The sequence below is a fragment of the Pseudoalteromonas sp. EB27 genome (assembly GCF_001974875.1).
Classification (GTDB): Bacteria; Pseudomonadota; Gammaproteobacteria; order Enterobacterales; family Alteromonadaceae; genus Pseudoalteromonas.
In genome coordinates this window covers 1-57,671 of the sequence record NZ_MTQD01000015.1, presented here as the reverse complement: position 1 = coordinate 57,671, position 57,671 = coordinate 1, and the positions used below count along the sequence as shown (strand labels likewise).

45 protein-coding genes and 2 rRNA genes (1 of these 47 running past the window's edge) are annotated in these 57,671 nt (G+C 40.9%); 25 read left to right on the top strand and 22 right to left on the bottom strand.

Annotation, left to right across the window (positions count from 1 at the left end; translation table 11 throughout):
- Positions 1–1,224, top strand: partial view of a zinc-dependent metalloprotease gene (locus tag BW142_RS16345; RefSeq protein ID WP_076925542.1) — the 3' portion only. It extends 1,284 nt beyond the left edge of the window; the window shows 1,224 of its 2,508 coding nt (coding positions 1,285–2,508); its start codon lies off the left edge, out of view; its stop codon occupies positions 1,222–1,224.
- Positions 1,225–1,293: 69 nt separating this feature from the next.
- Here the strand turns inward: BW142_RS16345 and BW142_RS16340 are convergent, their stop codons facing one another.
- Positions 1,294–2,082 carry a PhzF family phenazine biosynthesis protein gene (locus tag BW142_RS16340; protein WP_076925541.1) on the bottom strand — a complete coding sequence of 263 codons (789 nt, stop codon included), beginning with the start codon at positions 2,080–2,082 and terminating at the stop codon, positions 1,294–1,296.
- 72 nt (positions 2,083–2,154) lie between these two features.
- Positions 2,155–2,769 (bottom strand): PQ-loop repeat-containing protein, encoded by a 615-nt coding sequence (locus BW142_RS16335; protein ID WP_033013459.1) that lies wholly within the window; start codon positions 2,767–2,769, stop codon positions 2,155–2,157.
- A gap of 290 nt (positions 2,770–3,059) precedes the next feature.
- Here BW142_RS16335 and BW142_RS16330 point away from each other — a divergent pair, with 290 nt between their 5' ends.
- Both BW142_RS16330 and BW142_RS16325 read left to right on the top strand, forming a co-directional pair.
- Positions 3,060–4,193, top strand: a complete 1,134-nt coding sequence (locus tag BW142_RS16330) for a PepSY-associated TM helix domain-containing protein (RefSeq protein WP_039486942.1) — start codon at positions 3,060–3,062, stop codon at positions 4,191–4,193.
- Between the two features lie 49 nt (positions 4,194–4,242).
- Positions 4,243–5,403, top strand: coding sequence for a tetratricopeptide repeat protein (locus BW142_RS16325; RefSeq protein WP_076925540.1), 1,161 nt, complete (start codon positions 4,243–4,245; stop codon positions 5,401–5,403).
- A gap of 16 nt (positions 5,404–5,419) precedes the next feature.
- Here BW142_RS16325 and BW142_RS16320 read toward each other — a convergent pair whose 3' ends face one another.
- From BW142_RS16320 to BW142_RS16305, 4 genes are all read right to left on the bottom strand, one after another.
- Positions 5,420–8,236, bottom strand: a complete 2,817-nt coding sequence (locus tag BW142_RS16320) for a PD40 domain-containing protein (protein ID WP_076925539.1) — start codon at positions 8,234–8,236, stop codon at positions 5,420–5,422.
- A 122-nt stretch (positions 8,237–8,358) separates the two neighbouring features.
- Positions 8,359–9,906 carry a PH domain-containing protein gene (locus BW142_RS16315; protein ID WP_076925538.1) on the bottom strand — a complete coding sequence of 516 codons (1,548 nt, stop codon included), beginning with the start codon at positions 9,904–9,906 and terminating at the stop codon, positions 8,359–8,361.
- Complete coding sequence (locus tag BW142_RS16310; protein ID WP_024598785.1) at positions 9,899–10,432, bottom strand: PH domain-containing protein; 534 nt, start codon at positions 10,430–10,432, stop codon at positions 9,899–9,901. Before BW142_RS16310 ends, BW142_RS16315 begins: the two co-directional genes overlap by 8 nt.
- A gap of 29 nt (positions 10,433–10,461) precedes the next feature.
- Positions 10,462–11,310, bottom strand: coding sequence for a D-hexose-6-phosphate mutarotase (locus BW142_RS16305; RefSeq protein ID WP_076925537.1), 849 nt, complete (start codon positions 11,308–11,310; stop codon positions 10,462–10,464).
- 427 nt (positions 11,311–11,737) lie between these two features.
- Here BW142_RS16305 and BW142_RS16300 point away from each other — a divergent pair, with 427 nt between their 5' ends.
- The 10 genes from BW142_RS16300 (at position 11,738) to BW142_RS16255 (ending at position 24,879) form a co-directional block, all read left to right on the top strand.
- Positions 11,738–12,220: a MarR family transcriptional regulator gene (locus BW142_RS16300; RefSeq protein WP_024598783.1), complete on the top strand. Its 483-nt coding sequence runs from the start codon at positions 11,738–11,740 to the stop codon at positions 12,218–12,220.
- A 99-nt stretch (positions 12,221–12,319) separates the two neighbouring features.
- Complete coding sequence (locus BW142_RS16295; protein WP_024598782.1) at positions 12,320–13,642, top strand: hypothetical protein; 1,323 nt, start codon at positions 12,320–12,322, stop codon at positions 13,640–13,642.
- A gap of 128 nt (positions 13,643–13,770) precedes the next feature.
- Entirely contained in the window at positions 13,771–14,166 is a 396-nt protein-coding gene (locus BW142_RS16290) for a YbaN family protein (protein WP_076925536.1), read from the top strand.
- Between the two features lie 122 nt (positions 14,167–14,288).
- Positions 14,289–14,921 carry a PepSY-associated TM helix domain-containing protein gene (locus BW142_RS16285; protein WP_076925535.1) on the top strand — a complete coding sequence of 211 codons (633 nt, stop codon included), beginning with the start codon at positions 14,289–14,291 and terminating at the stop codon, positions 14,919–14,921.
- Entirely contained in the window at positions 14,921–15,430 is a 510-nt protein-coding gene (locus BW142_RS16280) for a DUF2271 domain-containing protein (RefSeq protein ID WP_076925534.1), read from the top strand. Before BW142_RS16285 ends, BW142_RS16280 begins: the two co-directional genes overlap by 1 nt.
- A 34-nt stretch (positions 15,431–15,464) precedes the next feature.
- A complete protein-coding gene (locus tag BW142_RS16275) occupies positions 15,465–16,310 on the top strand; it encodes a DUF4198 domain-containing protein (RefSeq protein WP_076925533.1) in 846 nt (281 codons plus the stop codon).
- 268 nt (positions 16,311–16,578) lie between these two features.
- Positions 16,579–19,110, top strand: a complete 2,532-nt coding sequence (locus BW142_RS16270; RefSeq protein WP_024598777.1) for a TonB-dependent receptor — start codon at positions 16,579–16,581, stop codon at positions 19,108–19,110.
- 206 nt (positions 19,111–19,316) lie between these two features.
- The gene (locus BW142_RS16265) at positions 19,317–20,210 is read left to right on the top strand and encodes a hypothetical protein (protein WP_076925532.1); all 894 of its coding nucleotides are present in this window, start codon (positions 19,317–19,319) and stop codon (positions 20,208–20,210) included.
- A gap of 220 nt (positions 20,211–20,430) precedes the next feature.
- The gene (locus tag BW142_RS16260; protein WP_076925531.1) at positions 20,431–22,827 is read left to right on the top strand and encodes a PKD domain-containing protein; all 2,397 of its coding nucleotides are present in this window, start codon (positions 20,431–20,433) and stop codon (positions 22,825–22,827) included.
- Positions 22,828–22,989: 162 nt separating this feature from the next.
- The gene (locus tag BW142_RS16255; protein ID WP_076925530.1) at positions 22,990–24,879 is read left to right on the top strand and encodes a monovalent cation:proton antiporter-2 (CPA2) family protein; all 1,890 of its coding nucleotides are present in this window, start codon (positions 22,990–22,992) and stop codon (positions 24,877–24,879) included.
- Between the two features lie 75 nt (positions 24,880–24,954).
- On the opposite strand, the gene BW142_RS16250 is transcribed toward BW142_RS16255, so the two are convergent.
- The 8 genes from BW142_RS16250 to BW142_RS16215 all read right to left on the bottom strand — a co-directional run bounded on the left by BW142_RS16250 (position 24,955) and on the right by BW142_RS16215 (position 38,018).
- On the bottom strand, positions 24,955–25,872 hold the full coding sequence (locus tag BW142_RS16250; protein WP_076925529.1) for a restriction endonuclease: 918 nt from the start codon (positions 25,870–25,872) through the stop codon (positions 24,955–24,957).
- Positions 25,873–26,143: 271 nt separating this feature from the next.
- A complete protein-coding gene (locus BW142_RS16245) occupies positions 26,144–26,857 on the bottom strand; it encodes a hypothetical protein (protein ID WP_076925528.1) in 714 nt (237 codons plus the stop codon).
- A 139-nt stretch (positions 26,858–26,996) separates the two neighbouring features.
- A complete protein-coding gene (locus BW142_RS16240) occupies positions 26,997–28,787 on the bottom strand; it encodes an alkaline phosphatase (protein ID WP_076925583.1) in 1,791 nt (596 codons plus the stop codon).
- Positions 28,788–28,798: 11 nt separating this feature from the next.
- Positions 28,799–30,388 carry an alkaline phosphatase gene (locus BW142_RS16235; protein ID WP_024595529.1) on the bottom strand — a complete coding sequence of 530 codons (1,590 nt, stop codon included), beginning with the start codon at positions 30,386–30,388 and terminating at the stop codon, positions 28,799–28,801.
- A gap of 209 nt (positions 30,389–30,597) precedes the next feature.
- Entirely contained in the window at positions 30,598–33,033 is a 2,436-nt protein-coding gene (locus tag BW142_RS16230) for a TonB-dependent receptor (protein WP_076925527.1), read from the bottom strand.
- Positions 33,034–33,241: 208 nt separating this feature from the next.
- Positions 33,242–34,981, bottom strand: a complete 1,740-nt coding sequence (locus BW142_RS16225) for a solute:sodium symporter family transporter (protein WP_171972336.1) — start codon at positions 34,979–34,981, stop codon at positions 33,242–33,244.
- A 101-nt stretch (positions 34,982–35,082) separates the two neighbouring features.
- Positions 35,083–37,143 carry an alpha-xylosidase gene (locus BW142_RS16220; RefSeq protein ID WP_076925526.1) on the bottom strand — a complete coding sequence of 687 codons (2,061 nt, stop codon included), beginning with the start codon at positions 37,141–37,143 and terminating at the stop codon, positions 35,083–35,085.
- Positions 37,144–37,250: 107 nt separating this feature from the next.
- Positions 37,251–38,018, bottom strand: a complete 768-nt coding sequence (locus BW142_RS16215; RefSeq protein WP_024595864.1) for a sulfite exporter TauE/SafE family protein — start codon at positions 38,016–38,018, stop codon at positions 37,251–37,253.
- Positions 38,019–38,198: 180 nt separating this feature from the next.
- On the opposite strand from BW142_RS16215, the gene BW142_RS16210 reads away from it, so the two are divergent.
- The 9 genes from BW142_RS16210 to BW142_RS16170 all read left to right on the top strand — a co-directional run bounded on the left by BW142_RS16210 (position 38,199) and on the right by BW142_RS16170 (position 45,122).
- Positions 38,199–38,948 carry a GntR family transcriptional regulator gene (locus BW142_RS16210; RefSeq protein ID WP_076925525.1) on the top strand — a complete coding sequence of 250 codons (750 nt, stop codon included), beginning with the start codon at positions 38,199–38,201 and terminating at the stop codon, positions 38,946–38,948.
- Between the two features lie 215 nt (positions 38,949–39,163).
- Positions 39,164–40,126 (top strand): aldo/keto reductase, encoded by a 963-nt coding sequence (locus BW142_RS16205; RefSeq protein ID WP_076925524.1) that lies wholly within the window; start codon positions 39,164–39,166, stop codon positions 40,124–40,126.
- A gap of 9 nt (positions 40,127–40,135) precedes the next feature.
- Positions 40,136–41,131, top strand: a complete 996-nt coding sequence (locus tag BW142_RS16200) for a TauD/TfdA family dioxygenase (protein WP_024600659.1) — start codon at positions 40,136–40,138, stop codon at positions 41,129–41,131.
- The gene (locus tag BW142_RS16195; RefSeq protein ID WP_076925523.1) at positions 41,131–42,135 is read left to right on the top strand and encodes a YeiH family protein; all 1,005 of its coding nucleotides are present in this window, start codon (positions 41,131–41,133) and stop codon (positions 42,133–42,135) included. The genes BW142_RS16200 and BW142_RS16195 overlap by 1 nt, the downstream gene beginning before the upstream one ends.
- Before the next feature lie 425 nt (positions 42,136–42,560).
- The gene (locus BW142_RS16190) at positions 42,561–42,770 is read left to right on the top strand and encodes a cold-shock protein (RefSeq protein ID WP_024595869.1); all 210 of its coding nucleotides are present in this window, start codon (positions 42,561–42,563) and stop codon (positions 42,768–42,770) included.
- 186 nt (positions 42,771–42,956) lie between these two features.
- The gene (locus tag BW142_RS16185) at positions 42,957–43,166 is read left to right on the top strand and encodes a cold-shock protein (protein ID WP_007580429.1); all 210 of its coding nucleotides are present in this window, start codon (positions 42,957–42,959) and stop codon (positions 43,164–43,166) included.
- Between the two features lie 186 nt (positions 43,167–43,352).
- The gene (locus tag BW142_RS16180) at positions 43,353–43,562 is read left to right on the top strand and encodes a cold-shock protein (protein ID WP_007580429.1); all 210 of its coding nucleotides are present in this window, start codon (positions 43,353–43,355) and stop codon (positions 43,560–43,562) included.
- A gap of 231 nt (positions 43,563–43,793) precedes the next feature.
- Positions 43,794–44,042 carry a DUF3297 family protein gene (locus BW142_RS16175; protein WP_002963088.1) on the top strand — a complete coding sequence of 83 codons (249 nt, stop codon included), beginning with the start codon at positions 43,794–43,796 and terminating at the stop codon, positions 44,040–44,042.
- Positions 44,043–44,219: 177 nt separating this feature from the next.
- Complete coding sequence (locus tag BW142_RS16170; RefSeq protein WP_076925522.1) at positions 44,220–45,122, top strand: homocysteine S-methyltransferase family protein; 903 nt, start codon at positions 44,220–44,222, stop codon at positions 45,120–45,122.
- 168 nt (positions 45,123–45,290) lie between these two features.
- On the opposite strand, the gene BW142_RS16165 is transcribed toward BW142_RS16170, so the two are convergent.
- Entirely contained in the window at positions 45,291–46,142 is an 852-nt protein-coding gene (locus BW142_RS16165) for an alpha/beta hydrolase-fold protein (protein WP_024600656.1), read from the bottom strand.
- Positions 46,143–46,283: 141 nt separating this feature from the next.
- Entirely contained in the window at positions 46,284–46,700 is a 417-nt protein-coding gene (locus BW142_RS16160; protein WP_076925521.1) for a MerC domain-containing protein, read from the bottom strand.
- A gap of 139 nt (positions 46,701–46,839) precedes the next feature.
- On the opposite strand from BW142_RS16160, the gene BW142_RS16155 reads away from it, so the two are divergent.
- A complete protein-coding gene (locus tag BW142_RS16155; RefSeq protein ID WP_076925520.1) occupies positions 46,840–49,251 on the top strand; it encodes a TonB-dependent receptor in 2,412 nt (803 codons plus the stop codon).
- Positions 49,252–49,283: 32 nt separating this feature from the next.
- Complete coding sequence (locus BW142_RS16150) at positions 49,284–50,678, top strand: 5-methyltetrahydrofolate--homocysteine methyltransferase (RefSeq protein ID WP_076925519.1); 1,395 nt, start codon at positions 49,284–49,286, stop codon at positions 50,676–50,678.
- Positions 50,679–50,776: 98 nt separating this feature from the next.
- Here the strand turns inward: BW142_RS16150 and BW142_RS16145 are convergent, their stop codons facing one another.
- The 4 genes from BW142_RS16145 to BW142_RS16130 form a co-directional block, all read right to left on the bottom strand.
- Positions 50,777–52,087, bottom strand: a complete 1,311-nt coding sequence (locus BW142_RS16145) for a DEAD/DEAH box helicase (RefSeq protein ID WP_076925518.1) — start codon at positions 52,085–52,087, stop codon at positions 50,777–50,779.
- 208 nt (positions 52,088–52,295) lie between these two features.
- Positions 52,296–53,492, bottom strand: coding sequence for an alpha/beta hydrolase-fold protein (locus tag BW142_RS16140; protein ID WP_076925517.1), 1,197 nt, complete (start codon positions 53,490–53,492; stop codon positions 52,296–52,298).
- A 112-nt stretch (positions 53,493–53,604) separates the two neighbouring features.
- Positions 53,605–55,425, bottom strand: a complete 1,821-nt coding sequence (gene glmS, locus BW142_RS16135) for a glutamine--fructose-6-phosphate transaminase (isomerizing) (protein ID WP_076925516.1) — start codon at positions 55,423–55,425, stop codon at positions 53,605–53,607.
- A 40-nt stretch (positions 55,426–55,465) separates the two neighbouring features.
- Positions 55,466–56,230, bottom strand: coding sequence for a DeoR family transcriptional regulator (locus BW142_RS16130; RefSeq protein ID WP_024597897.1), 765 nt, complete (start codon positions 56,228–56,230; stop codon positions 55,466–55,468).
- Between the two features lie 162 nt (positions 56,231–56,392).
- Between BW142_RS16130 and BW142_RS16125 the strand changes: the two genes are divergently transcribed.
- On the top strand, positions 56,393–56,920 hold the full coding sequence (locus BW142_RS16125) for a sugar O-acetyltransferase (protein ID WP_076925515.1): 528 nt from the start codon (positions 56,393–56,395) through the stop codon (positions 56,918–56,920).
- A gap of 381 nt (positions 56,921–57,301) precedes the next feature.
- On the opposite strand, the gene rrf is transcribed toward BW142_RS16125, so the two are convergent.
- Both rrf and BW142_RS16115 read right to left on the bottom strand, forming a co-directional pair.
- A 5S ribosomal RNA gene (gene rrf / locus BW142_RS16120) occupies positions 57,302–57,416 on the bottom strand.
- 150 nt (positions 57,417–57,566) lie between these two features.
- Positions 57,567–57,671, bottom strand: a 23S ribosomal RNA gene (locus BW142_RS16115); the annotation flags it as partial.

The following is a 57,671-nucleotide window of genomic DNA, read 5'->3' as shown; positions in this document are numbered from 1 at the left end:
ATGCTTGCCAAAGGCCTTGCTAGCGGCGACAAAATTGAAGATAAAGAAATGCTTCGCCAAGGTTTAACGCAACTGGTACTTCACGAAGTTGGCCATACTTTAGGTCTTAACCATAATATGAAATCATCAATTTTGTGGGATGAAAAAGAAGTACACGATAAAAACAAAACCCAAGGCATAGTAACCGGTTCTGTTATGGATTATGCACCCGCTAACATTGCCCCAATTGGTATGCAGCAAGGTGATATTTTTCAAACAAAACCTGGTCCTTACGATGATTGGGCAATTAACTATGGCTACAGCGTAGCGCTTGCAGATGAAGCTGCTGAGCAAGCTCGACTTGAAAAAATACTTGCTCGTTCAAGTGAACATGCCCTTGCCTTTGGTAACGATGCAGACGATATGCGCGCACCAGGTCGCCATATCGATCCACGTGTAATGATTGGTGATTTGTCGTCAAACCCTGCTGCCTATGGCGCAGATCGTATGGCACTAATTAATAAACTATTTACCGAACTAAAAGATAAAGCAACGGTTAAAGGTGAGTCTTACCAACAGCTTGTTACCTCTGCTAATAGCTTATTTGGTCAGTACCGAGCTCAAGCAGGTGTGGTTTCTCGCCAGATTGGTGGCGTATACGTTGAGCGCGCTGTAGTGGGTGATACAAATGCAGATAAACCATTTACACCGGTATCGCTTGAGCGTCAAACACAAGCAATGGATATACTTGCCAAGTTTGTATTTGCGCCAGATGTACTACAAAATATGCAACCTCTTTATAGCTACTTACAGCTGCAACGTCGTGGCTTTAATCACTACGGCAAAAATGAAGACCCTAAAGCACACCAAATGATTTTAGGAATGCAAAAGTCTGTACTTGCACAGCTATTACACCCAGCGGTATTACTGCGTATTTCTGATACTGCGTTGTACGGTAATAAATATAGCCTAACTCAGTTTATGCAAGATTTAACCGCTAATATTTTTGTGAAAAGCAAAGACGCAAATTCTATTAGTCACAACTTACAAATTGAGTATGTTAACCAGTTAATTGCAATTGCTGGTCTTGGCAAAGCAAGCAAATACGATAACTTGGCTAAAACAGCAGCGTTATATCAGCTAACTCAAATAGCCGATACCAGTGTTGCTTGGGGTGCAGATACAGCAACTAAAGCGCATAAAAAATATATTGATCGCTTAATTGCAAAAGCGCTAGAAGCATAAAATACCTCTACTAATTGAGTAAACCAAGGCCACGATTTACGTGGCCTTTTTTATAACTTAATTCACAGTTTAAATATAAATAGTGCCTTTTAAATACCTTACAGCATGCCCGGTCAAAGTGACGGTTGTATCATTCACTTTGCAAATTAAATGCCCGCCTCTGCTTGAAGCCTGATAAGCACTTAACGTAGTTTTACCAAATTGCTGCGCCCAGTAAGGTGCCAAGCCAGTATGAATAGAACCTGTTACGTAATCCTCATCGCCACCGCTTGCAGGCCAAAAATAGCGAGATATAAAATCATATTCAGCACTTGGAGCAGTGGCCACTACATCAAGTGGATAAAGCGTTTTTAAAAGCTCGGAGTTAGTTTTTAATTCAAGTATTTGATCGGCATTTTCATAAATAGCAAAGTAAGCTTGGCGATTTTTAAGAACTTTAATCGGTTGTATAGACAAGCCATCAAGCAATTGCTGCGGTACATTTTGTACCTCAATCGGTGCTTGTTTAGGAAAGGTCATTGCAAAGCTGCCATCAGCGTTTTTATTAACGATTAGCTCGCCCACCGCATCAGCAACAAAGCGAATTTTCGATATATTATGCTCTTCACATAAAACATAGGCAGCCGCAAGTGTGGCGTGACCACAAAAGTCGATTTCCATCAAAGGTGAAAACCAGCGAATAACAAAACTTCCATCGTCTTGAAGGCAGGTAAAAGCAGTTTCAGATACGTTATTCTCAGCGCCAATCTTTAGCATTAAATCGTCACTTAACCACGATTCTAGTGGGATCACTGCCGCATAGTTACCTTTAAATAACTCATTCGTAAACGCATCAATTTGATGAATAGCTAATTGCATTGTTTAAACTTTGTAATGATTAATAGCTTAAAACTGCCATACCTAAACTAAATTAGCACTTTTATTTTTGCTTTAAGCCATTACAGGTCGCATTCTATAGTATTGCATACAACCAAATTGCACAGCATTGGTAAGCAATAGCATAATAAACATAAGTAAGTGCGCCGTGCTTGGAGCAACTGTCGTAAGCTCAACAACTAAGCCGCAAATACCAGCAATAAACTGCAAGCTAAAGTAGCGCGCGCTTAAATTACTCACATTACCCGTACGCAATGTTTTATAAGTTTGCGGCATAACACGTACCGAACTCATCACAAGACCAACATACGTTAAAGCGCTTAATACCGTTGCAGTATCAAGGCTTGAATTTAAAAGCAGTGAAAAAGGCAGTAACGAAAAACCTAGCATAGTAACCAGCTGTACACGTTCTCGTTTAGCTGCATTGAAACGTGCAAAAAAATATAAAATAAGCCCGCTTAACGCACCGGTTACAATAAATGGTAACGCAATATAATAGCGCTCAAAGAAAATATTGTAGGTTATAAAATAAAGGCTTTGTGCTAATCCAAATGTCATCATTAATAGTGACAAACCAGAGACACTACGATTTTTTCGAATTTTGTTTAGTAATGGTAAAAAACTAAAAACCAAAATAAAAGAAGACAATATAGGCAAATAATGCGCCAAAGCAACCTCGCTCGTTATATAAATGTTAATTAAAAACAGAAATAAAAACATTTAATAAACATCTGTTTTTAAAAGGCTTTTACTATGAGCGCGGCATTGTAGAGCCGCGTAAATTTAACTCAACTAAATAAGATATTCTTATTTTAGGTACTGGAAAGCTAGGTATACAAAAACCGTAGAATTAAGTTCACGGTTTACCTATTTAATAGAAAACCTACTCACAAGCTATTAAATGAAAATGATAGTTGTTATCATGCGCAAGTCATTAACTGCAATATATAAAACTATCTATGAGAAAAACTCTTTTTAAAATTCACAGTTGGATCGCTCTTATAGCTCTCATTCCCTTGATTGTTATTAGTATTACAGGGAGCGTATTAGTTTTTAAAAGTGAAATAGATGGCTTACTTATGCCAAGCAGTCACTATGTTGTAAAAGCACTGCCAGAGCGCATGCCAATCGACAAATTAATCGCAAAAACAGAGCTTGCTTACCCTGAGTATGTAGTAGGTAGTTGGGAGATATTTAACGATGATACTGCTGATCGGGTTTACTTAGTTAAACGCGGGACAGAGCAATGGTATAAGTTTCATTTAAACCAGTATACGGGTGACATTTTGTCAGAGCCTGTTGGTACTAGTCATTATTTTACTGATTGGTTTTTAGAACTGCATTACACCTTTTTACTTAACGACTTTAAAAACCTGCCAGGTCAAACAGGCACAGTACTAGGCTTCTTTTTTGCTCTGTTTTTATTGGTATTAGGTATTACAGGACTTATTATTTATCGTAAATTTTGGCAGCGCCTATTTAGTGTGCGCTGGCGTGCAACACTGCAAATTGTACTTAGCGACATTCATAAAATGACGGGGGTGATAGGGTCGCCCATCATTATTATTTTAGCTATCACAGGTGGCTACTTTAACTGGGCGGTGTGGTATCACGAAGTTATTGAACACGCTGAGGAAGAGCACTTTGTACTAACCAAAAACTTGCACAGTAGCGATATTTCGTTTCAACACATACTCGATGACAGTAAAAAGCAAATACCCACTTTTAATGGTACGTTTTTAGTTATGCCACTCGAGCCTGACGAAAATATCACCTTATTCGGCGAAGTTGATACAAATAACCCACTTGCGAGCGAATATGCCAATACGGTTAGCTACGATAAGCAAACAGGCGAACATTTAACTAACTGGGATATTCGCGAAGTTGGCGTTGGCTGGCAAGTAATTGATAGCTTTAGAAAACTTCATTTTGGCTACTTTGCAGGGCTAATAAGTAAAATACTGTGGTGCGTAATTGGTTTGAGCCCAGTGTGGCTAGCAGGTACTGGTTTTTACTTGTGGTTTACCCGCCGTAAACGTAAAAAACAATCACAAAAAAATCGCTCAAGTAAACGCAGTACAGCAAGTGCTTGATTAAAAACCCATCACATTGTAATGTAAAATTTAACAATGGAGTGGGTTTATGATGTTTTATAAAATAGCAGTCTGTATTACTTTTTTATATTTAGTTGGATGTAACACAACCAAGGTTCACCAAGTAGAACAACAAATAGAGCTTGAACAACTATTAAACCATTCTTTGTTTAATAAACTCGACACTCCTTCTGAGTACAGTATTTTCGAGCTGCCAAATGTTGAAAAAGAAAAATTTTTAGCCTATGCCGAAAAACAAAAACAGTCTGAAATCCGTCATGACCGCATTATTTACAACTACCTCGAAAGCAACTTAGCTAACTTTAAATACCACGGCGATACACTTACTTCAGCCCAAGCCTTAAAACTTTCGCAAGGCAACTGCATTAGCTTAGCTGTTTTAACACAAAGCTATGCACAAGCTCTCGGATTAGAAACGAGCTTTCAAGAAGTAACAAGTCAGCCTGTATACGCAAAAGAAAATAATGTTGTTTATGTAGCAAGCCACTTTAGAACAAGAGTATACGCCCCAAAAGTAGAGAAAAAAGATGATAATATTGTTGAATTTTTCAGAGCGGGCACCTTAATCGACTACTTTCCTACCCGCCGCAGCTTTTATTCAAGCAGTGCAGATTATAACGATTTAGTTTCTAAGTTTTACAGTAATTTAGCTGCAACAGCGCTAGCAGACAAACAGCTGGATATTGCTTACTCACTTATTCTACAAGCAAACAAATACACTCCCAATGATCCTGAATTATTTAATATAGCGGGCATTTTGCATCGTCGGGCTGGTGATTTACAAAGCGCTAAAAACATCTATCAAACAGCACTTAGTAATAATGAAATAAGTATTAATTTAATCAGCAACTATCAGCTTTTAGCTAAAAAATTAGGCGACAAAGAGCTTGTCAAAGAGCTCACTTCACAATTAGTTAATAAAGAAAAAGACCCATATGAATTACTAGTAATCGCTAAAAACAACTTACAAGCTGGCCATGCTCATCAGGCTAAAGCACACCTTGAGCAAGCTATTACTAAAGCGCCTTACATTGCTGAGTTATACTTGGAACTCGCAAAAGTTCGCTATCAACAAGGTAATATTAAACAAACACAAACCTTGCTTGAGAAAGCTATCGAACTAGAACGTGATAACCAAAGAATCGATGTATATCAAGCTAAGTTACTATCCTTGCAGATGGATAAGTAACTTAGCCAATTAATATTTACAGCGAATAATAAAAGCTCAGCCACGCTCGCATTTCATCCTCAAAACTGTCGCCTTCTACTCGCGACAGTCCCATATTAAATATTAAGTCATTTATACCAGCAGGCCCCATTCCAAAACTAAAATCACCTTGGTGTTTTATCCCGTAACTTTGTGCATATACGGTGCCGTCGAGTTGATGCTGCTTGTAATAAAGCCACGGCATGCCTTCTTTAAAGCTAAAGCCGCCACCGTAACCTTGATAGCGCTTTGCAGCTGCGCTATAAAAAGGCAGCTCAGATGAAAGTACATATTCACTATTTTGCTGCTGATTAATAAGATTTGAGCTAAAGCCACCTAATGCAAGGCTGCTGTCATCACGTTGTTTTTGAGAAAAATTTGCATAAAGAGGAATACCAAACGCTTTACCAAAAATTTTGGCGACTAAATCGTAACCTTGCCAACTATTACTTTTACTACTGCCATCGTACCAACTTGCATAAAGGCTTTGGCCTATCACAAAGTCTTGACGATCATATTGCCAACTTTGGGCAACGCCTAAGCGCGTCCAATTTTTATGGCGTTGTTTATAATCAGTGTAATTGTAGGCAAGCTCCGGCGTTAAACTTAGCTGCCCAAATTTAACAGGGTAACTTATTGCAGCAAAACCACCACGGGCATCCATATCTGCATTTAGCCTTTGTTGATACTGGCGCGATGTATTTAAATTATAGTCAAACAGTGCAAGTTTCAGTTTTACATCAAGCGCATTATATTTTGCCTGCACATAACCACCGTGCAGTGCTCCATCGTGTAAATCAGTGCTATATCCTGCTTGCAAGTCGAGCTGTTTTAATAAATCGCTACTTTTAATACTTAAATCTAACAAACTGGTAGAAGCCGAATAATACTGCGCCCCTAGTGCAAAAGTAGCGTGCTGGTCGAGCACGTTGTAATTTGTTTGCTGCGTTGTTTGGTGCGTATATACTTTAGCTTTTGGAAGCGTATGTTCGTTTACAATGAGCAGCGGTGCTTTTTTATTAGCCGAAAATTCAGTAACTACAGTGCTGTTTATAGCTTTTGGCAATGTTTTTACATTTGGCCCATCTGCGGTTATCGAAAAATAGAGTAACGAGCCATCAGCCATTTCAATCGGGTGAGCAACGGCTTCCTGCCCCTGAGTTAACTTGCTGAGTGTTTTACTCTCTATGTTGTAGTTATAAATATCAGTAGCGCTATTTAAGCCTGCAACAAAGTAAAGTGACTCACCATTATGGCTAAAGCTAGGCTGACTTAAATATTGATACCCGTTTGGCATAGGTATTAATTGCTGCTTATTACCACCCACATCTTGTATATACAATTGCCAGTTTTCATTTGATGACGTTGATAAATAAGCTAATTTAGTTTCATCAGGACTGAGTATTGGGTAATCGTAAGTTGTCTCAAGGCTTTTTGTAAATAATGGTGTGGTGGTTTGCGTATTGAGATCAACCTTTACTAATTCAGAGTAGCCACCTCTTATTTGCTCGCCATACAAGGTTTCACCGTTACTGGTTACGCTAAATCGTCGTATACCAGCAAGCTTGGTAAGCTGTGTAATATTTCCAGTGTCAGTGTTATAGCTAAATATGTCTGACACTTTATTATAAATACCCGACTCTTCATTGCTGTACGCATTAAAATATAACGTTGTGCTATTTACCCATTGCGGGTTTGCAATACCGGCTCGATTAATTTGATTAAGCACTTGTTTTTGTTCGCGCTTAAACACACTTGGCGCTGTATCGGGGATGTCTTGTGCATCGTTTTTGAGTAGCTCTTTTTGCGCTTTAGTAAACTCCTCTTGCGCCTTTATGTTGTCGTCCGTGCTATAAATTATAAGCTTGGTATTGCTCTCTTTGTCTCGCTCAACAATTGCAATTTTACTACCATCTTTTGAAAGTGCAGGGTTACTTGCATATAAGTTAAGTTCAAGCCAAAGTTCACTATTAAGTAACGGCTCTCCTTGTTCTATTTGCATTGCTTTATAGGTATATTCAGCTATAAATCGGCGATATAGCTTGGCTGCACTTTGCCCAAACACACCGCTAAATGCCTCATCAAAGTCACGCGTTTTTACGCCTTGCATTCGCGTCCAAACACTATCGAGTGTTTGCTCTGAATAGTTTTGCTCTAGCCAATTTAAAAAGCGACTACCCATTAAATACGCCATTGAGCCGCCCATAAAGCCCTGCTCGCCATTTAATTGCCCATAGGTTGGCAAAGCACCTTGCTGAGCAAATTCTCGCAGTATTGACTCTGAGTAGTTATCAAATAAACGCCCACGGCCCGTCATTTTAGACTCAATCAATGTGGCATAACCTTCGGCTACCCAGCGCGGTGTATCACTGTAAGTTAAGTCGTATAAATCCCATATGCCACGTACTTTTTGCTGCCAGTGATTGCGTGTAGGCTGTGCTAAATGCACTAAGTGAATATATTCATGCAGTACAAGTAACTGCTGCCAGCCAGCGCTGTTTGATATAACGGTGTCGGATTGTGGTGGGGTTGTAAAAAGTGCCATTACAGGATTATTTGAGGTAGGTAGCGCAAAGCCATTTGCCGCATTTAGGGGATCAAACACCACTACATCAACTGTTTTATCAAGTGTTCGGTTTTGCTGCTCAAGCACTTTGGTGCGTACTATTTCAAGCTCTGCTGCAGTTGATTTAGCAAAATCAGCATGCTCAACACTGTAGTGAATGTTGAAATGTTCGGTATGAATAGTTTGCCAATCGGCTGCAAAGATCGGTGCTGCTAGTAATAAAGCTGATGCGATAAGTGTTTTTTTCATGAGCGTCCCTAAAATAATTCCTTAATACCATCTAGGGTATTATTAAATGTCTTTCATGGGCAGTAAGAAAATGTAATAAAACATGTGAAAATGGGTATTTACACATGTTTTATTAGGGTATTTTACATCCAGCTGCGGGTATCTGACTCAATCTGTTTGATTGTAAAATCAATAATAAAGTCAGCGTCTTGCTGCTTTATGTAGGGCATAAACGCAAAGCCTGAAGCAAGTTGTATATACAGGCTTTTTAAGCCTGATTTTCTCATTAAGTAGGTACTTATACTGCGTGCACTTTGCGCTTTATAAAGCTCAAAAACACGGTAATGAACCCCAATCATACCTTTGCGTACAACCATGTAAAATCGGCCATTATCCTCATGCATGTAATAACCATAACGCTGATACGATAAAGTTACCAAGCCAGAAAATACCACCAAAACACCAAGGCTTATCAAAGTATTAATATCAGCAATAAAACAAAAGCCAAACACTAATGCACTGGGTAACAGTGAATAAAAGCCTAAATTTTTATACAAAAGCGCTCGCTCTGCGCGCTTAAAAGCGAGTTTTTTACTATTAAACCACGGGTAAATCCATTGGCATACACTATCAACTTGTTCGCTATTTAATACAGGTAATACTAAGGTTTGTTTATTTTTTTTAGCCGCAGCACCGGCTGCTATTCCGCCGCTACTTGCTTGTAAACACTCAACGGTAAATCGCTTTAATAATCGCCCCATTAGATTTTGCTTAATAACAATAGATTGCACTTTATCCATGCTCATCGAAAGCTGATGGCGCTCTAACAAGCCAGCAATACGTTTAAACTTTTGACCTTTAAAATAAAGCTCAAAGTTGTAAAAACGAATAAGCGACATAGTCACCGATAGCATCACAGCAGCCAAAACTAACAAAATAATTAAGGTGATCATTGCAAAGGTAGCAGCACTGGCCAGCATACCCAGCTCTTGCTGATAAAAGCCTTCTACTTTGGTAATAATTTGCTTCTCTAAAAAATCAACAATCAGGTTTATAAAAGGGGCAAGAGCAGCGATTGCTAAAATAGCCATATTCGACATTAAACCAAATTTAGCTATTTCTTTATTGCTAATGCTTAGCTTGTTTTCGATAGTGTCTGTTTCGCTTTGTTCAGTATTTTGTATTTCTTCTTGTTGCTGCGCTTTAAAATCAAATATTTGTTTACGCATTTGCTGTGCGTAATCTTTGGTGACGCCTGGTAAAACAACTTCTTGTGACACACTGCCAGCAGCATCAAAAATACAATTAACTAAGTTTACAGGGGTAAAATAAAATGGCTCGGCAATATTAACGTTTTGCACACGGCCAAATTTCAGCGTAAGTCGCTCTTTTTTAAATACACCTTTGTTAAGCAATATTTCGTTGTCGCTACTAATACAAAACTTAAAATTTAAATAATATAAAAATGAGTAAACAAATAATAAAACTAGTGCAATACCGCCTGCCACCTGCGCCCAAAACAACTTATTTTCCACTTGAGTAACAAACACTACAAACATAGGTAGTAAGTTTAAAAGGCCATCTTTTACAAAGCGCACACTAAAGTGCACAACAAAATATAAAAGCGCCCAAGGCGATACTTTTTGCCAGTAAATAGGACTGACTTGATCTTCGATAGTTGTATTACTCATCGACTAAAGTTGCCTGAGGTGTTGTGTCGTCTTGGCGGTAGTTTTGTACAAATTGGCGCATATTTTTACAATCATCATGGGTTAATCCACTAATTTGTAAATCGGCACTTACACCGCCAGCGCTAAATAATTTAATGCTCGCAAGGCTGAGTTTTCGCTCTATTGGTCCTTGGTGTATTTCCATATGCTGTACACGTGCTAAAGGTAATACTGTCACTTGTTGCCAAATAACACCTTTTTTAAAAGCAATGTCATGATTTCGCACTGCGAAACCTCGCAACCTCACACTTATCATGTTGTACAGCATAGATACGGCCACTAAAATAGGCATACCAATTAGCAAATACGTTTGTGCATTATTAGCAAAGGCTTCATTAAAATAACAAACCGCAATCAGCGCACCAATTAGCGGTATATAAAACAGAAGCGAGCTAAGCTGTGCATGTAGTAAGGCTTTATCAGCCAATGGCTTAAAGCTAATATCACTATGCTTTGGTAAATCCATTATTTGTTGATTGTTAAACACTATTTATCCCTATTACTGCTTTTAATTAATTACCAACTAATGGTGGTTATTAAGGTGTGGCTTTGTTTTGGCTCAAGCGTTACTTTATCTGTCAATACGTTAGCAGCCTCTAAGCAGAGCATCGTTTTATACTCATCGTCAGCAAAGTTAGATAAGCGTTTTGATTTTTCTATCCATGGGTTCCACAGTACACACGAACTTGAATTTTCGCGGCTCACATTAATAACACCCTCTGGCGTATTAATAGTTTGAATTGTATTTGCTTGTGTATAAACCATGTCGGTTTCGCGCTCAAAACTTACAACATCATTTTGTACAAATGGCCCTTCACCAAACTCAATATATTGCGCGCCTTGCAAACCATCAACATGGGTATTTGTAATGTCTGATGTAGGAAAATAGGTATGCAGCGCTTGAGTAAAGCTAAACGGCGTACTCCCTAAGTTAGTCGTAGTTAAGCGAACCTGTAATTTATCGCTTAATACAAACTCAACTTTTAATGCTGACTGATGTGGCCAATACGTCGTATTAACAAGCTTCATGGGTAGCTTTAAACTAACTGTAATTTGCTCATCAGATTCGTGTACTTCATCAGCTTGCCACACGCTTGTGCGCGCAAAACCATGGGCAGGCCACCCATCATTAGCGTGTGTGCCAAACCACGGCCAACAAATAGGAATACCACCTCGAATACTTGCCCCTTCCTGATAGGTTTCGTCTTGTGATACCCATATAAGTGGCTTGTTATTTTTAGGGATATACTCGGTAATTTGCCCACCTTGCAAAAATATTTTTGCGTCGCACTTTGCACTAGCTATTTTAATAAACTCAAGACCGGTTTCGCTTTGCTCAATGCTAACTGATGGCGATAATTTCATACCTTCCCCTATAATACTGATACTAAAGATTTTTAATATTTGTACAGAAACAATAATGCATGCTTAAAGTATACGCTATTGATATTAAATATTGATTGCTGAATTTGTTCATTGCCGATTAATACATATACAGTAAACTCACAAACAATTACTTTGTACTAACAGCTGTAAATGAATAATACTAAAGTCTATACAATAAGACTTGCCAATTATTCACAACATACGTACTGTGCGCAACTTAATGTACACAAGATGCTAAGAAAATTTACTATAATTTAAACAACATAATTTTACATTAGTTACTGCTCTAACTATTAAAAACCAATAAAAGCGGCCTAATGTGCAATATATTGTTTGAATTCAATTTATTTGATGTGTAACATTTCGCGATTACGGCAAACTACCGCCCCATCGACGAGATAAGCAAATGCAAAAATATGACGAGTTATTGGTTTCTTTACGTAAAGTGATCCGCGCGATTGACTTACATTCTAAGCAGCTAAATAAAACTTCGGGTTTAACAGGCCCACAATTGCTTATAATGCAAGAAGTTAGAAAAACCGATGGAATAACGGCGAGCCGTATTGCTCAAAACGTAAATTTAAGCCCAGCAACGGTCACCAATATTCTCGACAGAATAGAAAGCAGAAACTTAGTAACACGCGTACGCAGTCAAATGGATAAACGCAGAGTGAGCTTATACCTCACCGAGAAAGGAAAAGAGTTACTTGATAAAGCACCTCAGCCATTGCAAGAACACTTTATTGAAAAGTTTTCTGCGCTTGCTGAGTGGGAACAGAGCCTTTTACTCTCATCAATGCAGCGTGTAGCCGCGATGATGGATGCAGATAAATTAGATGCATCGCCCCTTCTAGAAGTTGGTGCACTTACTCAAGCTCCTAAAGAATAAACAATAAAAAAAATACATAGTTTTGTACTTACTCTAAACGTAAGGCGTCTTTTGACGTCTTGAATTTTTTATTTTTTAATCACAAGCAGAGCGGCTATTATGACTAAACTCTCAAAATTAACACTAGCACTAGTTTTAGGTGGTGTTACAAGCACTTCTTATGCGTCTGATGATCTAGACACACTACAAAGCCAACTTAAACAGCTTAAGCAACAAATGCAGTTGCTTGAGAATAAGCTAGCTGATGAAAAAACAAAACAGCAACAAATTAACAAGCAACACGAACAACAAGTTGCAAACATCAGTAAAAAATCTGATCAAAAAGTGGTTGAAGTTGCCGCAGCAGAGCCTGAGAAAAAAGATGAAGGCATTAAAGTAGGTGGAGCAGTGCGTTTTAACTACAGCACTAATTCATACGATGAAGACACTCAAGATCGTAGCGGCGATTTAGACTTTGAAGTATTTCGTATTAACTTATCTGGCGAAATAAACGATATTTCTGTAAATGGTGATTTTCGCTTTTACGACTACATGACCGTGGTTAAGTACGCCTACTTAGGCTACGAATTCACTGATGGCTGGGAAGCACAAGCAGGTATTGCTCCAGTACCGTTTGGTAATGGTCCTTACAACTCACACAGCTACTTTTTTAGTACTAACTACTATGTTGGCCTAGAAGACGACTTTGATTTGGGTGTAACAGTAAACCGTAAACTAAAAGACAACTGGAAGCTAGACCTAGGCTTTTTCAAAAATGATGAAGTAGGCGGCGTTGATGGCAGCTCTGAAGTTAACGAACGTTACTCTTTCGATATTGTTGGTAGCCGTGCAACCACCGAAGGCACATATGATGCCCCAGGTTCTCGCCTTGGTGAATACAACACGTTTGCAGCCCGCACAGTGTATCAAATTGAGCATGGCGAAAACGCTAAAACAGATGTGGGTGTATCACTATTAAGTGGTGGCCTGCATGATGGTAACGATAGTGCAGGTAACTATGGCGCATGGGCGTTCCACGTAAACAGCCAAATTAATAACTGGAATATTCAATTTCAGCACGGTGAGTACGACTACGACCTAGACGACAACAGCAACCGCTTTGTTGTAGGTGCATTTGACTACTACGATACCGTATCAAGCGAAGCGACTATGACTAACTTTAACGTAGCTTATGACCTATCGGTTGATTTAGGCCCAATAACAGGCGTGCAGTTTTACAACGATTACGGCATCATTTACGATAAATCTGACGACAGTGCAGACACATGGATGAACGTAACCGGTATGAGCGTATCAGCAGGCCCATTATTTACGTACTTTGACTTTATTCAAGCACGTAACCAGCCATTTATTGGCGGTTCAATTATTGGTGAAGGCGATACAGAGCGTCGCTTTAACATTAACGTAGGTTACTACTTCTAAACTGTTAACCGCATTTATTTTTTAAAAGGGCAAACTTAGTTTGCCCTTTTTTATTGATTTTAAGCTTCGAATTAATAGCTATTTAGCCTACAATTAGAGATACCATAACACGCCTAAAAAGAGCCTAAGTGAATATAAAAGCGGTGTTTATTTGTTATAAAAACTTATGGTTTAAAGCGCTTGGCTTAATACTTGTAGCCTTGGGTATTATTGGCATTGTGTTACCGGTCATGCCTACCACTATATTTTTTATTTTAGCCCTCACCTGCTTTACTCGCTCATCACCCGCGCTTGAACAATGGCTGTTAAACCACCCTCGTTACGGTGTAACTCTAAAGCAATGGCAAGCTCATAAAGTAGTGCCTGTTAAAGCCAAATGCTACGCCGCCATTGGCATGTTAATTGGCTTTATATTTTTACTGTACTCAGCCGCTCCTATCTGGGTTATTTGCCTCGTTGCAGTAGTAGAAGTATCGGTAATGATTTATCTTATTTTAAGACCTTCCTGCCCTCCTAAGCATTAAATGTTCATTTTTACCTGCATACACCTTTGTTTTAAAGTTTTTATGTAAAGATAAGTAAGTAAATTTGTAATAGCTAATGCAAATCATTATCATGTTGTAAATTTAATTTATTAACTGTTTTTATGTCGTTTATTAATAAGCGGGCTTTGTATAGTACAAGCCGTGCTCTACATATTTATATTTCTACAGCTTTGTTTTTTTTGCTTATTTTATTTTGCGTTAGCGGCATTGTGCTTAACCATGTTGACTGGCTTAAAAACGATAAAAATAACGGCCAAGTAACTGCAACAATTCCAGCAGAGCTAGTTACTAAAGCAAATGAACAGCTAAATACGCTACCAACGCTTTATCCAGAAATAGAAGCTTACTTAGCCGAGCAATATGCACTTACAAAAGTAAAAAGCATTGAGTGGGAAAAAGAAGACGCGCTCGTCATGCTCGACTACCCATTGCCTGCAGGGTTTGCCTACGCAGAGCTCGACTTTACAACCGGCGAGTTAAACCTAGATTACCAAACAGGCGGCTTTTTAAGCCTTATTGGCGACTTACATAAAGGTCGCTACACCGGTGAAGTATGGAGCTGGGTAATCGATATATCTGCCGTACTAATGATTTTATTTGCCATCACCGGCATGATTATTTTGTTTCAAAATAGAAAAAAACGCTTAGCAGGAATATGGATAACCGTACTGGGAGTCGCAACTCCACTGGTTATTTATTTATGTTGGGTTCCACAAATAAAAGGAGTGTCTTAATGGTTAAATTTAAATTATTTATAAGCGCCGCATTACTGCTCGTAGCTGCGTTTTTTCAAACATCAGCGCATGCGCAAACACCACAGTTAGAGGTTGAATTAACGCTTCCCGACTTAGAAATACAACCGTACCACCGTCCGTACGTTGCAGTTTGGCTTGAAACACCAGAGCGCAAACACGTAACTACGCTTGCACTTTGGGTGCAAAAAGCAGAATGGTTTAAAGACTTACGCCAATGGTGGCGTAAAGCCGGTAAAAGCGATGCCAACTTTGACGGCATTAGCGGCGCAACAAAGCGCGCGGGTACTTACACCATAAATTGGCAAGGTAATGATTTAGACGGTAACCCAGTAAAACCAGGTAAATACTTACTAAATATTGAAGTTGTACGCGAAGAAGGCGGCAGAGATTACACACGCCTAGAGCTCGATTTAACAAAGCCAGGTAAAATTACCATCGATGGTAAAAAAGAATTTTCTACAAGTTTCGTCACTGTAAGCACTAAGTAGCTGCTACTTAATCATTTGAATTTAAGGAAATACAATGAAAATTAATTTATTAAAAACGGCATTAATCGGCGCATTGAGCTTATCTGCTTTAGTGTCAACTTCAGCAAGTGCACACGGACGTTGGTTACTACCTTCGCATACATCTTTATCAGGCGATAAAGCGCATTACGTAATGATTGACGCCAGCATCTCAAACGAAATTTTTGCACCAGACAAAGCCTTTAAACCTAAAGAAAAAGGCGCAGAGTACGACGATACGTTATTAATGGCACTTGCGCCTAATGGTGAGCCAGTATCTGAAACGATCCGTGCTTATTACTTAAAACGTAAAAGCTCAGCTGCGGTAAGCTTAACAGAGCAAGGCACTTACCACATTGCAATGACCCAAAAGCCAATGTACATGACCTTCTACAAAAATGAAGAAGGTAAGCGTAAGCGTATATTTGGTAAAAAAACAGACGCTAAGTTACCTAGTAACGCTAAAGATGTAACTACAACAAAGGTTGTTTCAACAGTAGATACATTTGTAAGCCGAAATGGCACCACAAAGCCAGCACAGTTAGGTTTAGGCTTAGAGCTTAGTGGCCCAACGCATCCAAACGATTTATTTGTAGGTGAACAAGCACGTTTTCAATTACTACAAGATGGTAAATCTGCTGGTGAAGGCATTGAAGTAAGCATTTTAAAAGGCGACACACGCTACCGTAACAACCGTGGCGAAGTAAAAGTAACGACCGATAAAGAAGGTATGTTTACAATTACATGGAAAGAACCAGGCCTATACCTAATCGAAACTTCTAACAAGGTTACCGTAAATGAAGAAGGCGTAGATGCAGGACGTTATGCATTATTTACAACGCTTGAAGTTGCCCCTGAATAATTTTTTGCGTAATTTATAAAATAAATAAAGGCCAAGCACTCGCTTGGCCTTTTTACTTTTTAATAACTTTTACTCACACTCCCCTTGAATTCGCAACCATTCGACACAAGATTGCAACGGCAGCGATCTAAACTTCTATACTTAACGTAATCACTGCTCTTACTTATTAACAAGTTTGAATATCTTAGATAGTTTTTATCTTTGCACTAGGGTAGTCGCTTCTATATGATGCGCTCCTTTTCGACTAGCAGCTCTTGGGGAACAATTAATGACTTTTAAGCGTTTATCTGCAAATAAACTAGCACTTAGCTTGGCCGTTACCACTGCACTTAGCACACCTTACTCTATGGCTGTTGCCGCAGAGCAAGATAATCAAGCAGAAAAGAATATCGAAGTAATTTCGGTTACCGGTACTCGCAGAAGCTTACGAAGTATTGCCGAAAGTACGGTACCCGTAGACATTATTACCAGCGGTGATATGCAAAGTACGGGTCAGCTAGAAATAAGCCAAATACTAGCAAACCAAGTACCTAGCTTTAACTACCCAAGCGCCACTATGGGCGATGGTACTGACCATGCAAAACCAGCAGTTTTACGTGGTTTAGCACCCGATCACACATTAGTACTTATAAACGGTAAGCGCCGCCACGCTGGTGCGCTATTAAACTTAGCGGGCGTTGTTGGTCGAGGCTCTACAGCTGTTGATTTGAACATGATTCCAACCTCTGCAATTAAACGTGTTGAAGTGCTACGTGACGGCGCAGCCGCACAGTACGGTTCTGATGCAATTGCTGGGGTAATTAACATTGTACTTAAAGATGCCTCAGAAGGCGGTAGCGTAAGTGTAACGTACGGTAAATACGATACTCAAATGGCTGGTGTATCTCAGCTAGAAAGTACCTATGCAGATGCAAACGGCGACTTAGCCTTTAATACCGGTGGCGACAGAGAAGTAAACGACGGTGCAACACGCACTGTTAGCGCAAACTCTGGTTTTGCGTTATCTGATAACGGCTTTGTAAACGTATCAATTGAGTACCGTGATAACGACTCAACGCAGCGCTCTGGCTTTGACCCACGCGAACAATACAGCCGTCTTGATGATGGCAGCCTAGACCCACGCGAATTTACTATCGATCGTTACAACCACCGTTTTGGTAAAGCCGACCTTGAAGATTACGCGTTGTTTTACAACATGGGTTACGATTTAGATAACGGCTTAAACCTTTATTCATTTGGTAGCTACTCAAAGCGTGAAGGTAATTCTGGTGGTTTTTACCGCCGAGCAAAAGACAGCCGTAACGTTTTAGAAGTGTACCCAGATGGCTTTTTGCCGCAAATTGAAACAGACGTACAAGACTACTCATTTGCACTGGGCTTACAAGGCGAAACTAACGACTGGACATGGGATGTAAGTACCAACTACGGCCGTAACGACTTTGGCTTCGGTGTTGTAAATAGTATAAACACATCACTAGGTGCCGACAGCCCAACCGAATTTGACAACGGTGCACTGGTTTACGATCAGTTTTTAGTAAACGCAACGGCCAATACCACACTTGATTTAGGTTTACCTGATGACGTATTTTTTACCGTAGGTACTGAATACCGCCACGAAAGCTACAAAATTGAAGAAGGCGAAGAAGCGTCTTACATCACAGCCCTTGATAGCGACGGTAACCCAATTGCAGCCGGTGGCGCCCAAGTACTTGCTGGCTTTGGACCAGAAAGTGCGACTGACGAAAGCCGTCATAACATCGCTTTATTTGTTGAGTTTGATACCTACTTAACAGAAAAATGGAACGTAGTTTTAGCGGGTCGTTATGAAGATTACAGCGACTTTGGTGACACGTTTACCTCTAAACTTGCCTCGCGTTACAGCATTACTGAAAACCTATCACTGCGCGGAGCAATTAGCACAGGTTTCCGTGCACCATCTTTAGCGCAAAGCTCGTACCGCCAAATATCAACAGTACTTGAAAACAACCAACCATTTGAAGTGGGTTTATTCCCGACCGATTCAGCCGCAGCGCAAGCACTTGGTGCTCAGCCGTTAGATGCTGAAGAGTCAGTAAACGTTACAGCGGGCTTTATGTACACGCAAGGCAGCTTTAGCTTAACGGTTGATGCATACCGTATTGATATTGATGACCGTATTGTATTGTCTGAAAACTTAGAGGGCGATGCCGTAGTAGAAATACTACAAAATGCAGGTGAGCTAAATACCGAAAGCGTACGTTACTTTACCAACGCTATCGACTCACGCACGCAAGGTGTAGATATAGTTGCCACTTATAACCTAGATTTAGACAACTTAGGTGATTTACGTTTAAACGTGGCCGCTAACTTTAACGACACCGAAGTAACACACGTAAACGACAACCCAAGCGAGCTAAACTCACTAGGTGACGACTACGTAGTGTTTGCACGTCGTGAAGTAGGTCGCTTTGAAGAAGGCACGCCAGATAGCAAATGGAACCTATCAGCAGTGTGGAACTTTAACGAATGGCAAACTACCCTGCGTGCCACACGTTATGGTGAAGTCGCTGATATTTCAACTACAGCTGACCGCGATGAATACCTAGACCCTAAGTGGATCACCGACCTAGAAGTGGCATACCGTCCAGACGAATATTGGAAGTTTGCCGTTGGTGCAAACAACTTATTCGATCAGTACCCACAAGCAACCGTGGATAACATTGGTTACTCTGACTTTGGCCAAATATTCCCGTACACGCCATATGCACCGTACGGATTAGACGGGCGTTTCCTATACGGTAACATTACTTACAGCTTTTAATTAGTTTACTAATAAAAGCTGAGCAATTATAAAAGGATGCATCGCGCATCCTTTTTTATTAATAGTTAGTTATTTTAACCACTTATTAGTATTTCAACTTTCACAAAAAACCACCACACTATATAAAACAACAACTTACATTTCGGCCTCATTTTTGCTCTATATTGTTTGTATAAATACAAACAATAAATACCAAAGGACTAAACATGAGCTCATCAACTGTATCTAGCATTACAAAACCACTTTCGCTTATTGGCGGCATTTTATTATTAAGTGGCTGTGTATTTCATATATCGCCAAGCGTTGCCTCAGTAAAGCAAACTCAACAGCTATCACTGCCAAGCAATAATCTTGAATATTTAAATGTGTTAAGCGGCGCAGGTAGCCTTGAAATAAAAGGCTCAAAAACAGCCACCAGCATTAGTGTTGATGCCACCATTTACACAGCCGATATTGAAGATGAGTACGAGCTAACGCTCGAGCAAGACGGTAAACAGGCAAAGCTTGTTGCCCAAAATAAAAGCCGTAATGGTATTAGCTTTTACAATGGTCAGTCTCCACATATTGATTTAGTTGTTACTGTGCCAAGTAATCTAAATTTAGATATTGATGATGGCTCAGGCGACATTTTAATAAATGCTATGCAAAGCAATATTGATGTAAAAGATGGCTCAGGAGATTTAACGATAAGCGGTGCTAAAAACCTAACTGTTGACGATGGATCAGGTGAAGTAAACTTTGAAAACATCGCGGGTAATCTAGAACTAACCGACGGCTCTGGCAGCATTCATGTAAATAACGTAAGCGGCAATGCAACTATTGACGATGGTTCGGGTGAAATGCACGTAAGCAACATAAGCGGTTCACTAAACGTTGAAGATGGATCGGGTGATATAGTAATAAGCCATATAAGCGGTGCAGTTAATGTTGATGATAACTCTGGCGACCTGCTTATTGAGCATATTGGCTCAAACGTAACAATTGAAGACGGTTCGGGTAATATTCGCGTTAACCATGCAAAGGGGCTGACTATTACTGAGTCGGGCTCGGGCGATGTAAGTATCGATAATATTAGCGGTTCAGTAAAAGTAGCTGACTAACTCTATTTAACCGTTATTCAACTGCCCTTTAATGTACTTTATGCCCTATCAATCAGGGCATAAAACACTCCTCTCAAAGTATAAATGATTCAAAAGTAGCACTGTTTCGCGTTAACTACTTCCCAAAATAATACAAAAGTACTTATTTGATTTATTTTTTTGCTTAATAGCTAATTTGGGTACATATTAATATTCAACTTTTTAAAAGGATATTGATATTATGAAATGGAAGTTATTAATTTTAATTACTGCTTTATTCACCCTCGTAGCATGTGGCTCTGGAGGATCAGACTCTAAAACAGTAGCTAAACCGGTCAGCACTAACACAAAACCTATTGCGGTTATTACCACCGAACAATCGGGGTTTAAAGTAAATACCACCCTCGTTTTTAGCGCTGCACAAAGTAGCGACCCCGATGGCGATGCACTCACCTATCAATGGCAATTAACCAGCAAAAACGAACAAGTAGAAATACCGATTACGGTTAATAACGAAAGTACCGTTGAGTTTTCAGTATCTGAAGCACAAGAGTACCAATTAGTATTAACCGTGAGTGACGGTAAGCTTTCAAGCACACCGGCACAAAAACAACTCACCGTTACTGAAAATACCCAATTAATTGCTAACGCAGGTAGCACACAAACCGTTAAGCAAGGTGATGTTGTGCTTTTAAACGCCGCGCAAAGTAGCACAACCAGCGGCGCCATTAATCAATACAAATGGCAATTTATTACCAAGCCCGTAGCAAGTAATACAACGCTTGAAAATGCAACTCAAGTTAAAAGCCAGTTTGTTGCCGACGAAATAGGCGATTTTAAAGTTGAGCTTACCGTTACTGATTCACAAGGTGATACAGCAAGCACTGTCGTACTCATAAAAAGTGAATCGCTTAATTCTAACTCATCGCCACAAGCGGTTATTAACGTAGAAAACAATACAATTGCCCCAAATGAAGTTGTTACGCTTTATGGTAACCAAAGTACTGATCCCGATAAAAACGATACACTTAGTTATGCCTGGGCAATTACATCAAAACCCGAGGGCAGCACGCCGGCTCTTTCAAACATGCAAAATCATACCGCTGGGTTTTCAGCGTCAACAGCTGGAGATTACACGCTTTCACTCACTGTTACCGATCAACAAAACGAAAGTGATACCGCATCAGTTACTTTAACTGTTACCACAAGTAATAAAGCCCCCGTTGCAACACTTGAATCCGAACGTGATATTACGTTAAACGAATCTACCACTTTGCAGTGCCAACAATGTAGCGACCCCGACGGAGATACGCTGAGCTATAACTGGCAGTTACAAGCTAAGCCTGTAAATAGTGCATCACAACTGACTAACAGCACATCAGCAACACCCTCTATTGTTGCCGATAAAGAAGGCGACTACGTTGTAGTACTTACAGTGTCTGATGGGCAATTAAGCTCAAACCAAGCAACCTCAGCACTGCATGCCAGTAGCAATAAAAAGCCTATCACTTTGGTAACTTATGAGACCTCTATAACGGTTGATGAACAAGTTTTACTTGATGCCTCAACTAGTTACGATCCAGAGGGCCAGCCACTAAGTTACCAATGGGAAATCATTTCGTCGCAAGGCCAAGCAACGCTTAGCAGTAATACAATATCAAAACCAACGTTTAGTGCATCAGTAGAGGGGCAAGTGGTTATTTCGTTACGCACTAACGATGGCGTGCAGTTCTCTGACACAAAAACCCTAACAATTGATGTAATACAAAACGCATTGCCAGTAATTAGCTTCACGGGGGAGCAATCACGCTACGATGTAGTGGGCAATGCAGTTAAATTTGATGTAAGCCAAAGTTACGACCCAGAAGGAACCACTCTCGATTACGCTTGGACACTATCAGCGCCTTCAGGCTCGAGCACCAGTTTAAGCAATACAAACCAAAGTATTACCGAATTTATCGCCGATATGACAGGTAGCTACACGTTAACCGTTGTCGCAACTGATGCTGATGGATTTTCAAAAAGTGTGCAATTTTCAATTACAGTAACCAACTCTGCACAACTTACCGGTCGCATTAAAGGGCAACTCACTAATGTGCAAAAAGCGGCTATAAGTAATGCACAGCTAACAATTAATGGACTGCAGTACACTACCAACACAAACGGCTTTTTTGATGAAGAGGTTAATTTAGCACAAGGTGAAAAAATCACCATTACCACCGCAGACGAAAGACTCGCAACAGGGGTATATAACTCTGTAGCAATTGCGCAAAGCAACTTTACTGTGGATATAGGCCAAAATAGCATGCCCGTTTTACAAGCTGTTGAGGTTTCGGTATTTGTGTGTGCTGAGTTTTCAGGCCCCGACACCGTTAACTTACGTTTTAACATGGTAGATACACTTTTAGCGTCAGATAGCTTTCAATTTAGCTTTGATCAAACAAAACCGCTTACTTTACAAAAAAGCGGAAGTACTTACCTCGATAGCGAATTGGATATCGACCTACCTGCATCAGCAGAGTTTGAAGTAACAGTAATTGAAACAAACGTTGAAAATACAATAAGCTCAAACATTACTATTTACCATTCTGATTCAGGCCAACCAAGCTCAGCAATTATAAGTGTTTGTAATATTTAGTCTCCAACAAGCCCTTCAACATAAAGTGCTATTTTTAGCCCAGTAGTTATAACCATTAGTGTTATAACTACTGATAAATAAGCAACTTTGAGCCATATAATCCATTGTATTTTATAAGCAGCTAAGCCATTCTAAAAGCCTTGATGTTATTAGGATAAACGCGTGTTAGAAATTGCTTTAATTTACTTAGCAGCAGCCATTGTAGCTGTCCCTATTGCAAAACGAGTCGGACTGGGCTCAGTGTTAGGTTATTTAATTGCCGGCATACTCATTGGCCCTTATGCGCTGGGTGTTGTGGGCGATCAAACCGATGTAATGCACTTCGCCGAATTTGGCGTAGTAATGATGCTGTTTTTAGTGGGCCTTGAGCTACAACCTTCGCGTTTATGGACATTGCGCCACTCTATTTTAGGGCTTGGCGGCTTACAGGTCGTGCTATCGGCAGCGGCTATTTTTGCGTTTTGTTATTGGTTTTTTGCTATGCATTGGCAAACCGCACTCGCCATTGGTTTAATGCTCGCGCTCTCCTCTACCGCTATTGTGTTGCAAAGCCTTGAAGAAAAAGGCTGGCTAAAGCAAGAAGCCGGACAAAACGCGTTTTCGGTATTGCTGTTTCAAGACATCGCAATTATTCCTATTTTAGCCCTATTGCCACTGCTCGCATTTGCCCCGCAAACTAGCACAAAAGAAATCAGCGACTCGATTATTGCGAGCTGGCCTGTATGGCAACAAGTATGTGTATCGGTTGCGGTTATTGCCGCTATTATTGCCGGCGGTAAATATGTATCGGCGCCGTTATTTAGATACATTGCCCAAACACACATGCGTGAAATATTTACTATTTTTGCACTGTTTTTAGTGGTCGCTATTGCGCTGGTTATGCAAAGCATTGGTTTATCACCTGCTTTGGGTACTTTTTTAGCGGGTGTGGTACTTGCCGAGAGCGAATTTAGACACGAATTAGAAGCCGATATAGAGCCTTTTAAAGGCTTACTTTTAGGGTTGTTTTTTATAACTGTAGGCGCATCAATTAACTTTGAACTGCTATTTAACGAGTTTAGTACCGTTATAGGCTTAGTAGTTTTACTTATTGTAGTTAAAGCCTGCATTTTATTTGCCCTTGCCGTTACCTTTAAAATTAACAGCAAACAGCAGTTATTATTTGCCTTAGCGCTTGCCCAAGGGGGTGAGTTTGCCTTTGTATTGTTAAGCGTAACCACCACCTTAAGTATTTTAACGCCCGAGCAAACCAGCCTTGTTACCTTAGTTGTGGCGGTATCAATGCTAATAGCGCCGTTATTACTCATGGTTTATGAGCAAATACAAAAACGCAGCAGCAGTGCTCTGCCTGAGTTTGATAAGCCAGAGCAAATTAGCACCGCTAAGCACGTAATTATTGCGGGCTACGGACGTTTTGGCCAAATTATGGGGCGTTTACTGCACGCGCAAGGCTACGAAATTACCGTACTTGATCACAGCCCTAGCCAAATAGAATTACTGCGCCGTTTTGGCAACACCGTTTTTTATGGCGATGCCGCACGCCAAGAACTCCTTGAAGCCGCAGGCGCGCACACCGCGCAAATGCTGGTAATCGCAATTGATAACCCCGATAAAACCATTGAGATAATTAAGCTCGCGCATAAAAACTACCCGCAACTTAAAATAGTTGCTCGCGCAATCGATCGCCGCCATGCGTATCAGTTACTTAATTTAAAAGTAGATGCGTTTAATCGCGAAACCGTCGACTCAGCTATTAACCTTGCCGTAGAAGCACTCGAGTTACTAGGTAACACTAAGCAAGATGCAGAGCGTGCTGGTAAGCTATTTAGAGACCACGACCGCGCTGCAGTACTGCAACTTGCTGCATTATGGGGAGACGACGCCAGCTACGGCGTAGCAGTGCGCCAACGCATGGAAGATTTAAAACAAGTGCTGCAACAAGATAAACAAGCACAAAGCGATTTAAATACCTGCGATAGCGGCGATTGCGAAGACGGCTTAACAGAGCTGGCTGGTAAGCCGAAAAAGCCTGATGATGCTCATCTTGAGTAGATTTAGGCGGTTAGGTTTGTATTGTTGGTAAATGATGGTATTGCCTCGTTAGGAGGCAAATAAATAATTGGCTAGTTATGGTGCTAAAAGCTGACCTGACTCATTAAAGCTATATTCTTTTATTTGCTCATCGGTGATAAACCTAACTATTTTACCTTCAGTATCCTTAACTACAAAGCGACACTTGCTGTTGTCTGTAATTTCCATTGTTTCATGAATTTCACTATGAGGGATTTCATACTCGAGCCCTCTTAACTCAGCTAATACATTCTCAATAGGTATATGATGACCTTTTAGAATAAAAGAGCCATGGGCTGATTTTGTTTCTGAATTAACTTCGCCATAATTTTGGCTTGTCAGCTCATGAAGTGTGAGAGTTTCGATGCCTTGAGCATCATAGAAACTTTCTAATTTAAGACTATATTGAAACGTGGTTTCTCCTTCAGCCATTAACGCCTTACATGCTTTCACACCAGATTCTGTAAAGTGTGGTTTCCATATACCTTGTTGTGCCTTAGGTATAATAAAGTGCATATGGATTACAATTGTTTGTATAGTCCCTTCTTCGTCAGTTTTCGTACTTGGCCTAAACTCAAATATTTCAATTGGTTTTCCTAATGGGAAGTTCTCGCTTGCAGCTGCATATTTTTTAGCAGGACTTGTATAGCCTGTTGCTGAAAAGAATTTACCTTTCGTAACACTAGGAAGATCTGGCAGTGCTCCACCAAGCTTTTGCAGATCTCCACGGCCAACCTTTTTATTTTGTATGGTGTAATCTTTTGCCTCTCCCATGGATTTGTCTTTACCGTCATCCGACAAAACATCTATTTGATAAAGAGAACTTGAGAATGCCCCTCTTATTTTATCATCGTGTTTGACGTCACCTTGATTCATTAAATGCTCAGCAATACATGATAGCATTTCGTACGAAGTCCCTGCTTTAGTCGGGTATTTTCCAAATATTTCGTGGTATATTTTATCTATAGGGGACATGAATACTCCTTTGCACCATAGCAGCTCTATCGGAGAACATTCCATACTTTCACAAATGTCCTTATTGTGTAAACTTCTATTAATATCAAATAGTGTAAGTTATTACCAACTATAAATATTATGCGGCTGATGGTGTGTATTTTCTAAAAATGGGAAAGTGTTTGTTGTATTACTTGGGTGGGAATGGCTTAAATTAATCTACTTTTGAATACTAGCTTGTAGCTCATAGCCGCTTGTCATTTTTTAGCTATGAACCACAACATTTAAACACCTAGTGGTGATGCCCGCCTTGAATAGCCTCGCCCTGCTGGTTATAAAAACCTGTTGCGCTGTGTTCTATAAAACCAAGGTTTATCATTTTAGCTAAAAATGGGTCGCCTTCGTTATCGCCAATGTCGGCGTAGTCGGTGGTTTGAAAGCGATCCCACTGTGCAAATTGAGCACTAATTAATGACTCATCAGTACTTACATTATTAAGGCTAAGTAAGGTCGTTGTTTGGCTTTTTTTATTACTCGTACTAAATGTTTTTACTAATTTTGAATGCGTAAAAAAGGCGAGGGTAAAATCGTTGCCATTTTCGCTCAAGGTATAGTTTTTTACTTCATCACAGCCTGTGCCTTGTGTGCTTACTAGGGTCATTTTTTCGATTAGATGGTTATCCACCAGCTGACTTTTAGCACTCCAATTTTGTACGCCGCGTACTTCAGATGGTTGGTATTCAATACCGCGTTGCTGGGCATTAAAATAGCGAATTGGGCGAATTTGATTATTAGCTAAGTGCTGCCAAAGCTCGGTTATTACTTCACTTTGATGCGCTACTTGCTGATTGTTTCGCCAAAGGGTAAGTGACTCGCTACTTTGCTGCGCTTTATGGCTGTTGGTAATTTTATAATCCGCTTTTAAATGCTTGGCATCAATATCACATTGCGAGGCAAAGCTACTTGTACTTACAAGCGTGGCAATTATTAATAACGCTTTTTTCATTTAGCTATCTCTTATTTATATTTCAAGTTTATGGCAATAACATAACGATTATAAATGTCAGTTTAATGACAAAAACCCCGCACAGTATGCGGGGTTTTTTATTTAGATATATTTAACTAAATTTATAACTAGCCGGTATTTATTGCGCTAGTTTTTCGTCTGCTGTTTTTACAAAGTCAGCGGCAAAGTCCATTACATGGAATAAAAAGCTTTGCTCGTTTGTGCCTGTTACCAAGTGTGCACCTGGGCCCATTGCATAAACGCCAACATCTTCACCGGCATGTGTTTCTGAGCCAAGTGGTACTAACGACTCTTGGTGAAAACCCGGTGTTGTTGTATCAACATCGCTTAAATCAACACGCCCTGTTACCGGTGCGGCTAAGTAAGATGCATCGGCATTGGTTTCATCACCTAAATCTCTGTAACCTAAACCATTAGTGTAGCCAACAGTTGTATAAGGCATATCGTCGGCAGCGAGGCTTGGCTCAGTTTCGCCCACGGCAACCACTTTACCTAAAATTGGGTTACCGCGTTTAGGGTAACCGGCAATGGTAAATACATGGCTGTGATCGGCTGTTACAACTATGAGTGTTTCTTCTGGGTTGGTGTTTTCCATCGCCACTTTAACGGCTTTAGCAAGCTCAATAGTGTCGTTTAACGCGTTATAAGCGTTACCCGCATGATGCGCGTGGTCAATTCGACCCGACTCAACCGTTAAGAAAAAACCTTGCTCGTTGTTATCAAGCACGTTTATTGCTTTTTCGGTCATTTGTGAAAGCGAAGGTTCGCCTGCAACATCGTTTGCACGGTCAGCTTCGTATTGCATGTGGGACTCGTTAAATAAGCCAAACACTTTAGTGGCGTCGTCACTTATTGCATCAAAACCGGTTTGATCCATTACGTAAGTACCATTTGGATATTGCGTTTTCCACTCTGCAGTTAAGTCGCGGTTATCGGTTCTATCCCCTTCAACAGCACTTACTGCATCGGCTGAGTTAAACGTGGCATCTTTTGGTAAAAAGTGACGACGACCGCCGCCCATTACTACGTCAATACCGTCTACATCAACACCACTAAAGCGTGCTTCTAGGTTGGCTTCAAAGTTAACTAGTTGCGATGCAATATCTTCACACGTTGCGGCACTTTCTGGCATATCGGAGATATCTTCCCAATTACGCTCTGCCGATTTAGCATACGTTGCAGCTGGTGTTGCGTGAGTAATACGCGCTGTAGAAATAATTCCTGTTGCTTTGCCTGCAATTTCAGCAAGCTCTAACGAGGTAACTAGTTCGTGCCCTTTGCCTGATGCACAATTACCACGTTCAACCGCTTCATCTATACCTAAAACGCCCGCGTCGGTTTTAACACCCGATGCCATTGCGGTCATAGTTCCTGCCGAATCTGGCGTTTGCGCATCTACGTTGTACGTTTTTACAAAGCCCGAAAAAGGCATAGTTTCAAAGCTTAACTGGTGCTCTTCACCCATTTCGCCCTCTAGCTGACCCGCTAAAATACGTGCTGCGGTTATGGTAGAAATACCCATACCATCGCCCACAAATAAAATAACGTTTTTAGCTTTGCCGGATTCAGTAACAATGTTGCTACTGGCTGTTTGTGCAGCACCCAATTTTGTTTGTGCTTCACTAAACCAAGTATTGCTAGTAAGTGAGGCTAACTGCTCGCTTGTTAACGACGTTGCAGGTGCATTACACACTAAATTAGTTGAGTTAACTTCGTCGCTGTCTAGCACGTCGTTATTATTGGTATCTGCGCCTACTTGAGTCTCTACACCGCCATTAATGCACTGATCAGAGCCCACTGCAATAGCGTTATCTACTGCAATAATATTATTTTCATTTTTGTTATCGTCACTCGAGCAACCTGCTAGCGCGACCATTACTGCTAAAGAAAGTACTGTTAATTTGTTCATGTTAGCCGCCATTATTGCTGAGTTAGTTCAAGAGCTTGATTAATTAGATGAAACACAACGTTTTGTTCAATTACGCCTTGTGCTAGCTGAGCACCTGGACCTTTTGCATGCAGTGAAATATCTTCACCCGCGTGTGTTTCTGAGCCCATTGGTACAGTTGCTTCTTGGTGAAAACCTGGGGTCGTTGTATCAACGCCATTTAGCTCAACACGCCCTGCAACAGCAGCACTTGTGTAACTTGCATCCGCATCAGTCTCACTGCCCAAGTTTCTAAAACCTAAACCATTTGCGTAACCTACTGTGGTGTACGGCATATCGTCGGCAGCTAGGCTTGGAGTAGTTTCGCCTACTGCAACTACTTGACCCAAAATTGGATTGCCACGCTTAGGGTAGCCTGCAATAGTAAATACATGGCTGTGATCGGCGGTTACTAAAATAAGGGTTTCTTCTGGATTGGTGTTATCTACCGCTGCTTGCACGGCTTTAGCAAACTCAATGGTGTCGTTAAGCGCGTTGTATGCATTACCCGCATGGTGCGCGTGGTCAATTCGACCCGACTCAACCGTTAAGAAAAATCCATTATCGTTTTTACCAAGCACTTCAATTGCTTTAGTGGTCATATCGGTAAGCGAAGGCTCGCCCGCTACATCGTTTGCGCGGTCAGCTTCGTATTGCATGTGGGATTCGTTAAATAAACCAAATACTTTAGTTGCGTCATCTGCAATTGAATCAAAGCCTGTTTGATCCATTACGTACGTAGCATCTGGGTATTGTGTTTGCCACTCAGTTACTAGGTTGCGCTCGTCAGTACGGTCGCCTTCTATAGCGCTTACTGCGTCTGTTGAGTTAGCTGTTTCGTCTTTTGGTAAAAAGTGACGACGACCGCCACCCATTACAAAATCCAGACCGTCTACGTCGGTACCTACAAATCGTGCTTCTAGGTTTTTTTCAAAGTTAACCAGTTGCGATGCAATGTCTTCACAGCCACCCGTTACGGCATCTTCAGGCATATCTGATACATCTTCCCAGTTACGGTCAGCCGATTTAGCATACGTTGCAGCAGGAGTTGCATGAGTAATACGTGCTGTAGAAATAATACCGGTAGATAGCCCTTTAATTTCAGCTAATTCGGTCGCGGTAATTAGCTCATTACCTGCTACTGTTGAACACACGCCGCGTTCAATATCTTCATCTACACCAATAACGCCCACATCGGTTTTTACACCCGAAATAATAGCCGTCATCGTGCCTGCTGAATCGGGCGTTTGAGCATCTACGTTATACGTTTTAACTTGTGCAGAGTATGGGAACTCTTCAAAGCTTAAATAACCTTCTTCGCCAGATTGGTTATTACGCTGCCCTTGCAAAATACGCGCGGCAGTAAGAGTAGAAATACCCATGCCATCGCCCACAAATAAAATGACGTTTTTAGCTTTAGTGGCTTGTGTAGCCTGCGCTTGTGCTGTTTTTGTTGTTAATTTAGTTTGCGCAGCGCTATACCAGCTGCTGTCTGTTTGGCTTTGCGGTAGTACATCAGCATGGCTCACTGCGCTAAACGTAAACGTTAGCGCGATTGCCGCAGCGACTTTTTTAATTTTCATCCGTAATTCCCATTGTTTAGTGGTTATTTTTTTGAAATGTGTAAACACAAAAAAGATCAACCGCTGCACTATAGAAAACAGATGTGACTGATAAAGGTAATTTTAATGAAAGTAAAATGACTAAACTATTACAAAGATAAGTCACAAAAAAAGCGCAACGTGTAAAACGTTGCGCTTGTAGGGAAATTATTAAGAAAATTATTTAAACATTAAAAACGTGCTTTAAACGATACTCCAAAGTAGCGCTCAGCATCACGTGGTATTTGGTAACGGAAGTTATCGCCACTGTAGGTAGTTGCGTAGCTTTCATCGGTTAAGTTTTTAGCAATAAGCGACACTCTAAACGCGTCATCTTTAAACGATAAACCCACACTTGCATTTAAAATACCGAAATCTGGTAACAAAGCGGCTGGGTTAAATTCGCCTACGTTGTCTGGTAGGTCTGAGTATTGCTCGTCGGTGTAAATGTAAGAGCCATTTATATGTACGTTAAAGCCATGGTCGGTTTCAATAAAGTAGTCAGCCGTTAGTGAGTATTTTAAATCTGGCGAAAATGGTACATCTAAACCTGAGCGGTCAGTACATGAACCTGCGGCTACCTCTGCCGGACAATTAAACTCGTCAATTTCAGCTTTAATGTAAGCAACACCACCGGTAAGCGTTAGCGACTCTGTTGCAGCCCACATAAAGTCAACTTCAACACCTTGCGTACTTACATCACCCGCATTGGTTAAGCGCGTAATACAAGTGCCGTCTGAACAGTCAAAGTTGTTAGCTTGAAAGCCTTCAATTTCGGTTCTGAAAAGAGCCATGTTAAATACAAATTCGCGGCTTGCGTATTTGTAGCCTATTTCATAAGCGTCAGACTCTTCAGGTGCTATTTCGCGGCTATCGGTGTCTGGGTTAAAGTTATAATAAATATTAAAACCAGGGCCTTTGTAACCTTGCGAGTAAGTGCCGTATATCATTTGGCCATCGCCTAAATCGTATTGCATACCTAAACGACCCGATACGTTGGTTTCTTCGGCTTTGCCTTCATCATCTGTATTAAGTGTTGCTGGGCGCACGCCTACACCGGTGCGGCCATACACATCATTACTTACACGGCGATGCGTGTACGACACTTCATCGTCGGTGTAACGAATACCAAATAATACGCGTAAATCTTCAGATAAATCGTAAGTACCATCGGCAAAAGCGGCCCAGTTATTAAATTCTGTGCTCATAAAAGCAGTGGCCGATACAATATCGTTTGCGTTACAGCTAACACCTAGGCCTTGTGTGTAACCTTCTAAATCAGCAAGCGCTGTATCAAGCTCAGCGCCCGATAAGTTATTTTGCGCGTAAAAAGCCATTGCGCTATCAAGCTGGCCACCATTATTTTGACAACTAGCATCGCGAGTAAAGTTACGTTGTGAATCCATGTTCCAATAAAATAAGCCAGCAACATAGTTAAATGGCCCAGCTAGGTTTGATGTAACTCTAAATTCTTGCGAAAACTGATCCCATTGCTGTGCACCTAAATCGTGTAATTGAAACGGCGCGTCAAATACCGGCTCGCTGCTGTCGCCAGCAATAGAGGTAAAGTCGCCTTCACGGTACTCTGTGTTATCCCACGAACGCTGTGCAGTAATTGAAGTATATGTATAGTCGCCAATTGTTTTATCAACCTGTACCGAAAACGCGCTATGTTCGTCAATTGTCCGCGACTCGTAATCGTGATCAACGCTGCGTTGGTCTAAATCAATATCGGCTACGCCATCAACAATACCGTTACTATTTGGTACTGATTTTGAATCTGGATTACGGCCACTTGGTAGTGCTTCTAAGTCGGCACAACAATCATCGTCAGCGTTATAAAATTCAGCAATAAATTTTACGCTTAAGTCATCCTCTGGCTCGTATTTAAATACAGCACGTGCACCTTCACGGTCGTAACCGTTTACTTTTTCGTTGTTGTAAACGTTATCAATGTAACCGTCAAATTTACCTTTAAATACCGTTAGGCTTGCCGCTAGGTCGTCGGTTAAACCGCCGCTTATAACGCCTTTAAAACGGTATTCGTTATCTTGATAAAACGAGGTTTCTACGCTGCCTGTTGTGTCGTACGAGGGATCTTTTGTTGTTATGTTTACCACACCTGCTGAGGCGTTTTTACCAAACAATGTACCTTGTGGCCCGCGTAATACTTCAATGCGGTCTACGTCGTATAAATCGGCAAATGCTTGACCCGAGCGGCCAAGCACCACGCCATCAACAACAGTTGCTACACTTGGCTCGGCAGCAATACTAAATGAAATAGTACCAATACCGCGCACTGTTAGCGCTGAGTTACGGGTTGTGGTGCCTTTTCTAAAGCTAACTGAAGGGACAAGTGACTGTAAGCCTTCCATGTTATTAGCAAAAGCTGAATTAATTTGATCGCTATTAAGTACCGATACCGCAACAGGTACTTCGTTTAAACTTTGCGTTCTTTTTTGTGAAGTAACGACTATTTTTTCAAACGTATCGTTTTTAGCTGTTTCTGTTTTTTGTTGTTCTTGTTCGGTTTGCTCTTGCTGCGCATGTACCTGCGCGCTAAGCGCTAAACCGGTTGTCATTGCTAACGTGACTGCCAAGCTTAAGACGGACTTTTTAGCTCTCATGTCATTCTCCATATTGTGCGTGTGTGCTGTGTGGTACCGCGCTAGCAATTGTGTGTGTTGCTAATAAAGCGGTGTCAGTGTGTGGTACTTTCCTTAAAGCTCTTATATCTTATATAAGAGCTTTAAATTTAAACAAACTATCTTATTAATGCAAACATTATGTGAATTAAATGTGATTTAAGTTTGGTATACAGAATATAGCCGCAGGTTATGCGGCGTTTTTAGCACCAATACGCGCTAAGCTATTTTCGTAACGAACCTGCCAACGACGTACACTCCACCAGCTAAGCACTAAGGCTGTAGACCATACAGCAGCTAAACTTGGTACAAAGTACACACTGGTTCCACCAACCAATCCGAGTGGCGAAAATAATATATATAAGCTAACAATCAAGCTTACTAATACAATTGCGCAAGGTAATGCGTATTTCCAAGGGTTAAGGTCTACCTCAGCTTTGCGTGTAAATTGCCATGGTGTTTTAAGTGGTTTGTAGTAACCAATACCCAGCATTATCGCCAATTCAATTAAGAACAAAATGGCGTAAATATGAATAAAGTTAATGTCTACATCCCACACAAATTTAAGCAAGGTGTAGGCAATAATATGGAATATAATCGCGACTTTAGCGCCCAGTGCAGGCACTTTTCGAGTAAACAAACCTACCAATACAATTGTGATGACCGGAATGTTGTAAAAGCCTGTAAACACACGAATTATGTGCCATAAACCTTCAGGTGCGAACATCAATAATGGCGCAGTTATAAACGACAATATGGCAATAACAATACTAGTAATTTTGGCTACTTTTATAAGTTGGCTGTCTGTTACCTTATTTTTTTTCATTGGCTTATAAACGTCTAAGCAAAATAAGGTTGCCGCGCTATTGAGCAGTGAATTAAACGAGCTAAATACAGCACCTAGTAATACGGCCAAAAAGAACCCAGATAAATACTGTGGAAGCACTTCTTTCACTAAATGTGGGTAAGCTAAATCGATAGTGGGTAGGCTTTCGTGTTTATAAAGATGGTAAGCAATAACGCCTGGGATCATCATCATAAACGGTACTAACACTTTAAAGTACCCTGAAAACAACACGCCTTTTTGCCCTTCTACTAAGTTTTTAGCGCCCAGCGTACGCTGGATCACGTACTGATTAGTACCCCAATAAAACAAATTAGCGAGGATCATACCTGTAAAAATAGTGCCAAATGGCACGGGATCATCCTCGCTACCAATAGCGTTGAGTTTTTCTGTATCGGTGTTTACAAGGGTGCTTAACCCTTCTGAAAAACTACCGTCGCCTAGTGCTATCAAACCTAGTGTGGGCACTAGAATACCAATAATTAATAACCCAACACCGTTAATAGTATCTGATACCGCAACCGCCTTTAAACCGCCAAAAACAGCGTATATAGCGCCAACTGAGCCCACTGTAATAATGGTCACAATCAGGCTTGCTTCGTAACTCATATTTAATAAGGTAGGAACATCAAACAGCCTAAGTACGGCTATTGATCCTGAGTACAAAACCGAAGGGATCGTTATAAAACAATACCCTACCATAAATAAGATCACCGTCATGCGGCGTACGGTATCATCAAAACGATCTCGTAAAAATTCAGGCAAGGTAGAAAACGCACCCGCTAAATAACGAGGCAAAAAGATCAACGCCATAATGATGGTTGATACTCCTGCGGTTACTTCCCAAGCCATTGAGCTTAGGTTGTAACCATAGGCTGATCCATTGAGGCCAATTAGTTGCTCTGCTGATAAATTTGTGAGGATCATCGACCCAGCTATAAACGTACCCGTTAACCCGCGACCCGCTAAAAAGTAGCCATCTTGGGTGTTAACTTCACCTTTGGTTTTTTGGTACGAGATATATCCCACCAGCGCCATAAACGCCAAGCACGATAGCAGTGTCATGGTAATGTTCATACCTTCCATCTTGCGCCCCTTTTAGCTTACTTTACTCGGTAAAAAGTAAGCTAATATCTTTATTATTGTGTGTTGTATGTGTGTAGTGTGTGTTTTTATTAAGCCGAGATTTATTTAGGCCATGCTGTTAATTGGCTCATGTCTTGTTCTGTGTGTTGAACCTCTGGGCCAAGCATTAGGCTGTCGCCTTCGCGTACAAATACTGCCATTTCTTCAAGTGCGAGTGTGTGCTCGTAGTACTTACCACCTTCGTAAGATTGTTTATCAGGAAAGCGAATCCAGTTGCCTTGTGGTAAATAAAACTTCACTTTACCGTTTGGTACGACACACGGCACTACTAACAATTTTTCACCGCACATAAATTGCTGATCAAAACTATGCGCTAGCACATCATCAGGAAATGCTAAAACCATTGCACGCTGAATTGGCAAGCCAGTTTGCTGTGCTTGTATGGCACTTTGCTCTAAATAAGGAATAAGTTGGTAGCGCAATTTAAGCGCTGCAAATACCGCATCACTTGCTTGCTCTGTGTAAGACCAAGGTTCGCGAGGACCAATACCGTGTAAGCGCATATGTGCGCTAAATACCGACGCTTGTGCCCAGCGCACGTAAAGTTCTGCGTCGCGGGTGTCTTTGTAAAAACCACCAATGTCGGTTGCAAAAAATGGCCCACCCGACATACCCCACGCTAAACTGCCACGAATGCTTGCCGCTAAACCCTGCCAATCGGCCTGTGGGTCGCCGCCCCATTGTGCAGGGAAACGTTGGCTGCCAGTCCATGCTGAACGGCTAAACAAAAATGGCCCTGTTTTACAGTACTTTTCTGCGGCTTCGTAAACGCAGCGGTTATACAACATGCTGTAAACGTTGTGTAATCTTATGCCGCTGTCGCCACTGTGCGATACCATATTTTCGTCTTCTAGCTGTTCGCCAAAGTCTGCTTTTATCATATCTACGCCCAGCTCAAACAATGGCTTGTGCGATTCGAGCCAGTATTCGTAGGCGTCGGGGTGCGTAAAATCTAAAATACCCGACTCTGGTAGTGGTGTAAGTACTTCGCCAAATGGGCTTAAATCCCACTCGTATTGATACGCTTTACCGGTGCGTTTATCTTTTATAAGCCAGCCATTTTCGGCCGCTTTAGCAAATAATGGGTTATTTACCGAGATCATCGGGTATTCCCATACGCAAATTTTAAAATCCATCGCTTTTAGTTCATCAAGCACTGGTTTTGGGTCGGCGTAACGTGTTGGGTCCCATTCAAATGCAAAGCGGGTGTCGGTGTCTTGCCATGCGCGGCCATCAAGAGTAATTACGTCGCACGGCATACTTTTAGCACGCACTTCGCGGGCAACACTAAGTAATTCGTCAGCATCTTTGTAATAGGCTTTTGATAAAATAACACCAAAGCTCCACTGCGGTGGCACCGGTGCAAAACCTGTTAGATCACAGTAACGGTTAATGCTTTGAGCAGGTGTTTGTTCTTGATATAAAAATACATCTAGCGCGTCATCTTCAACTAAACATACATATGCGCGTTGCGACCACAGTGCGTAACCTACGCCATGAGTTACCGGTGCAGGTGTATGTACAAATAAGTTCCAGCCTTCTGGGCTCCATGCATACGGTGTATTTTTATAAGACTTTTCGGCGTTAACACCTAACGCATCGTGGTTGTATGAACGAATAAGTTGGCCGCGTTTATCAAGCTTGCCCCATTTTTCGCCAAGACCATACACGGCCTCATCGTAGTTAAGCTCTAAGCTTAATATCCAGCCGTTATCAGTTTTAGCCAGTGGCGGTAAACGATGCTGGCGTACAAAGTGGCCATCGGTTGCTGATTGCTGCACTAACTCATCGTTTTTATAAAGTTTGAAATGAAAAGGGTCGCAGTAAAACTCTAGGCGATATTCGCCACCACTTACACTGTAATCATTATTGTTTTTGCTAAGTGTGAGGGGGTATTCTGATGGGGTTGTGGTTAATATTCTAAACTGCTCGTCATGCGTGGTGCCTGCATTTAAACGTAAACCAAACTGGCTTATCGTTACGCTAATATCACCAAACTGAGTCGGCAAAACCAACACATTACCTTGTAACTTTGGCTGTGCGGTTAAGCGTGCTGGCTCTATTGCGTTCCAGTCTGGCTCACGTAATTCAAATGCATTCATGGGAGTTCCTTAACCAATTATTAGTCTTGTATAAGACACAAGTTAAATAATTGTAATCCCCATGTCAACGTAAATAAACTCAAGATGAATTATTTACATCGCAATTTTTAAAAAATGCCAGGTGCCGATGTAGCCACCAGCGATACGCCGCTCAGTCCTAGTAACGTAATAGCTATAATGCGTATCCATTTAGCGTCAACGTAAGGCGTTAATTTACGAGCAAAATGCGTAACTAACAACACTAAGGGAATAGCCGCTGCAATTAAAAACATAATGTCGAGCCCCGGCAAAGTACCAAATAAGGCGATACCTACACGTACTAGCCCGCCAATAGTAAATACCGCTAATAACGTACTGCGAATAGCTTCAATAGACCAACTTTGCTTATAACACTGAAACACAAGCGGCGGCCCTGAGGTTGAAAACAACCCACCAAGTAATCCACTCACCCCTCCAGCTATTAAAAACGAACGAGGGCGGCTTTGTTTATTAGCACGATCGCGGCCAATCAGCATTAAAGCGCAGCACAGCAGAATACTTACACCTAAAATAAAGTTTAAATAGTGCGTTAAATGCGACGACATAAACTCAAGCAGCACAAAACCTATCAGCATTAACGGTATACCGGTATACAACATAAGTTTTAGCTCGGGTACTTTTACCGAACTGCGGTTTTTAACGACCACGGTTGTTGAATTAACTAACCCTAGCAAACTCACTAAAAATGTAGTTGCCGTAAGTGGCAATACATCAAGTAACGTAAAGCTTGCAACCACCAGCAACCCAAAGCCAAACCCGCTAAGAGTTTGCATTACAGTGGCAAGGCTTAGGCACAACGCCATAAGCAAAATGAGTTCAAAAGAAATACTGAGCACTTTTAATTTCCTAAGTGTGAGCTATTGTAGTGTAACGATTTGTTTTTAGGCATAATGTATATTTTGCGCTTATAAAACATTACAGCGGTAGTTCACGTTTAATTGAGCTAGCGCAAATATGCGTAAAAGGTTTCACCTATGATATAACTACAGGTGGATTAAATTTAATGGTAAATAATAATGAGTAATTCTATGTTTGATCACAAATTAAGTGGCCCAAGCTTGGCTTTTCAACCGCTTTACTTACAAGTGGCTGATTATATTAAACAGCTCATTGTTGAAAGACGCTGGGTACCTGGCGAAGCACTACCAAGCGAATTTCGCCTTGCTGAAGAATTTAACGTAAGCCAAGGTACGGTTCGTAAAGCACTTAATTTATTAACCGACAATAAAATAGTGACTCGTCGCCAAGGCGTTGGTACGTTTGTATCAGAGCATACTGCGCAAGATGCCTTATTTAGGTTTTTTCCGTTACAAGCCGACGGTAAAGGCGCTGATTTGCCAAAGGCTGAACTGCTATCGGTTGAGCTTTGTGCAGCGCCAATTGAAGTAATAGAAGCGTTACAACTCAATAAAAAAGACAAAGTTACCAAGCTTGTTCGTAGACGTATTCTTGATAACGAATTTTGCATGAGCGAAACTATATACCTACCGCAAAGCTACTTTCCTGATATACATCAAAGTAGTGATATTCCGCATACATTGTACCATTACTATCAAACCAAATTTAACCAAACTGTACACAAAACCCAAGACAGTATTAAAGCTGTACTTGCTACAGCTGATGATGCCAAAATGCTTGCTATTAAAGCTGGCGACCCACTGCTGTTGGTATCACGAATTACCGAATCAATCGAAGGTAAGCTAATTGAATACCGCCAAAGCAAATGCCGTAGCGATCATTACCACTATCAAATTGAACTTGATTAATTAAAAGCGTGTTTAGTGCTAAAAACTCACTTTAGCGCATAATAATTAAATATTTTTTAAAGGCAGCAAACGCTGCCTTTTTGCTGCCTGTAGGTTTTTTAACCCACCCATTTACTACTTTGCTGTTAACACAGTATTGACACTGTTTGATTCGTATAATAACTTATGTCTTATACAAGACCTAAGTCATTATGCATTTTTAACAGGAATTCCCAATGAGTTCATTAAATAATATCCCTCCAGTAGGGTTCGGTTTATGGAAAGTAGCACAAGAAGATTGTGCGCAAACGGTATACCAAGCCATTAAGGCAGGTTACCGCCATCTTGATTGCGCATCAGACTACGGTAACGAAGAACAAGTAGGCGATGGCATAGCCCAAGCAATAAATGATGGTTTATGTACTCGCGAAGAATTATGGGTAACATCAAAACTGTGGAATACCTTTCATGCACCAGAGCATGTTGGCCTCGCGATTGATAAAACACTGAGTGATTTAAAGCTAGATTACCTAGACTTATACCTAATTCATTTTCCGATTGCGCAAACATTTGTGCCAATAGAAACCCGCTATCCACCAGAGTGGTTTGTTGACCCAGACGCGCAAAATCCACAAATGGAGCTGGCAAAAGTGCCGCTATATTTAACGTGGCAAGCAATGGAAGAGCAAGTACATAACAACAAAGCTAAACGCATTGGAGTATGTAATTACTCAAGCGCGCTGCTTCACGATTTAATGACCTACGCAAATATCAAACCCGCTATGTTGCAAATTGAGTCGCACCCTTATTTAACGCAAGAGCGATTAGTAAGATTAGCTAAGCAGTACGATATTCCGGTTACTGCGTTTTCACCACTGGGTGCGCTTTCATACCTTGAGCTAGAAATGGCTGATAAAACTGAATCAGTTCTTGAGCAAAGCGTTGTTAAAGCGGCTGCACACAATCATGGCAAAACGCCAGCACAAGTAGTTCTTCGTTGGGGCGTGCAACGCGGCACAGCCATTATTCCAAAAACTTCAAAACTTGAACGCATGAAAGAAAACCTCGCACTGTTTGATTTTGAATTAACAGAGCAAGAAATGGCGCAAATTTCTGCGCTTAACAGTAATCGCCGATTTAACGACCCTGGGCACTTTTGTGAAGCTGCCTTTAACCGTTTTCACCCAATTTACGATTAGGAACATACAATGTCAGCTACCGAAATTAACTACGCCTCAGTGCCAACTCAATTAACATTCGATGATTCGGTTTTTCCGTGCATTGTGGTTAATAACAATAACGCCAGCACCGTTGAAGAAGCGGTAGCTTTCATTCGCGCGAATAAAAGTGAACTGGCTACAAAGCTTCGCAGCTCAGGTGCTGTGCTGTTTCGTGGCTTCCCGGTAAATAGCGCCGAAACCTTTGATACTTTTTCAGCAGGGTTTGATTACGACAATTTTACTTATAAAGAGTCACTGTCTAACGCGGTACGTATTAATTTTACCGAGCGTGTATTTACAGCCAACGAAGCGCCAAAAGATGTAGAAATATACTTACATCACGAAATGGCGCAAACGCCTATTTCGCCAAGTAAGTTATTCTTCTTTTGTAAATCGGCCGCAGAAGAAGGTGGTGCAACACCGCTTTGCCGATCAGATAAGTTATTTAGCGCATTAAAAGAATACGACAGTAAACTTGCCCATGATTTTGAACACAAAGGCCTAAAATATACCACCTATATGCCAGCCGCTGACGATGCAACATCAGGCCAAGGTCGCAGCTGGAAAAGTACGCTAAGTGTAGAAACCAAAGACGAAGCACATAATAAATTAACCGAACTTGGTTACGAGTGGGAATGGCTTGAAGACGGCTCACTAAAAGCCGTTACACCGGTACTACCTGCTGTAGTAACTCTTGAAAACAATGTACAGGTTTTTTATAACCAACTGATTGCCGCTTACATGGGCTGGAAAGGTGTACGCGATAACCCATCAATTGCCATTACCTTTGGTGATGGTAGTGCCATTCCTAAAGCAGGGCTTGATAAAATTGTTGAGCTTTCTAAAGTATTTACCTTTGATCTTGCATGGCAAGACGGTGACGTTGCTTTAGTTGATAACGAAATGGCTATGCATGGTCGTAGACCTTTTACAGGTGAACGTAAACGCCAAGTGTTAGTAGCACTTACCGCAGCAAAAGCGTAATGCAGCGCTTAAGTGGTAAATTAAGCAGTAAAATATCACCTTTATGGCAAGGCGCCAGCATTGCTGCAATGACTGGCCTTGCCGCTTTATTTTTGAGTGAGCATTACGGCGCGCCAGCCATGCTGTTTGCTTTGTTACTGGGTATGGCAGTCTCATTTTTGTATCAAAGCGATAGCCCTTGCGCCAAAGGTATCGACTTTACTGGCACCACGGTTTTGCGCGTCGGTATAGTACTGCTAGGCACACGCATAGCACTGGGAGATTTAGTAACACTGGGTTGGCAAACCGCACTTATGCTAGCGGGCGCTATATTTACTACTATTATTTTAGGCGTAGTACTAGCACGCGCATTTGGCTTGCAAAAGCGCTTTGGTGCACTTACAGGTGGTTCGGTTGCTATTTGTGGAGCGTCTGCTGCGCTGGCTATCTCGTCTATTATGCCAAACAGCGAACATAAAGAACGCGACACCTTATTAACCGTTATTGGCGTAACAGCCATGTCGACTCTAGCTATGATCCTCTACCCTATTGTGGTTAATTACCTTGAATTTGACGCGCATAATGCAGGCGTATTTTTAGGCGGCACAATACACGATGTAGCGCAGGTAGTGGGTGCTGGTTATTCGGTATCACCTGAGACAGGCGATATAGCAACCCTAACTAAGCTTGTGCGTGTTGCTATGCTACTACCCGTTGTGCTTATTATGATGGTTGTTATTAATCGCTCAAATAAAGAAAAACACGGAGAATTACCTAAAGTACCTGGTTTTTTAATTGGCTTTGTCATACTTATGATAATAAATAGCTGCTTTTCTCTTCCTACAATAGTGCTTGAAACCGCTAACGAACTTTCACAGTTCTTTTTAATTGCGGCTATTTCAGCCATAGGTATGAAAACTAATTTAGGAAAACTTACCGAAGTAGGCATGAAACCTATTGTTTTAATTGTTGCTGAAACACTTTGGATTGCATTATTAATACTTGGATTTGTAATTTGGAGCTAATGAATCAGATTATTTCAGATATATATTAAAATATTTAGTAGGTAATTAGGTTATGTTTTAACCAATTAAAACCTGTATTTCACCTACTCTAAAACCGCGTACAAAAACAAGCATAAAGCGTTGATTAAAATAGATTTACCTTTAATTAAGAAGTAAAAAAGATCATCTCAATCATAACTAATTAGTTAAAAAACAAACAAACAAATAAAGCACTTACTCTAAAATAAATTTACAATAGGGCTTGGTATATAACTTAATTTACTGTTATCCTGCTTGCCATCGGGTTGACAGAAAACCCTATTTATTTGTAAGTACCACGTTGTTTTAGTAATAATCCTTCGCGTTATCCTCAGTTAAATGTATGTTTTCTTCCTGTTAAATTGCCTAATTTAAGGCGCACTTTTATTAATCCTTAGGATACTATTATGTCTACAACTACAACTGGTACAGTTAAATTTTTCAACGAAGCAAAAGGTTTTGGTTTCATCGAGCAAGAATCTGGTCCTGATGTTTTCGCACATTTCAGCGCAATCTCTGGCGACGGTTTCAAAACTCTAGCTGAAGGCCAACGTGTACAGTTTACTGTTACACAAGGTCAAAAAGGTCCACAAGCTGAAAACATCGTTAGCATCTAATTGCTTTCGTTAAAATGGGTTAGCAATAACCCATTTTGAATACTAGTTTGAAAGAAGTTCTGTTTTATTTGTTAGTACCGAGTTGTTTTAGTAATAATCCCACGCGATATCCTCAAGTTAACTATTTTTTCCGGCTCAATCGCCTCTTTTCAGGCACACTTATATTAATTTTTTAGGATACATATTATGTCTAATACAACTACTGGTTCAGTAAAATGGTTTAACGAAGCAAAAGGTTTTGGTTTTATCGAGCAAGAATCTGGCGCAGACGTTTTTGCACATTTCAGCGCAATCTCTGGCGACGGTTTCAAAACTCTAGCTGAAGGCCAACGTGTACAGTTTACTGTTACACAAGGTCAAAAAGGTCCACAAGCTGAAAACATCGTTAGCATCTAATTGCTTTCGTTAAAATGGGTTAGCAATAACCCATTTTGAATACTAGTTTGAAAGAAGTTCTGTTTTATTTGTTAGTACCGAGTTGTTTTAGTAATAATCCCACGCGATATCCTCAAGTTAACTATTTTTTCCGGCTCAATCGCCTCTTTTCAGGCACACTTATATTAATTTTTTAGGATACATATTATGTCTAATACAACTACTGGTTCAGTAAAATGGTTTAACGAAGCAAAAGGTTTTGGTTTTATCGAGCAAGAATCTGGCGCAGATGTTTTTGCACATTTCAGCGCAATCTCTGGCGACGGTTTCAAAACTTTAGCTGAAGGCCAACGTGTACAGTTTACTGTTACTCAAGGTCAAAAAGGCCCACAAGCCGAGAACATTGTTAGCATCTAATTGCTAAACAATTGAATGGGTTAGAGATAACCCATTAATATATTTACCTTCATAATTATTTAGTCGAATATCTTCAAAACCTCCTCTGTAAATATTTTCCAAGCGCAATCTCATTTGTATACACAACTCATTAATTAGTACATTTTTAAACACATTTACTACTATCTCTCTTGAGCGAAAGCGTTGTATTGCCTACAATAGCGCATACTTCATTCAATATAGAATATGACCATGAACGACACTACCGCAAAACCTGCTTTACCAGATCGCCTTTCTATCAACCCACGTAGCCCACATCATGTGGAAGAAGTTTTTGAACACGATATTGGTATCACGTTCAACGGCAAAGAGCGTTTTGATGTTGAAGAATACTGCATCAGTGAAGGTTGGATAAAGTTTGCATCTCCAAAAGGGCTTGATCGTCGCGGACAACCTCTTTTACTTACAAGAAAAGGCACTGTTGAAGCCTTTTATAAGTAAGCTAATCATACTTACTAAAAAGCGACACCTTATTAGGTAGTCGCTTTTTTTGTGCATTTTTATAACTCATTTAATAGGTTTAGCTTTATTCATGCTCAACCTGATGAAGTTTCATTATAATTATTTAAAAAGTATGTTTGAATAGCGCCATATAGTTTAGATATACAGAAACCCACAATGAATAAAGTAACTATTTTAGATGGCGGCATGGGACGTGAACTTAAGCGCATTGGCGCACCGTTTTCACAGCCACTTTGGAGCGCACAAGCATTAATAGAAGCCCCGCATTTTGTAACCCAAGCACACCAAGGTTTTATAGATGCCGGTGCTGAAATAATTACAGCTAACAGCTACGCCTGTGTGCCCTTTCATTTAGGTGAAGAGCTATATCAAGCTCAAGGCGCAGCCCTTGCACAGCAAGCTGCCGTTATTGCAAAAGAAGTAGCTCAAAATGCTAAACAAAATGTATTAGTAGCAGGTTCATTACCACCAGCGTTTGGCTCTTACCGCCCTGAACTATTTGAAAGCGAACGCGCATTTACTATTTTAGATACGCTATACAAGGCGCAAGACGAGCACGTAGATTTATGGATTGGCGAAACTATATCGAGTATTGAAGAAGCGCACGTTATGGCAAGCGTCCTTAAAGGCTCAAACAAGCCATGTTATTACGCATTTACTTTAACTGATGCGATAAGCGAGCAAGCGACACTTCGCTCTGGTGAGCTGGTAAGTGACGCAGTAACGGCTTTGCTTCAACAAAATGTTGCTGGTATTTTCTTTAACTGTTCAATACCTGAAGTTATAGAGCAAGCCTTTAGCGATACCAACGCAGTATTAGCCAAGCAAAATAAAAGTGTTGTTTTAGGGGCGTTTGCTAATGGCTTTACACCTATAGCACGCGATTACAAAGCCAACGAAGGCTCACAAGCGTATCGCGATATTTCACCTTCAGAATATCTAGACTTTGCTAAAAAATGGCACAGCCAGGGCGCAAGCATTATTGGTGGCTGCTGTGGTATAGGCCCTGAGTTTATTGAAGTGCTGGTAAGCTGGAAAAAGGAACTTGAAAGCGCCTAAGCTTTTAATGCCTTTTAGGGCTTATTGGCTACACCAATCGTGTTAAGTTATTAGGCATTTATAGCGACAGATAAATAGCGTGATAACAAGGCATAAATATCGACATATAGCTGTTCTACATGAGAAATTTATAACGCTGTTAGCGCTCTATTTAGCACGCTAGAATGATTAAATATTTAAGTCGATTGGTGTCATTCCCAACACCCAATCAAGCCCTTGTATTGCTGTAGTAGGAAATGCGGTTGCATGGCTCGCCCCTTCAATAACAACGCTTTTTAATTCAATATTGTCACTGCTAAGTGCATTAATTTTTTGCGTTAATAGCTTTGCCCCTGCCACCATATTTTGCCCTTCACCAAAGCTTGGCGTTTCTTTTGCCCCTACCGATATATAAACCTTTGTAGGCACTTTAGGCTTATGTGCTTGTAGCGCTAATACTGCATTGCTGTTAAACCAAACCGATGGGCTGCCAATAATATAATTATTAAATAAATCGGGCATCGTAAATAAAATAGTGGCACCAAATAACCCGCCTAAAGAATTACCTATATAGGTTTTTTGTGTGCTACTTGCTCGGTAGTTACTTTGTATAAATGGCAGCACAGTATTTTTTAAAAACAGCGCATGATTTTGAGCGTTACCGGTTTGCTTTTTCCAGCTTTGAGCCTTATTTGGGGTGTAGTCTCTAATTCGACTATTAGACCCTCTAGATCCTTTTTCGTAGCTAATGGCCACAATAATAGCCTCCTGCATATTGCCGCTATTCATAGGAAACCGTGTAGCACCCGCCACAATAGGAAACGTATACGGTGCATCGGTTAAATAAATAACCGGATATATTTTTTCAGGCTGCTTTTTATATGACTTAGGGAGCTGAATAAAAACAGGATATACCCGTTTAGTAGCAGGCTCAGTTAACTCAATAACACTACTTCTAGGGATCTGGTACGGGGTATTTGCGCTTAATTTAAAACACATTAAAGCGCAGAGTAACAGCAAGTATTTTAAAGCAGTATTCATTTATATTAATTAACCTAAGCCAAGCGTAATAATCGATATTGAATGACTACTTTAACTCACTTTTAGCTTTAGGCTATTAAAAAACAAAGTTAAATATTGAAAGGCAGTGCTACATGTTAGCTGTTTGTAGCACTGATAACGCTAAGCTGCCTGATCAGTTTCAGCGCTTGAACACGGGCAGTTATCGTCATTTTGTTTAAGGCATTGTTGGTAATTAAACCAATGAGCTACAGCAATAAACGCCGACCCAATTAAAGTAAACGCTTTTTCGGCAACCTCATGCCCTAGCAATACCGCACATATCATAAAGGCTAACCCAATAACGCCGCAGGCCATATAACGTAAACGCTTATGCTTTTTACAGCCTAAGCTTAATGCCAATAAACTTGTTGGCAGTACCGCCGCAAGAATCCATAAATGAAATTGTTCACTATCTATTTGCAGTACAGCAAAGCTTGGCAATAGCGCTAAAATAACCGGGGTTGCAAAACAATGTACTGTACACATTAACGATAACCCAATCGCCATACGATCCATAACACTTTGACTCGACTTCATTACTTCCTCTACTCATCAATTTTTTAAACAACGGCTTTACGTTTTAAAAGGCATTTAAGTAACAATAGTTAATTGCTATTGATACATTATAACATTTCCCACATAATTGATATAATATAACATCCACCAAGGTAGTCAAATGAAACGTAGATCACAATTAGCTGTTCTCATAGCAGCTTTATTACCTGCAAGTGTGCTTGCATCCACAATAGAGGGCGTTGTTTTAAACAACAAAGGTAAAGTAGTTACCAATGCAACAGTAGAAGTTGAAGGCTCAGACCTTAAAGTAACCACCAATGAAAACGGTAAATTTGTAATAGCAGAGCTAAACAATGGCTTAAAAGAGCTACATGTTGTAGCCCCTGGTTATGCTCACCTTCATCGCGATATAACAATAACGAATGATGAAAACCAATCGGTTACTTTTAATTTAAAGCGCTCGCCTATTGAAGTTATTGATATTGAAGCAACCCCTATTCATATGTCGGCAATGGAATCTGCGTCGCCTGTTAGTGTTTTATCTGGCGAACAACTAAGACGACAACAAGCAGCAACCCTTGGCGACAGCCTTGAAAAACTTCCAGGCGTTAATACTAACTTTCACGGGAAGGTAGCCAGCACACCTATTATTCGTGGTTTAAGCGGCCCTCGTGTACTTATTACTCAAAATGGCCTTGATGTCAGTGATGTGTCGCGCGTTGGCCCCGATCACTCTGTTGCATCAGAGGCGTCTACAGCACAACAAATTGAAGTATTACGCGGCCCTGCAACACTGTTTTATGGCAGTGGCGCCATTGGTGGCGTAGTAAATGTAGTAGATAACCGCGTACCAACCGACAGCACAACACGCGGCGAGTGGAACGTAGAACATAACTCGGTTGATAACCAAAAAGTTGCCTCGTTTAATGCCACCACAGGTACAGACTCGGTGGCTTTTTATGCCGATGCGTTTTGGCGTGAAGCCGACGACTACGAGGTACCTGTAGCTGCTGATATAGATAGCGACGGCGAAGAGCATCGTGGCGATTACAAAGTTGAAAACAGTAATGAAGAGTCTGACGGCTTTACTGTTGGCGCTAGCTATTTAATGGATAACGGCTTCATTGGCTTAGCAGTAGAGCAATTTAATCGTCAATACGGTATTCCGGGCCATACGCACGGCGATGAAGAAGAGGAAGAACATAGCGACGAAGAAGAAAGCGTATTTGCTGATTTAGAGCAAACTAAAGTGCAATTATTAGGTGAGTACAACCTAGATAATAAATGGCTAAACAAAGTAAACCTGCGTGTTGGCCACACTGACTACGAACACGCTGAAATTGAGGGTGGGGCAGTAGGCACTACTTTTAAAAACGAAACAAACGAATTACGTATAGACCTACTACATAACCAATTTAGCGAGTGGAATGGCGGCATTAGTTTTCATTACAAACAAAGCGATGTTGAAGCGCAAGGTGAAGAGGCCTTTACTCCTCCATCAGAAACCGAAAGCTTTGCTGTAGCGCTGATGGAAGAAAGGCACTTTGGTGATTTTTTAGTGCAAGTAGGTGGACGTATAGAGCGTGTAACAATTGAAGCTGGCAACGTATTACTGCCAAATATTGACGCTCATGCACACGATGAAGCGCAAGAAGCCGACGAGCATGATCACGACCAAGAAGAAAGCGCAGAAACCACTCGTGTATTTGACGTAGAGCATGAATTTACACCAATCAGTTTATCGGCAGGCGTAGTGTGGGATTTTACACCTAACTATAATTTAGGCCTTTCTGTGTCGCGATCTGAACGTGCGCCTTCTGCTTCTGAGTTGTTATCGTTTGGGCCGCACATTGGCACTGGCACTTACGAAGTAGGCGCACTATTTAATTTAGGTGAAGACGGTCATTTAGGTTTATCTGATCAAGCAATAGACCTAGAAACAGCCAATAATATCGATTTAACTTTTCGTAAAACCCAAGGTGATATTGGCTTTATTTTAAATGCCTTCTACAACCAAGTAGATAACTACTATTACCAAATAGATACTGGTTTATTCGCTGAAAGTGGCCACGACCATGGCGATGAAGAAGAAGACGCTGACGAACACGATCATTCATCAGAGCTACCTGTTTATTTATTTAAAACAGACGATGTAATTTTACATGGTTTTGAAGCGCAAATTGCGTGGCAGTTAACAGATGAATTTAAAGTAGATTTATTCTCAGATTACGTTCGTACACGCCTAAAAGACGGCGGCGATTTACCCCGTACTCCACCGCTTCGTTTTGGCAGCGAACTAAGCTACCAAACAGATAAACTAAGTGCGCATATTCACGTTACTCGCTATCAAAAGCAAGACCGCACAGCCCCACAAGAAACAGCAACAGACGGTTACACATTGGTTGATGCAAGCATCTCTTACGACCTTTCAGTATTAAACCAAGATATGTCTGTGTACCTACGAGGAACCAACTTAACAGATACAGAAGCACGCGTGCACAGCTCATTTGTAAAAGATATAGCACCACGTCCAGGGCGTAGCTTTGCGCTAGGCATTCGCGGTTATTTTTAAGCATTAAAAAATTATAATTAAAGGAAATAAACATGAAAAAACTATACAAATTAAAGCTTATTGCACTGGCTATTAGCACTACATTTATTACAGCCTGTGGCGATGCAGAGACCAATATTGTAGAAAAAGATCCTATTGTTGTAGAAGACGAGCACGATCATGACGATGATGATCACGACCATGATGATGGCTACACAATTGATTCATTAGGCAGATTAGCTGTACTGGCAGGCGATAGCAACGAAGCCAGCTTTTATGACCTAGATGACAACGCTTTACTTGAAACATTTACCCTTACGAATGATTCAAACACACTGTCGTCATCACCTGATTTTCGTTATGCCGTCATTGCAAGCCGCGCACAAGATTACTTAGGCTTTATTGATGGTGGTTTATGGCGTGAAGACCATGGCGAGCATTTACACGACTACGAGCAAAGCCCAGCGGCTAGTAGCTATGAGTTAACAAGTGGCAGTCGCCCTACTCACCTTATAAAACACGACGGCCAATTAGCTGTTTTTTATGATGGTGATGCAGACTCAGGCACAGTTGCCTCTGTTGAAGTATTAACAGATAACGACATAACAAGCGCAACAGCAACGCTACCGAGTATTAGCTACGATATTAATATGCACGGCGTAGCAGAGCCTCGCGGTGAGCATTTATTATCAACACTTCGCCGTGATGACAGCGAAAGCACATCGGTTGCTAAAGTACTGCCAGACCAAGTAGGTGTTTATCATTTTCATGATGGTGAATACGAGCTTGAACAAACCTTAGAAGTTACGTGCCCTGATTTACACGGTGCAGCACAAAACCACGATTATGTAGTATTTGGCTGTAGCGATGGTGTGTTATTAGCCCACCAGCAAGATGATGAATACGAAGCTGAAAAAATAGCGAACATTGCAGCCGTTGGCGATTTACGCATTGGTAGTATTTATGGCCACGAAGATAGCGAGACCTTTATTGGCGTAGCGTCTGGCCATGGTGGCGGCGAAGCCGTAATTGTAACTATTAACCCAGCAACAGCGCAAATGGAAGAACTAGAATGGCAACTAGCCGATGGCGCAAGTGCTGTGTCGTACTCTTTTTCTGCCCATGGCGAGCACTTTTTAATATTAGACAGCTTAGGCTTTTTAAATGTATTTAGCGCACACGACCATGATGACGAAATGCACTGGGAGCTTGAAGGCCAAGTTGATATTACCGAGCAAGATGTATCAACTATGCCAGAGGGCATGAGCTTTAGCATGACAGTGGCGCAAAATGGTCAGTTTGCTTATGTAGCGGACCCTATTGCTCAGCACGTTGTGCAAGTACACCTTGAAGACTTAGAAATTGAAAGTGAGGTTGAGCTTACTTTTGCCCCAAGTGCAATTACTTGGCTGGGTATTGCGCAAGAGGAAGATGATCACGAGCATTAATTTAAAACTAGCGCTTTAAGTTAAACCCACAAAGTAAAAAACCCGTAATTAGGTTTACTAATTACGGGTTTTTTACAGCTATTTATTTAGCTCTATTGTTACTTACGGCGCCAGCCACTCCATACATCATCTACATCATCTATATCATCGGCTTTATTTTTTTTCTTTTTCTTGCCTGTGCCTTCTGGTTTTGCCATTGGCTTTTCATTTTTAAGCGCCTGTGCAGCATCAAGGTTAGCTTGGTTTACAGCAAAGCCTGTAACCTCTTCACGCTCTAAGCGTAGTTTGTTTTTCTTCTCGATAATTTTAAAGTGATGTAAATCTTCATAATCAATTAACGATAACGCTAAACCAACTTCACCAGCACGGCCGCTTCGGCCAATACGGTGCATATAATCAGAAGGGCTGCGTGGTAGGTTAAAGTTTATTACCACTGGCAGCTTCTCAATATCTAAACCACGTGCAGCAATATCGGTTGCGATAAGTACTTCGATTTCGCCCGCTTTAAATTTTTCTATTACGCGAGTACGCTCACTTTGGCCTTTATCGCCATGGAAAACTTGTGCATTAACACCGCGCTTTTCAAGTTTACTAGCTAAATGCTCACAGTCTTTTTTCGCGTTCACAAAAATCAGCGCTTGGCGCCATTTATGCGTTTTAATTAAATGTGCTAAAACTGTGGTTTTTTCACCTTTGTTTACGGTAAAAACACGCTGTACTAAGGTGCTTTCATCTTTGTTTTGTACTTGTATTTCAACTGGGTCGTTTAAAAGCTCTTGCGTTAATAGCTTAACTTGCTCAGGGAAAGTTGCTGAAAACAACATGGTTTGTTTTTTAGCAGGCATTAACGCTAAAAGCTCAGCAAGCTCTTCAGTAAAACCAAGGCTTAGCATGCGGTCGGCTTCATCAAGCACAAGCGTATTTAGTTTATCGAGCTTAATAGCATTGCTTGAGATTAAATCGAGTAAACGTCCTGGTGTTGCCACTATAATATCAGCACCGCCACGAAGAGCCTGCATTTGTGTATTAACCGATACACCACCAAACACAGCTACTGTTTTAATCGCGCCATTAAAGTTTGCAGAGTACGATTTAACACTATCGGCCACTTGCGTAGCAAGCTCACGGGTAGGTACCAAAATAAGCCCCGTTACAAAGTTACCTTTGCTCGCTGTTTTTTTAGAGCCCAGCTCTAAAAATAGCTTTTGTAGCATAGGCAAAGCAAATGTAGCTGTTTTACCTGAGCCAGTATTCGCCCCCGCAATTAAATCACTGCCCGCAAGCACACAAGGTATAGCCTTAGCTTGAATTGGCGTAGGCTGGGTATATTCCAAATCGGTTAAACGAGCTAATAGCTCTGGAATAAGGCCAAGTTCGGTAAACGTGCTAGGGCTTGTGGCTGAGGTCATAAAAGTTATGGGCTTATTGCTAAAAAAGTAGCCTGCAATTTTAGCGTATTTAGCGCTTATTAAGTAGGGGTTAGTGATTTAAATGTTTTTTATAGGTAACAACTGCGCGATTTAAGCTGCTAGTTACGAGGAAATTTAAGTATCACCGAAGGAGCTTCACACCTAAAGAGGCTTTCATAAAAAGCCAGCAACTAAGTTGACAATATTATTAGCTCTTACTCAGCTCTGCTTGCAATCTAGCTTTTGTTTCTTTTAAGTAATTTATATAAGGATATGAGTCGTCTGCAATCGCTAAAGCAGATTCCATCTGTTCAAGCGCTTGACGAGTATTGCCTTGCATTTCATAGCCATAAGATAAGGCTGAAAACGCATCGACTGATTTTGGGTGGTTTTTTATATTATACTTAAACACCTCAATAGCACGGGCAAATTGCTTGCTGCCCGTTAAGTTATAACCGAGTGATCTAACAGCGCGATCCGGTGGCGCAATCTGCTCGCCCCATTGTTGAGATAAGTTTTGATAATAAGCATCAATAGAGGCTACATCGTCAGTTAAATCACTTATGGGCATTTGTTTAGGCAAAAATAAGTTGTGATAAGCATTAAATGAACCAGCAACCGAAGTCAGGTTATGCGAGACACCATCAAACGCATCACTAAAGAAGCGTAGCTCTCGCACTTTATACGATTGCATAGCTTGCTGCAATTCATCGTACCTTTCGCGCATTATGCCAGCTTCTTCGCCGATATTGATGTAAACGTAACTGTTAAGCTTTTTCGTTTTAGCTATAAACGATTTTGTACTTTTTACCGATGCGCCATAGTTCCACCAAACCGCTGGGCTATACGCAATATGCGCTTGGAATAACTCAGGATTTGCCTGCAACGCATATAGCGTAAATACACCACCCGCAGATGCGCCAGCAATCACTTTATAATTATGCGTACGATAATTCTTATTAACTAAAGGAATGAGCTCTTGCTCAAAGAACGTCAAAAACTTTGCCGCGCCGCCCCCTTCACCTACCGGGCCTTGTGGCTCTTTATTCACTGTAGGATAGAAATCTCTGAGTCGATTAGTGCTTTCAATAGCGACAATAATAACCTCTGGCGCACGATTATCATTTTGTAATCGCTCAATAACAGCACTGGCAAGCGGTATATTACCAGCGCCATCTAAGCGATAAATGACCGGATAAACTTTGTTTGGGTTAGCTTGATAACTCTTAGGTAACTGAATGACAATTGTACGTTCTTCGTTTAAAACAGCTGATTTAAATGTATGTGTGTGCACAGAGTAATCAGCACTTTGTTGTTTAGTGTCAGATTGTGCAAGAACGCTTTGTGAACTAAAAATACAAAAACTAACAAAACTAACAAAACACAGGACGGTAAATACGCGCATAACTAATCCCTTAGAGAATAATAACTTACTTAAGTTAACAGAGTTTCAGGCACAAAAAAAGGTGCATAATGCACCTTTTTAACTTTAGCCAATAAACTTTAACATATTGATTTTACTCAACAGTAACCGATTTAGCTAGGTTACGTGGTTGGTCAACGTCAGTGCCTTTAATTACCGCTACGTAGTATGACAGTAGCTGCAATGGCAGTGTGTAAACAATTGGCGCAATAATGTCGTCAGTGTGGTTTACGTTGATTACACGCATTGTGTCGTCTGACTCAAAGTGTGAATCTTTATCTGCGAATACGTAAATAATGCCGCCACGTGCGCGTACTTCTTCTACGTTTGATTTAAGCTTTTCTAGCAATTCGTTATTAGGTGCGACAACAATAATTGGCATGTCAGCATCAATAAGCGCTAGTGGGCCATGCTTAAGCTCGCCCGCTGCGTAAGCCTCTGCGTGGATGTACGAAATCTCTTTAAGTTTAAGCGCACCTTCCATTGCAATTGGGTATTGCGAACCACGACCTAAAAACAGTGAGTGATGCTTGTCGGCAAACTCTTCTGCAAGATCTGCAATACCATCAGCTAGTAGCAATGTTTCTTCTAACTTAGCTGGAAGTACTTTAATTGCATTTACAATGGCACTTTGATCAAGGCCTTTTTCTTGTGCGATAGATGCAGTAAGCATTAACAAACCAACTAGCTGCGTAGTAAATGCTTTAGTAGATGCTACGCCAATTTCAGCGCCCGCTTTAGTCATAAAGGCAAGGTCTGATTCGCGTACAAGCGATGAACCAGGTACGTTACAAATAGTCATTGAAGCCATGTAACCTTGCTCTTTAGCTAGGCGTAACGCAGCTAGCGTATCGGCAGTTTCACCCGATTGAGAAATAGTAACAAGTAGGCTATTTTCATGTACAAACGACTGACGGTATCTAAATTCAGAAGCTATTTCTACATTACAGCTAACACCCGCAAATTGCTCAAGCCAGTAACGTGCAACCATACCTGAATGGTAAGACGTACCACAGGCAATAATTTGCACATGTTTTACATCTTTAAATATTTGCTGAGCGCTTTCGCCAAAGGCATCAATTGCTACACGGTCGTCGTTTAAACGCCCTTCAAGAGTATTACGTACAGCAAGTGGCTGCTCGTAAATTTCTTTTAGCATGTAGTGACGATAATCGCCTTTGCCTGATGCATCTTGCGTAATGTTTGATTCAATCACTTCACGCTCAACTGCGTTACCGTCTGCATCAAAAATTTCTACTGTGTCACGTGTAATACGTGCTACGTCGCCTTCTTCTAAAAAGATGAAGCTGCGAGTAACTGGTAATAATGCAAGTTGGTCAGAGGCAATAAAGTTTTCACCAAGGCCTAAACCAATAACAAGTGGGCTACCTGAGCGCGCTACAATGATTTCGTTGTCGTTCGCTTTATCAAATACAACAGTACCAAACGCACCTTCAAACTGCTTAACAGCTGCTTGTACTGCTGCAAGTAACGTTGCGTGTTGCTTACGAAGCTTATGAATTAAGTGCACCATTACTTCGGTATCCGTTTCAGATAGGAACTCGTAGCCCTCTTCTTTAAGCGATGCGCGTAAGCTTGCGTGGTTTTCAATAATACCGTTGTGCACAAGTGCTAACTGGTTGTTTGATACATGTGGGTGAGCATTTGCTTCTGTAACGCTACCGTGTGTTGCCCAGCGTGTGTGTGCAATGCCTGTATGACCACTAACGCCAGCTTTTTCTAGCGCAGCTTCTACGTTAACCACTTTACCTACTGCTTTAACAGTATTTAATGTATTGCCATCAAGCAATGCTACGCCTGCTGAGTCGTAACCACGGTATTCAAGACGCTTAAGGCCTTCAACTAAAATTTTGTTTACTGGACGTTCTGCAACTGCCCCAACTATTCCACACATAGTGTCTCCATTAATTTTTTAAATACTTGCTACTCAGTAGCTACTGTATAATCTCTGCGCAAATTAGTTTTACACCACACGCCTCAATTGCTTTGCGTTTATCGTCTGCTAAGCCATTGTCGGTTATTAATGTGGTTACTATTTTCCACGGTAATTCTAAATTTGGTATTTTTCGGCCAATCTTATCTGATTCAACCATTACAATGACTTCACGAGCCGCTTCTGCCATTACTTGGCTCAAACCAACTAACTCATTAAAGGTTGTTGTGCCACGTTTTACATCTATACCATCAGCACCAATAAAGAGCTGATCGAAGTCGTAAGAGCATAATACATTTTCGGCAACTTGCCCCTGAAACGACTCAGAATGCGGATCCCAGGTTCCACCGGTCATCAAAAGTGTTGGCTCGTTCTCGAGTGCTAATAAACGACTAGCGACTTTAATCGCATTGGTCATAACAACGAGCCCACGTTTATTGGCAAGTTCAGGGATCATCGCTGCTGTAGTGCGTCCGCTATCAATAATAATGCGATTATGATCGTTTATAAGTGAGGCTGCCGCTTTTGCTATTGCTACTTTGCGCTTTGAATCTACTTCATCGCTAACAATTTCTTTAGGTAGTGCAATAGCACCACCGTAGCGGCGAAGTAATAAGCCACTTTTTTCAAGCGAGGTTAAATCTTTTCGAATGGTTACTTCTGATGTTTGAAACTGCTCAGCTAGCTTTTCAACAACTACTTCACCTAGTTCATTAACCTGAACCAGTATATTGTGACGACGCTGTTGTGTGTTTCGTTTAGTCATAAAGCTCGTGAATTAAGTTTCGTTTCGAAAGTTATGCGATTTTAAACGAAACAACCTAAATGGCAAGTGAACGAGCAAAAAAAACACAGTTTTATTCTAATAATAATAATAAAACTAAAAGTACGGTAAGCTATAACTAATTAAGTTATAAAGATAAATACAATGCAGTCATTTAACAGTATCAGTAAAGAATACTTAGCACAGCGAAAGCAAGCAGGTGAAACCTGCCGTTTATTTAATAAGAGCCCAAGTAAAGGCAACTTAAAACGTATCAAAGAGTTATTTTTAAAGTCGGGTGATGGTGTAATTATCGAATCAGGTTTTCATTGTGATTACGGTAATCAAATCGTTATTGGTGATCGTACTTTTATTAATATTAATTGCACACTTCTTGACTCGCCATTAGCCAATAACTCAATCACCATTGGTGATGACTGCTTAATAGGCCCGAACGTTCAGTTTTTAGCTGTATCACATGCTACTAATCCAGTAGAAAGGCTTAATAAAGAAAACTTTGCAGCACCTATCGCGTTAGGCAATAACGTATGGGTTGGCGCAGGTGTAATTATTTTAGCGGGTGTAAGTATTGGTGAAAATAGTATTGTGGGTGCGGGTGCTGTGGTTACTAAAAATGTAGTGCCTAATACTGTAGTAGCGGGTAACCCAGCTCGTGAAATAAGAACACTGTAGATATTCTCGATGTGATTTTAGCGTCAGGAGTCACTACGCTCGCTCGCCCTACGTGGTGGGTGCTGATGTGAGTGTTAATTGCGCGTATTTCACTTTTCTGCAGACGTAAAAAAGCCCGACTATTTCGAATCGGGCTTTCTACAATTTGAAGCCTGCTAATGTCATGGTTCCCACAGCGGTAAAAAGTCACCTAGCAAATGCTACATACTTATCGGCGTGCAGAGATATTGAGGGCTTTTGGTGTGATTCTAGCGTCGGAAGTCGCTTCGCTCGCCCTACGTGATAGGTGTTGATGTGAGTGTCTATTAATTACGCGCATTTTACTTTTCTGCAGACGTAAAAAAGCCCGACTCTTTCGAATCGGGCTTTCTACAATTTGAAGCCTGGTAATGTCCTACTTTCACATAGCAAATGCTACACTATCATCGGCGCTGTTTCGTTTCACTACTGAGTTCGGCATGGAATCAGGTGGGTCCAAAACGCTATTGTCACCAAGCAAATTTGGGCGTTAATCCGTATCGCTACGCACTAACTGAATTTGGAAAATATCTGATAATATTTTTTAAGTCTTTCTAAGTAATATCTACTTTAGTCATATTAACTTCTTCGCTTGTTTCACTATCACATAAAACGCGTTTGGCGTTGTATGGTTAAGCCTCACGGGTAATTAGTACAAGTTAGCTTAATGGCTCACACCACTTCCACATCTTGCCTATCAACGTTGTAGTCTTCAACGGCCCTTCAGAGACTT

Excerpts from the sequence above, each read along its gene's own strand:
- BW142_RS16340 (WP_076925541.1), bottom strand. The coding sequence starts at position 2,082 with ATGCAATTAGCTATTCATCAAATTGATGCGTTTACGAATGAGTTATTT.
- BW142_RS16330 (WP_039486942.1), top strand. The coding sequence starts at position 3,060 with ATGAGAAAAACTCTTTTTAAAATTCACAGTTGGATCGCTCTTATAGCT.
- BW142_RS16325 (WP_076925540.1), top strand. The coding sequence starts at position 4,243 with ATGATGTTTTATAAAATAGCAGTCTGTATTACTTTTTTATATTTAGTT.
- BW142_RS16320 (WP_076925539.1), bottom strand. The coding sequence starts at position 8,236 with ATGAAAAAAACACTTATCGCATCAGCTTTATTACTAGCAGCACCGATC.
- BW142_RS16315 (WP_076925538.1), bottom strand. The coding sequence starts at position 9,906 with ATGAGTAATACAACTATCGAAGATCAAGTCAGTCCTATTTACTGGCAA.
- BW142_RS16305 (WP_076925537.1), bottom strand. The coding sequence starts at position 11,310 with ATGAAATTATCGCCATCAGTTAGCATTGAGCAAAGCGAAACCGGTCTT.
- BW142_RS16300 (WP_024598783.1), top strand. The coding sequence starts at position 11,738 with ATGCAAAAATATGACGAGTTATTGGTTTCTTTACGTAAAGTGATCCGC.
- BW142_RS16295 (WP_024598782.1), top strand. The coding sequence starts at position 12,320 with ATGACTAAACTCTCAAAATTAACACTAGCACTAGTTTTAGGTGGTGTT.
- BW142_RS16285 (WP_076925535.1), top strand. The coding sequence starts at position 14,289 with ATGTCGTTTATTAATAAGCGGGCTTTGTATAGTACAAGCCGTGCTCTA.
- BW142_RS16280 (WP_076925534.1), top strand. The coding sequence starts at position 14,921 with ATGGTTAAATTTAAATTATTTATAAGCGCCGCATTACTGCTCGTAGCT.
- BW142_RS16275 (WP_076925533.1), top strand. The coding sequence starts at position 15,465 with ATGAAAATTAATTTATTAAAAACGGCATTAATCGGCGCATTGAGCTTA.
- BW142_RS16270 (WP_024598777.1), top strand. The coding sequence starts at position 16,579 with ATGACTTTTAAGCGTTTATCTGCAAATAAACTAGCACTTAGCTTGGCC.
- BW142_RS16265 (WP_076925532.1), top strand. The coding sequence starts at position 19,317 with ATGAGCTCATCAACTGTATCTAGCATTACAAAACCACTTTCGCTTATT.
- BW142_RS16260 (WP_076925531.1), top strand. The coding sequence starts at position 20,431 with ATGAAATGGAAGTTATTAATTTTAATTACTGCTTTATTCACCCTCGTA.
- BW142_RS16250 (WP_076925529.1), bottom strand. The coding sequence starts at position 25,872 with ATGTCCCCTATAGATAAAATATACCACGAAATATTTGGAAAATACCCG.
- BW142_RS16245 (WP_076925528.1), bottom strand. The coding sequence starts at position 26,857 with ATGAAAAAAGCGTTATTAATAATTGCCACGCTTGTAAGTACAAGTAGC.
- BW142_RS16240 (WP_076925583.1), bottom strand. The coding sequence starts at position 28,787 with ATGAACAAATTAACAGTACTTTCTTTAGCAGTAATGGTCGCGCTAGCA.
- BW142_RS16235 (WP_024595529.1), bottom strand. The coding sequence starts at position 30,388 with ATGAAAATTAAAAAAGTCGCTGCGGCAATCGCGCTAACGTTTACGTTT.
- BW142_RS16230 (WP_076925527.1), bottom strand. The coding sequence starts at position 33,033 with ATGAGAGCTAAAAAGTCCGTCTTAAGCTTGGCAGTCACGTTAGCAATG.
- BW142_RS16225 (WP_171972336.1), bottom strand. The coding sequence starts at position 34,981 with ATGGAAGGTATGAACATTACCATGACACTGCTATCGTGCTTGGCGTTT.
- BW142_RS16220 (WP_076925526.1), bottom strand. The coding sequence starts at position 37,143 with ATGAATGCATTTGAATTACGTGAGCCAGACTGGAACGCAATAGAGCCA.
- BW142_RS16210 (WP_076925525.1), top strand. The coding sequence starts at position 38,199 with ATGAGTAATTCTATGTTTGATCACAAATTAAGTGGCCCAAGCTTGGCT.
- BW142_RS16205 (WP_076925524.1), top strand. The coding sequence starts at position 39,164 with ATGAGTTCATTAAATAATATCCCTCCAGTAGGGTTCGGTTTATGGAAA.
- BW142_RS16200 (WP_024600659.1), top strand. The coding sequence starts at position 40,136 with ATGTCAGCTACCGAAATTAACTACGCCTCAGTGCCAACTCAATTAACA.
- BW142_RS16195 (WP_076925523.1), top strand. The coding sequence starts at position 41,131 with ATGCAGCGCTTAAGTGGTAAATTAAGCAGTAAAATATCACCTTTATGG.
- BW142_RS16190 (WP_024595869.1), top strand. The coding sequence starts at position 42,561 with ATGTCTACAACTACAACTGGTACAGTTAAATTTTTCAACGAAGCAAAA.
- BW142_RS16185 (WP_007580429.1), top strand. The coding sequence starts at position 42,957 with ATGTCTAATACAACTACTGGTTCAGTAAAATGGTTTAACGAAGCAAAA.
- BW142_RS16180 (WP_007580429.1), top strand. The coding sequence starts at position 43,353 with ATGTCTAATACAACTACTGGTTCAGTAAAATGGTTTAACGAAGCAAAA.
- BW142_RS16175 (WP_002963088.1), top strand. The coding sequence starts at position 43,794 with ATGAACGACACTACCGCAAAACCTGCTTTACCAGATCGCCTTTCTATC.
- BW142_RS16170 (WP_076925522.1), top strand. The coding sequence starts at position 44,220 with ATGAATAAAGTAACTATTTTAGATGGCGGCATGGGACGTGAACTTAAG.
- BW142_RS16165 (WP_024600656.1), bottom strand. The coding sequence starts at position 46,142 with ATGAATACTGCTTTAAAATACTTGCTGTTACTCTGCGCTTTAATGTGT.
- BW142_RS16160 (WP_076925521.1), bottom strand. The coding sequence starts at position 46,700 with ATGAAGTCGAGTCAAAGTGTTATGGATCGTATGGCGATTGGGTTATCG.
- BW142_RS16155 (WP_076925520.1), top strand. The coding sequence starts at position 46,840 with ATGAAACGTAGATCACAATTAGCTGTTCTCATAGCAGCTTTATTACCT.
- BW142_RS16150 (WP_076925519.1), top strand. The coding sequence starts at position 49,284 with ATGAAAAAACTATACAAATTAAAGCTTATTGCACTGGCTATTAGCACT.
- BW142_RS16145 (WP_076925518.1), bottom strand. The coding sequence starts at position 52,087 with ATGACCTCAGCCACAAGCCCTAGCACGTTTACCGAACTTGGCCTTATT.
- BW142_RS16140 (WP_076925517.1), bottom strand. The coding sequence starts at position 53,492 with ATGCGCGTATTTACCGTCCTGTGTTTTGTTAGTTTTGTTAGTTTTTGT.
- glmS (WP_076925516.1), bottom strand. The coding sequence starts at position 55,425 with ATGTGTGGAATAGTTGGGGCAGTTGCAGAACGTCCAGTAAACAAAATT.
- BW142_RS16130 (WP_024597897.1), bottom strand. The coding sequence starts at position 56,230 with ATGACTAAACGAAACACACAACAGCGTCGTCACAATATACTGGTTCAG.
- BW142_RS16125 (WP_076925515.1), top strand. The coding sequence starts at position 56,393 with ATGCAGTCATTTAACAGTATCAGTAAAGAATACTTAGCACAGCGAAAG.